The sequence below is a fragment of the Myxococcus llanfairpwllgwyngyllgogerychwyrndrobwllllantysiliogogogochensis genome, assembly GCF_006636215.1.
In the GTDB taxonomy this organism is placed as follows: Bacteria; Myxococcota; Myxococcia; order Myxococcales; family Myxococcaceae; genus Myxococcus; species Myxococcus llanfairpwllgwyngyllgogerychwyrndrobwllllantysiliogogogochensis.
This window is the reverse complement of the sequence record NZ_VIFM01000071.1, coordinates 1-44,944: the sequence shown is the minus strand read 5'-3', so window position 1 is coordinate 44,944 and position 44,944 is coordinate 1. Positions and strand designations below refer to the sequence as shown.

Annotated in this window: 35 protein-coding genes and 1 pseudogene; 19 read left to right on the top strand and 17 right to left on the bottom strand. The window is 69.2% G+C overall.

The genetic code is table 11. The features are described from left to right. From FJV41_RS19250 to FJV41_RS19235, 4 genes are all read left to right on the top strand, one after another. The coding region (locus FJV41_RS19250) for a type VI secretion system contractile sheath domain-containing protein (protein ID WP_141643971.1) at nt 1-1,231 on the top strand (1,231 nt) is incomplete at its 5' end. A 94-nt stretch (nt 1,232-1,325) separates the two neighbouring features. Further along, nucleotides 1,326-4,097: a serine/threonine-protein kinase gene (locus FJV41_RS19245; RefSeq protein ID WP_141643970.1), complete on the top strand. Its 2,772-nt coding sequence runs from the start codon at nt 1,326-1,328 to the stop codon at nt 4,095-4,097. A gap of 79 nt (nt 4,098-4,176) precedes the next feature. Next, on the top strand, nt 4,177-5,487 hold the full coding sequence (locus tag FJV41_RS19240; protein WP_141643977.1) for a sigma 54-interacting transcriptional regulator: 1,311 nt from the start codon (nt 4,177-4,179) through the stop codon (nt 5,485-5,487). A 61-nt stretch (nt 5,488-5,548) separates the two neighbouring features. Further along, nucleotides 5,549-6,469: a hypothetical protein gene (locus tag FJV41_RS19235; protein ID WP_141643969.1), complete on the top strand. Its 921-nt coding sequence runs from the start codon at nt 5,549-5,551 to the stop codon at nt 6,467-6,469. A gap of 113 nt (nt 6,470-6,582) precedes the next feature. Here the strand turns inward: FJV41_RS19235 and FJV41_RS19230 are convergent, their stop codons facing one another. From FJV41_RS19230 to FJV41_RS19220, 3 genes are all read right to left on the bottom strand, one after another. Then, a complete protein-coding gene (locus FJV41_RS19230; RefSeq protein ID WP_141643968.1) occupies nt 6,583-7,803 on the bottom strand; it encodes a hypothetical protein in 1,221 nt (406 codons plus the stop codon). Nucleotides 7,804-7,840: 37 nt separating this feature from the next. Next, entirely contained in the window at nt 7,841-9,076 is a 1,236-nt protein-coding gene (locus tag FJV41_RS53750; RefSeq protein WP_246137284.1) for a glycoside hydrolase 64/thaumatin family protein, read from the bottom strand. Between the two features lie 342 nt (nt 9,077-9,418). Next, on the bottom strand, nt 9,419-9,955 hold the full coding sequence (locus FJV41_RS19220) for a GNAT family N-acetyltransferase (RefSeq protein WP_141643967.1): 537 nt from the start codon (nt 9,953-9,955) through the stop codon (nt 9,419-9,421). A 285-nt stretch (nt 9,956-10,240) separates the two neighbouring features. On the opposite strand from FJV41_RS19220, the gene FJV41_RS19215 reads away from it, so the two are divergent. The 3 genes from FJV41_RS19215 (at nt 10,241) to FJV41_RS19205 (ending at nt 12,684) form a co-directional block, all read left to right on the top strand. After that, entirely contained in the window at nt 10,241-10,870 is a 630-nt protein-coding gene (locus FJV41_RS19215) for a DUF3575 domain-containing protein (RefSeq protein ID WP_181790763.1), read from the top strand. Between the two features lie 102 nt (nt 10,871-10,972). Further along, complete coding sequence (gene sitA5, locus FJV41_RS19210; protein WP_246137283.1) at nt 10,973-12,325, top strand: SitA5 family polymorphic toxin; 1,353 nt, start codon at nt 10,973-10,975, stop codon at nt 12,323-12,325. Then, nucleotides 12,325-12,684 (top strand): DUF2019 domain-containing protein, encoded by a 360-nt coding sequence (locus FJV41_RS19205; RefSeq protein WP_141643975.1) that lies wholly within the window; start codon nt 12,325-12,327, stop codon nt 12,682-12,684. Before sitA5 ends, FJV41_RS19205 begins: the two co-directional genes overlap by 1 nt. A 25-nt stretch (nt 12,685-12,709) precedes the next feature. Here FJV41_RS19205 and FJV41_RS19200 read toward each other — a convergent pair whose 3' ends face one another. Beyond that, the gene (locus FJV41_RS19200) at nt 12,710-13,957 is read right to left on the bottom strand and encodes a phospholipase D-like domain-containing protein (protein ID WP_141643965.1); all 1,248 of its coding nucleotides are present in this window, start codon (nt 13,955-13,957) and stop codon (nt 12,710-12,712) included. Between the two features lie 425 nt (nt 13,958-14,382). Between FJV41_RS19200 and FJV41_RS19195 the strand changes: the two genes are divergently transcribed. Further along, entirely contained in the window at nt 14,383-14,940 is a 558-nt protein-coding gene (locus FJV41_RS19195; protein ID WP_246137282.1) for a hypothetical protein, read from the top strand. A gap of 176 nt (nt 14,941-15,116) precedes the next feature. Beyond that, nucleotides 15,117-15,284 carry a hypothetical protein gene (locus tag FJV41_RS52360; RefSeq protein WP_174456011.1) on the top strand — a complete coding sequence of 56 codons (168 nt, stop codon included), beginning with the start codon at nt 15,117-15,119 and terminating at the stop codon, nt 15,282-15,284. Nucleotides 15,285-15,375: 91 nt separating this feature from the next. On the opposite strand, the gene FJV41_RS19190 is transcribed toward FJV41_RS52360, so the two are convergent. The 4 genes from FJV41_RS19190 to FJV41_RS19175 form a co-directional block, all read right to left on the bottom strand. Then, nucleotides 15,376-16,599, bottom strand: a complete 1,224-nt coding sequence (locus tag FJV41_RS19190) for an ABC transporter permease (protein ID WP_141643964.1) — start codon at nt 16,597-16,599, stop codon at nt 15,376-15,378. Between the two features lie 12 nt (nt 16,600-16,611). Continuing rightward, nucleotides 16,612-17,838 carry an ABC transporter permease gene (locus FJV41_RS19185; protein WP_141643963.1) on the bottom strand — a complete coding sequence of 409 codons (1,227 nt, stop codon included), beginning with the start codon at nt 17,836-17,838 and terminating at the stop codon, nt 16,612-16,614. A 97-nt stretch (nt 17,839-17,935) separates the two neighbouring features. After that, complete coding sequence (locus tag FJV41_RS19180) at nt 17,936-19,087, bottom strand: cysteine desulfurase family protein (protein ID WP_141643962.1); 1,152 nt, start codon at nt 19,085-19,087, stop codon at nt 17,936-17,938. 12 nt (nt 19,088-19,099) lie between these two features. Next, nucleotides 19,100-21,055, bottom strand: a complete 1,956-nt coding sequence (locus FJV41_RS19175) for a lysyl oxidase family protein (protein ID WP_141643961.1) — start codon at nt 21,053-21,055, stop codon at nt 19,100-19,102. A 260-nt stretch (nt 21,056-21,315) separates the two neighbouring features. On the opposite strand from FJV41_RS19175, the gene FJV41_RS19170 reads away from it, so the two are divergent. Continuing rightward, entirely contained in the window at nt 21,316-23,061 is a 1,746-nt protein-coding gene (locus FJV41_RS19170; protein WP_141643960.1) for a DHA2 family efflux MFS transporter permease subunit, read from the top strand. A 7-nt stretch (nt 23,062-23,068) separates the two neighbouring features. Here FJV41_RS19170 and FJV41_RS19165 read toward each other — a convergent pair whose 3' ends face one another. The 3 genes from FJV41_RS19165 to FJV41_RS19155 form a co-directional block, all read right to left on the bottom strand. Then, nucleotides 23,069-24,238, bottom strand: coding sequence for an adenylate/guanylate cyclase domain-containing protein (locus tag FJV41_RS19165; protein WP_141643959.1), 1,170 nt, complete (start codon nt 24,236-24,238; stop codon nt 23,069-23,071). A 185-nt stretch (nt 24,239-24,423) separates the two neighbouring features. Next, a complete protein-coding gene (locus FJV41_RS19160; RefSeq protein ID WP_141643958.1) occupies nt 24,424-24,990 on the bottom strand; it encodes a hypothetical protein in 567 nt (188 codons plus the stop codon). A gap of 107 nt (nt 24,991-25,097) precedes the next feature. Continuing rightward, on the bottom strand, nt 25,098-26,585 hold the full coding sequence (locus FJV41_RS19155; RefSeq protein ID WP_141643957.1) for a M20/M25/M40 family metallo-hydrolase: 1,488 nt from the start codon (nt 26,583-26,585) through the stop codon (nt 25,098-25,100). Between the two features lie 815 nt (nt 26,586-27,400). Here FJV41_RS19155 and FJV41_RS19150 point away from each other — a divergent pair. From FJV41_RS19150 to FJV41_RS19140, 3 genes are read left to right on the top strand one after another with little or no spacing between them, the layout of a single operon-like run. Then, the gene (locus FJV41_RS19150) at nt 27,401-29,722 is read left to right on the top strand and encodes a PAS domain S-box protein (protein WP_246137281.1); all 2,322 of its coding nucleotides are present in this window, start codon (nt 27,401-27,403) and stop codon (nt 29,720-29,722) included. 52 nt (nt 29,723-29,774) lie between these two features. Continuing rightward, on the top strand, nt 29,775-30,875 hold the full coding sequence (locus tag FJV41_RS19145; protein WP_246137280.1) for an amidohydrolase family protein: 1,101 nt from the start codon (nt 29,775-29,777) through the stop codon (nt 30,873-30,875). Nucleotides 30,876-30,877: 2 nt separating this feature from the next. Further along, nucleotides 30,878-31,249: a metal-sulfur cluster assembly factor gene (locus FJV41_RS19140; protein ID WP_141643972.1), complete on the top strand. Its 372-nt coding sequence runs from the start codon at nt 30,878-30,880 to the stop codon at nt 31,247-31,249. A 93-nt stretch (nt 31,250-31,342) separates the two neighbouring features. On the opposite strand, the gene FJV41_RS19135 is transcribed toward FJV41_RS19140, so the two are convergent. Then, entirely contained in the window at nt 31,343-32,365 is a 1,023-nt protein-coding gene (locus FJV41_RS19135) for an isopenicillin N synthase family dioxygenase (protein WP_141643955.1), read from the bottom strand. A 393-nt stretch (nt 32,366-32,758) separates the two neighbouring features. Between FJV41_RS19135 and FJV41_RS19130 the strand changes: the two genes are divergently transcribed. Further along, nucleotides 32,759-33,919 carry an MFS transporter gene (locus FJV41_RS19130; RefSeq protein WP_438616745.1) on the top strand — a complete coding sequence of 387 codons (1,161 nt, stop codon included), beginning with the start codon at nt 32,759-32,761 and terminating at the stop codon, nt 33,917-33,919. Here FJV41_RS19130 and FJV41_RS19125 read toward each other — a convergent pair. The 4 genes from FJV41_RS19125 to FJV41_RS19110 all read right to left on the bottom strand — a co-directional run bounded on the left by FJV41_RS19125 (nt 33,883) and on the right by FJV41_RS19110 (nt 40,530). Beyond that, nucleotides 33,883-34,959 (bottom strand): terpene synthase family protein, encoded by a 1,077-nt coding sequence (locus FJV41_RS19125; protein ID WP_141643953.1) that lies wholly within the window; start codon nt 34,957-34,959, stop codon nt 33,883-33,885. The genes FJV41_RS19130 and FJV41_RS19125 overlap by 37 nt on opposite strands. A 215-nt stretch (nt 34,960-35,174) precedes the next feature. Further along, nucleotides 35,175-37,184 carry an acetyl-CoA carboxylase biotin carboxylase subunit gene (locus tag FJV41_RS19120; RefSeq protein WP_141643952.1) on the bottom strand — a complete coding sequence of 670 codons (2,010 nt, stop codon included), beginning with the start codon at nt 37,182-37,184 and terminating at the stop codon, nt 35,175-35,177. Between the two features lie 14 nt (nt 37,185-37,198). Next, complete coding sequence (locus FJV41_RS19115; protein ID WP_141643951.1) at nt 37,199-38,815, bottom strand: acyl-CoA carboxylase subunit beta; 1,617 nt, start codon at nt 38,813-38,815, stop codon at nt 37,199-37,201. 5 nt (nt 38,816-38,820) lie between these two features. After that, entirely contained in the window at nt 38,821-40,530 is a 1,710-nt protein-coding gene (locus FJV41_RS19110; RefSeq protein WP_141643950.1) for an acyclic terpene utilization AtuA family protein, read from the bottom strand. A 166-nt stretch (nt 40,531-40,696) separates the two neighbouring features. On the opposite strand from FJV41_RS19110, the gene FJV41_RS19105 reads away from it, so the two are divergent. From FJV41_RS19105 to FJV41_RS19085, 5 genes are all read left to right on the top strand, one after another. Next, nucleotides 40,697-41,263: a TetR family transcriptional regulator gene (locus FJV41_RS19105; protein WP_217439456.1), complete on the top strand. Its 567-nt coding sequence runs from the start codon at nt 40,697-40,699 to the stop codon at nt 41,261-41,263. Nucleotides 41,264-41,329: 66 nt separating this feature from the next. Beyond that, nucleotides 41,330-42,208, top strand: coding sequence for an SDR family oxidoreductase (locus tag FJV41_RS19100; RefSeq protein WP_141643948.1), 879 nt, complete (start codon nt 41,330-41,332; stop codon nt 42,206-42,208). A 115-nt stretch (nt 42,209-42,323) separates the two neighbouring features. Continuing rightward, entirely contained in the window at nt 42,324-43,808 is a 1,485-nt protein-coding gene (locus FJV41_RS19095) for a DUF1570 domain-containing protein (protein WP_141643947.1), read from the top strand. Nucleotides 43,809-44,002: 194 nt separating this feature from the next. After that, complete coding sequence (locus FJV41_RS19090) at nt 44,003-44,209, top strand: hypothetical protein (protein WP_141643946.1); 207 nt, start codon at nt 44,003-44,005, stop codon at nt 44,207-44,209. Further along, on the top strand, nt 44,193-44,681 hold the full coding sequence (locus FJV41_RS19085; RefSeq protein WP_141643945.1) for a hypothetical protein: 489 nt from the start codon (nt 44,193-44,195) through the stop codon (nt 44,679-44,681). Before FJV41_RS19090 ends, FJV41_RS19085 begins: the two co-directional genes overlap by 17 nt. Nucleotides 44,682-44,691: 10 nt before the next feature. Here FJV41_RS19085 and FJV41_RS52355 read toward each other — a convergent pair. Beyond that, a pseudogene (locus FJV41_RS52355) lies at nt 44,692-44,944 on the bottom strand (hypothetical protein); the annotation flags it as partial.

Here is a 44,944-nt window from a genome sequence, read left to right as displayed (position 1 = left end):
GCCCACGCCCACGCCCGATGACGTGGCCCTGATGGAGACGCTGCTCACCGCGTCCGAGCCTGGTTCGCCGGCCACCGCGTCCCGCGCCGTCGATGCGTTCTTGAAGGCCCTCAACCCGCGCGCGCCGGCTTCCGCGTCGTCGACGTCCGCCCCCGCCACCGCCGCGCGCAAGTCCGTGAGGGATTTGCTGGACGAGACGGTGCTGCGCTGCGCGACGGACGTGCTCATCGCGGAGCCCGTGGCCCGGCTGGAGTCCGCGTGGCGCGGCCTCAAGTGGCTGGTGGACCAGTGCCCCACGGCCGCGGGCATGGCGGTGGAGGTGCTGGACGTGAGCCGCGGCGACCTGCTCGGCACGCTCGAAGACGCGCTCTCCAGCGAGCCCTTCGACCGGCCCGACGCCGTCTTCGTGGTGGACACGAACGATGACGTGGCGGTGCTGGCCCGGCTGGCCGCGATGGGCGAGCGCGCGCAGTTGCCCATCGTCGTCGCCGTGGCGCCGTCGCTGTTGGGTCTGTCCCCGGACGAGCTGTCCCTGGGCCTGGAGGAGGGCCGGGAGCAGGTCTCCGAGTCGTGGACGGAGCTGCGTCAGGACGAGTCCTCGCGGTGGCTGTGCGCCGTCGTCAACCGCGTCGTCGTGGCCAGCGAGGCCCGGGCGAAGCGCGCGGCCTTCACCAGTCCCGCGCTCGCGGTGGCGGCGATGCTCGCGTCCAGCTTCCGCGACACCAGCGCCTTCGCGCGCATCTTCGGCCAGGCCGGAGGCGTGCGCGCCCCGACGACGTGGGAGATTCCCTCCGGTCGCGAGAAGGGCCTGTCCATCCCCACCGAGGTCTTCCTGCCCATCCGCGCGCAGGCGAAGCTGGAGGAGCACGGCGTGCTCGGCCTGGGCAGCGGGCGCAACGCGGACGCGGTGCTGCTGGCCGCGGCCCCCACGGTGTTCGGCGGCGGCTACGCGGTGCCCCTGCCCGCGCAGGTGCTCACCGGCCGAATCGTCCGCTTCGCGACATGGGTGAGGGACCAGCTCCCGCCCGGCTCGGGCAGCGCGGAGGTCTCCTCCATCTTCTCGCAGGCCGCGGAGGTGTTCCTCTTCCGGGGCGCCACCGAGGACGGCCAGCTCAAGGGCGAGGTCGTCTCCACCGGCAACGGCCACGGCGTCCACGTCACCGCCACCGTCCGGCCCGAGCACGCCGGCACCCGCTTCCAGCTCGCCTTCACCCTGCCGCTGCGCGCCTGAGCGTTCAGGCAGTCAGGCGGCGCTGACGCACGGCGGCGGAGAACTCGGGTTGTAGCGAGAGCTTCGCTACACTCCGCCCCGAGGTGCGCCAGACATGACGAGGAAAGACACAGGCGGGCGGGACGCGGGCACCGGGCCGGGGGAGGACCTCTCCGGGACGGGGCCCGACGAGGCACGTCGCGCCGCGCCGCCCTTCTCCCAGATTGGGCGGTATCTGCTGCTGCGGCGGCTGGGCCAGGGCGGCATGGGCGTGGTGTACGCCGCCTATGACCCGGACCTGGACCGCAAGGTGGCGCTCAAGCTGCTGCATCCGGACGGTCGCCATGACCACTCGGAGGAGGCGCGCTCCCGGCTCCTGCGCGAGGCGCAGGCCATGGCGCGCGTCTCCCACCCCAACGTCATCCCCGTCTTCGACGTGGGCATGTGGGGCGACCAGGTCTTCGTGGCCATGGAGCTGGTGGATGGCGGCACGCTGGCCTCGTGGCTGAAGGCGTCGCCGCGTTCCTGGCGCGAAATCGTGACGCGTTATGTGGAGGCGGGCCGGGGCCTGGAGGCCGCGCACGCCGCGGGGCTGGTGCACCGCGACTTCAAGCCGGCCAACGTGCTGGTGAGCCGCGCGGGCCGCGTCTACGTGACGGACTTCGGCCTCGCGCGGACGATGGGAGACCTCCCCCAGGACGAGGAGCCCCTGACCGAGGAGACGCGGGAGGCGCTGGCGTCCTCGGCCGGTCGTCGCATGTTGGAGACGACGCTCACCGAGGACGGCCTGCTGGTGGGCACGCCCAACTACATGTCCCCGGAGCAGTTCCGGGGAACGACGCTGGACGGGCGCACGGACCAGTTCAGCTTCTGCGCCGCGCTCTATGGCGCCCTCTTCGGCGCGCGCCCCTTCGAGCCCGGCAGCCTGCGGGCGTATGCCTTCTCCAGCACCAGCGTCAGCGCCGAGTCGGAGCGCACGGAGTCGCTGGGCGCGCAGCGGCCCTCGGTGGCGCCCTCCTCGCCCGCGACGATTCCGGTCCCCGCCGTGCGCGAGCCACCGCGCGACTCCAAGGTGCCCGGCTGGGTGCGCGACGCCGTGCTGCGCGGACTGTCGCTGGAGCCGGACGCGCGCTTCGCCTCCATGGCCGTGTTGCTGGAGGCGCTGTCGCAGGAGCATCGCCGGACGCTGCGGCGTCGGTGGGTAACGGCCGCCAGCGCGCTGGGCGCGACGCTCGCGCTGACGGGCGGCGCGGCGTGGCAGCAGTCGCGCGTGTGCGTGGATGCCGGGGCGCGGATGGACGACGTGTGGTCGCCCACGACACAAGCGAAGCTCTCCACCGCGTTCCAGGCCACGGGCAGGCCCTTCGCGGAAGGCATGGCCCAGAGCGTGTCACGGGCGCTCGGCGACTACGCGGACATGTGGAAGCGCCAGCGCGTGCAGGCTTGCGAGGCCACGCGCGTGCAGGGCGTCAAACCCGAGGAGCAGTTGGACCGGCAGCTCGTGTGTCTGGAGCGCCGCCGCAAGGACTTCAGCGCCACGGTGGAGCTGCTGTCGAGCGCGGACGCGGCCCTGGTGGAGAAGTCCCTGGACGCCGCGCTCGCCCTGCCCTCGTTGTGGGAATGCGAGGACACGGAGGCCCTGGCCGAGCGGCAGCGCATGCCCACGGACCCGCTGCGCCGCGCGGATATCGAACTGCTGGAGGAGAAGCTCTCCCACGTCCGCGCGCGGATGGATGCCGGCAAGCACCCGCAGGCGCTGGAGGCGGTGAAGGCGCTCGTCGCGCCGGTGGAGGCCACGGGCTATCTGCCGCTGCGCGCGGAGACGCGCTTCTTGAATGGCTGGCTGCTGGAGCAGGTGGGCGAATCACCCGAGGCCGCCAAGCTCCTGTCGAGCGCCGTGTTCGACGCGGAGGCAGGGCATGCGGACCGGCTGAAAGTCACCGCCCTCAACAAGCTGCTCTTCGTGGAGGACGGGCTGAAGCACTACGAGCCCGCGGCCCGCTGGGGCTCCCTGGCGGAGGCCACGCTGGAGCGGATGGGCGGAGACCCGGTGCTGCTGGGCGACGTGCGCGTCAACCAGGCCAACCTCGCCATCTCCCAGGACTTGTACGAGGAGGCGAAGACCCGCGTGGAGGAGGCCCGGGCCCTCTATGAGAAGTCCCTGCCCGCCGAGCACCCCAAGCGCGCGAGGACGACGTTCCTCCTCGCGCACGTGGTGCACTCGCTCGGAGACTCCGCGCGCGCGCTGGCGCTGATGGAGGACGCGCTCCAGAAGACCACGGCCGCCATGGGCCCCCAGCACCCGGACGTGGCCCGGCGCCATGGCCTCTTGTCCATGACGCTGCGCGAACTGAAGCAGGACGCCCAGGCGCTGCCACATGCCCAGGCCGTGGCGGACATCTTCCAGGCCATCTACGGCGCGGACAGCCCGAAGTTCGCGGAGGCGCTCGACGAGGTGGGCATGTGCCAGCTCGGCATGGGCCGCTTCGAGGACGCGCTGAAGACGTATGAGCGTTCGCTCGCGCTCAAGCGCAAGACACTGCCCGCGGACGACGAGAAGCTCCAGCCGTCCTACGACGGCGTGGGGCAGGCCCTGCTGGGCCTGGGCCGCGTGGGTGAGTCGGTGGAGCCCCTGCGTCTGGCGGTGACGTTCGCCTCCGCGCCGCCGGATGCGCTGGCGGAGTCCGGCTTCGCGCTGGCGAAGGCCCTGGTCCAGTCGGGCCAGTCCCCGGAGGCACGGGGCGAGGCCGCGCGCGCCCGGGGCTGGTTCACGGAAGCGGGCCTGGACGCGCGCGTGGGGGACGTGGACACCTTCCTCGCGGCCCTACCCGCGCCCGCACCCGTGAAGCCCGCCCGTGTGAAGCCTGCTCGCCCTCGCGGGAAATGAGGCACGCGACTGACGGGTGGCGGCCTTTCCGGGCCGTGCTACCGTCCATGGGGTGTCAGTGCCGCCGGATGACGACGAGATGAACCTGGATGCCACGGCCACGTTGACGCGGGGCCGGGCCGGCCAGGTGAAGATGGTGCTCAAGGTCCTCTCGGGCCCTGACTCCGGCAAGGTGCATCCGCTCAAGCAGGGCGTGTACACCGTGGGCAAGGCCCCCACGTGCGACATCGTCCTGGATGACAAGGCCGTGTCGCGCCAGCACCTCCGCCTGGAGGTGCATGACGAGCACGTGGTGGCCACGGACCTGGACTCGCACAACGGCTCCTTCTGCGAGCGGCTGCGCTTCACGTCCCTGGAGCTGCGCCCCGGCATCGTCATCACCCTGGGCACCACCGAGCTGAAGCTGATTCCGGAGGACACCCGCGAGCGCTCGGTGCTGCTGTCCTCGAAGGACCGCTTCGGCGCGCTGGTGGGCAACAGCCGGAAGATGCGCGAGGCCTTCACCCTGCTGGAGCGGCTCGCCCCCGGCGGCGCGGACGTGCTCATCCAGGGCGAGACGGGCACGGGCAAGGACTTGTGCGCGGAGGCCATCCACCAGCAGAGCCCGCGCAAGAAGGGCCCCTTCGTCATCGTGGACCTGGCGGGCGTGCCGCCCACGCTCATCGAGAGCGAGCTGTTCGGCCACGTGAAGGGCGCCTTCACCAGCGCGCAGGGAGACCGCGCGGGCGCCTTCGAGCGCGCGCAGAATGGCACCGTCTTCCTGGACGAAGTGGGCGAGCTGCCGCTGGAGCTTCAGCCTCGCCTGTTGCGCGTGCTGGAGCGCCGGCAGGTCAAGCGCGTGGGCGCCAACGACTACCAGACGGTGAACATGCGCGTGGTGGCCGCCACGCACGTGAATCTGGAGCAGGCGGTGACGCAGGGGAAGTTCCGCCGGGACTTGTTCCACCGGCTCGCCGTGCTGCGCGTGAGCCTGCCGCCCCTGCGCGAGCGCCCGGAGGACATCCCGGTGCTCATCGACCACATGCTCCAGACGACGGGCCGTCCGCCCAGCGCGCTGTCGGACCAGACGCGCGCGCTGCTCGCCCAGTACCCCTGGCCCGGCAACGTGCGCGAGCTGCGCAACGTGGTGGAGCAGGTGATGAACCTGGGCGAGGAGGCCCTGCCGGATTTGGAGTCCTCCAGCGAGGGGAGCACCAAGGTCGAGCTGGACCTGCCCTTCAAGGAGGCCAAGGAGCGGCTCATCGAGGGGTTCGAGCGCGACTACCTGAAGAACCTCCTGGAGCGCTGCGAGGGCAATATCTCCCGCGCTTCCCGCGAGGCGGACATCGACCGTGTCTACTTGAAGAAACTGCTGCGCAAACACGAGCTGGATGCGGGGCGGGAGACTTAACGCCCGGCCGGTTTCCGGGTAGGTTGGCCTTCCACGCTCTCCCTGTGCCCAGGAGCCCCCCGTGAGTGTCACCCTGCCCCCGAACCTGGCGAGGACCCCCGTCGAGCAGTCGCGCACCGGAGTCGTGCGCGTGCCCGTCGCCGGCCCCTCGGCGGAGACAGAGACGCAGCCCGCCGCCCCCGTCGCGAAGCTGGAAGAGCAGCCCGCTGACGCGTACGGCGCGCAGGAAGCCTCCCGGCAGGCCTGGTCCCAGCGCTTCACCGCTCCCACCGCCGCGGGCGAGGTTTCCCCCGCCACGGCCCGGATTGTCAGCTGCGTGAAGGACATGGCCGAGGCCGCGCCGGCGCTGGGTGGCTGGGATGATGACAAGGACCCGTCGGTCCTGGAGCAGACCAAGGACGTCAACTGCGGCTCCGCGGTGGCGGTGATGCTGGGCAAGGCGAAGGGCACCGGGACGACGGCCGCCGCGTCGGACCAGCAGACCATGGACGCCCTGGAGTCGCGCTTCACCGACGGCAACGGGACGACGGCGCACGAGCTGTCGAACATGATTGCCCACGAGGGCGCGCAGGTGACGCAGAGCGCCTCCACGTTCGACCGGGGGCTGATGGACGAGGCCCTGAAGCGCGACGGCAAGGCCGCCGTGCTGGTGGACTCCAACAAGGTGGACCCGTCGCTGAAGGACGCCGGCAAGGGCCGCGCGCACTGGGTCACCGTGGATGGCAAGGACGACCAGGGCAAGTACAAGGTGAAGGACCCTGGCACCGGCAAGACGGTCTCCCTGGATGCGGGCGAGCTGGAAGACGCGGTGGGCACCAGCTGGCGCGAGCACCAGGGCGGCGGAATGCTCGTCATCGACAAGGCCGAGGGCACCACCGAAGCGCAGCGCGCGGAGCAGGGTGGCCACAAGGTCGCGGCGCTCGGCAACACCGAGGGCGGTGGCTCCCGGTCCAAGTCGAACTTCGCCCGCGAATCCTCCTGACGGAGAGGTCGCGAGCGGAGGCCGAGACGCTGTTCACCTCCGCGCGGTTCGACCCGGTGGCGGACCTGGCGCTGCGTCCCTCGTCGTTCCGCGCCTGAGCGCGAGAGTCGACTTCAGACGTGGAGCATCGCCACGGCCTGGAGGCGCAGGAGCTGTTTCGCCAGCTCCTGCACGCGCTCCACTTCCGCGTCACCCAGCGGCTTGCGCAGCGCGTTCTTGAGGTCCGTGGCGGCGCGCAAGAGGAACTGCCGCACCTGCGCGTTGCCGAGCATCGGGTTGAGGCGGCGCAGGTGGCCCACCAGCGCGCCGAGCTGCGTCAGCGTCAGCCCGGCGACCATGACCTGCGTCGCGGTGCCCTCCTCGGGAGACAGCGCGACGGCGAGCTGCAGCGGCGACAGCAGGAGCGAGCGGGTGAACTCCGGCTCGCAGGGGAGCTGGAGGCGGGCGCACTCGGCCGCGAGCGGTCCGGTGTCGTGGCCGGAGATGACGGGCTGGATTCGCGCGGCCTCGTAGCGGGTCAGCACCTCTTCGTAGCGCGCGCGGGCCTGCTTGCCAGAAGGTGAGCGCTGGAACTCGTCGAAGGCCGCGTGGATTTCCTGGCGGAGCGTCTGGAGCAGCAGCGCGTCGTCGGCGGTGACGGGCAAGCCGAGCGACTGGGCCAGGAAGTTCCGGTCATCGGACTGGACGCTGACGAGCCTCCAGAACTCGTACGTGACGGAGCTCTCGCTGAGGACCACCGGGAGGGTGACGACGCCCTGGCGGCCGGGGTTCTCCAGGAACGTGGCCAGCTTCTGTTCGACCTCGGTGAGTCCTCGGACCAGCCGTTCCAGCACGGCACCGCGGAGCATGGCGCGGCCTTCGAGCGCGCCGCGTGCGTCCTCTCGGGTTCCCTCTTCCGCGACGTCGCGCTCTCGCGGGGACTCGGTGGGGACGGCAGGGGCCTGACGCGCGAGCTTCTCTTCCGGGAGTCGCGGTGCCTGTGAGGGATTCGGAAGGTTGGGCGCGGAGGGGGTGGTGCCTCGGGTGGTGCCGGGTGCCAGCCCTTCCGGAGTCCCTCGAGGAGAACCCCCGGCCAGTCCCTCCGCGGAGCCGCGCTGGGTGCCGGACTCCATCCCGTCACGATGGACGCCACCCTGAGCGCTGTCCTTGTCGCCCTCGGTGGGGCGGGCGCCGGCGCGTCCTCCGGTGGCAGGCTTCCCGGTGGGTCCCTTCGCGGCGGGCTTGTTCGAGGACCTGGCTTCAGCGGGCTTGGACTGCTCGCGAGCGGCCTCTTCCCTGGCCTGCCGGGCGGGGACCCCGGGTCGGGGGACATTCTGGGGCCAGCGGACACTCATGAGGGCGAGGGGGCCGACGCGGGGGCGTCGAGGTGGCTCAGGTCAGGTTCTTCAGGTGGACGACGAGGTTGCTGTCACCACTTCCCAGCGTGCTCGCGTCGTCCTTGGGGATGACGTAGCCCTGGTCCGCGCCGACGTGCTTGCGGAAGAAGTCTACCACCGACGAGTCCTGCACATCCGAGGTGGTGGTCTTCTTGATGCCGTACGCGGAGCCGTCCGGGCCCTTGGCCTTCACGGCGTCGGGGGCGGAGGAGAGCAGGTTGTCGAGGGTTCCCGACTTCCGGCCACCGCTCTCCGGCTGCATCGTCATGGCGGTGTTGTGGCCCTCGATGTAGCTGACGTCGTAGTAGGTCTGACCCATTCCGCCGTTGAACTTCACCTCACCGAGCGTGGCGTTCTTGCCGTCACCGGCGTCGCTGCGGAAGTTGCCGGACCAGCCCTCGGGGAACTTCACGGTGCGGCTCTCGCCGGGCTGGAGGGTGACGGAGTCGACGGCCTTCTCGCCCGCGTTGGGGGTGAAGTTCACTGTCATCGGCTTGTCGCCGTCGTTGTTGAGCGTGAGCGTGTTGCCGTCCTTCTTCACTCCGTTGGGCTGCGCGGCCTTCTGGCTCGCGTCGACCGGCGTGGCGCCCGCGGCGGGCTGCTCTGTGGGCGTGCTGGCGAGGGCCTTCTGCTGGGGGACGGGCGCGCCCGGCATCGGGGGCAGCATGCTGTCCGGAATGCCCGTCTCCGCGCCCAGGCCGGGCACGCCGCCGAACTGCGAGCCCTCACCACCGAGGTCAGGCACACCGCCGAACTGCGAGCCCTCACCACCGAGGTCCGGCACGCCGCCGAACTGCGCGCCCTCACCACCGAGGTCCGGGATGCCGCCGAAGGAATCGAGCCCGGCCGGCTGAGCGCCCGCGACAGCCTGATCCGCCAGCCCGCCCATGCGCGGCGCGCCCTCACCCATCGAGCCAGGGTTGCGCACTCCGCCCACCCGGCCCAGGGGAGCGGAGTCGCCGAGCTTGCCCGGGCCGCCCTTGTCGCCACCGAGCGCCTGCGCCAGCTCGCCCAGGGACTGCACCTGCGCGGCGAGCATCTTCACGAGCTGCTGGAGACCCTCGGCGCTCTTGAGGCCACCCGAAGACTCGAAGCCATCCTTCTGGAAGAGCGACTGGACCGAGGACTCCTTCGTGCGCGGGGGAATCGCCTGCGACGACAGCTCCGTGCGGGCGGGGAGCGAAGGAGCGGAGAGGGAACCAACGGGGCGGGAGATGGGGGAGAGCGCCATGACGATGTTCCTCGGGGGATGGGTGGCGAAGGGACCGGGTGAGGTCAGCCGATGCAGGACCCTTGAGCACATGGTGTGCCAGGGTCTCCACGCAGGGCCTCGTGGGCCAAGCCCCTGGAAACACGGAGGAAGCACAAGACGCCAAGCCCGAAACAGGGGCGGGCCTGATGACAGACGTCGGGGGGCTGATGACCGTGGTCATCAGGGCGGCGACTCAACGGGGCTCGGGGGAATGCGCTCCAGCAGTGAGCGCGGCACGAGACCCGAATCGATACAGCGAGGAGCAGGCTCCCTTGGGCGCGAAGTAGCGAGCGCGCGGCTCCGAGCCCGAAGGTGCGCTCGCTAGTGCGTGGTCTCCTTGAAGCGCATCACATACGCCTCCAGGTACACGCTGGGCAGGTCGAGGTCGCCCGAGGGCTCACGCAGATAACCACGGGCCATGTACATGCGAACAACCCCGGTCGCGCCGCGACGGACATGCAGGCACACGGCGTCGACATCCCAGCGTCGAGCCATCGCCTCGGCGGAGTCGAGCAGGAGCTGAGCCAGCCCGGAGCCATGGAACTTCACGGCGGTGGCCAGTCCTCGCAGGTCCACGGCGCGAGGCAGCCAGGCTTCGGAGCCAGGAGCATCCGGGGGAAAGAGGGCCACGGTGCCCACGATTTCGCCCTCCACTTCGGCCACCAGCAATGTGGCGATCTTCCGACGGGCGGCCACGTCCCGCAGCTCCCGCTTTCGCTCGTCGGTGTAGACGACGTCGGGGAGCTTCTTCGCGTACTGCGAGGTGAAGGCTTCAATCAACAAGTCACCCACCGCCACGTCATCCTCGGGCCGTGCCTCGCGGATGACGGCCCTACCCACCAAGTCCCGGATGCTCATGCGAGCAGCCATTACCACGCGCACGTGTGACGTGCCTCCGCCCCGCGTCCCGCCCCAGGCCGCCCCTTAAGCGGAGGTTGGGGCGCACGTGAGCGAGTCATGCGACACCGACGACGCGGCTTCACGCTGAGCGAAGACTCGGGTGGGGCCGTGCCTGCCACCGGGCCAGCGCGGCAGGGCGAGGAGGCTTTCGCGCTTGTGCAGAGCGCTGCGCAATCCGCGCACCCCCGGTGTTGTCATCTCGCGCGGTTGCATCCGGCACACCGCTTGCCTTGGGGCGGCGCCATGATTTTCCACACCCGTCGACTCGTCATCCTCACGGTGCTCTTCGTCATCCCGGGCCAGGCCTTCGCCCAGGAGAACGACACCTCCGGTCAGTCCCTGCTCATCGAAGACACGAGACAGGACACCGCGTCGTGGGGCACGGCGCTCCACTTCGGTCTTCACGGCCACTCCTTCGAAATGGACGAAGGCCCCACGCGGACGCCCGTGTTCATGGTGAACATGGAGCAGCAGTTGCAGCCGGCCTTGACGGTGTTCGGCGGCACGCACCTGGGGCTGGACATCAACGCCGTGGGCCTTCAGCTCGGCAGCCGCATCTACTTCAGCCAGCAGTCCTTCCTGGGTGTCTTCGTGTCGGCGCAGGCGAGCCACACCCTCTTCGACCTGGACGAAAACACGGAGGGGACCCGCACCTCGCTGAGTGGACTCGTGGGCTACGCCCATCCATTCGGGGACCGGTGGCACTTGTCGGTCAGCGCGGGAGCGCAGACCACGCATACCCGGACGGAGACCACGCGCGAGGTCACCCGCTGCTTCCTGATGATCTGCGAGACCACGGACGTGCTGGAGAAAGTCGAGGAGCAGGAGGCAGTGGAGCCCCTCGTCCAGATGGCGGCCACCTTCCGCTTCTGACCGGGGAGCACTCGCGCGCGCCGCGTCGCGACTTCCATTGACTCCTGAGCACGCAGGCCCCTGTGCTCTCCCTTTTCGAAGTTTGAACCGGGAGGGCACCACGTGACACCCAGGTCCTGGGTTCCCCTGTTGCTGATGTTGTCGGTGGGATGCGGCGGCACCACGCGCTCGGTTCGACTGCAACTCGAGCGGCACGAGTCCGTCGTCCTCATCCCACCCAACAGCCACAGTCAGCCGCTGGAAATCGATGGCGACGACTTCGAGGAAGCCCTCGAAGAACTTGCCAGGGCCGCGCGTCCCTCCGCTCGTCCGCAGGAAGCCGCCCAGCGACTGTTCGACGTCAGTGCGCGCAGTGGCTCATACCTGTTCGAACCACGCGGCCATCGCGTCACTCCCCTCGGGCCGGGCGAACACCTGGATGACGAACCATCAACGGCGGAGCAGGAGCTGACCCGCGCCTACCTTCGCTGGTGCGAGCGCACCCACGGAGCAGGTGACTGCCTGAGGCTTCTCGGAGAGCGCGCGACCCTGACGGGGGACAGCCGCTACGCCCTGTCGATGGCCCTGGCCCAAGGCGTGGTGCTCGACGAGATGATGGATGCGTTCCAGGGAATGGCCGACCCCCAGGCCCTGATGACAGCAGCTCTCTGGACGTGGACGACCTACATGATTCTGCTCGCGGTGCCCGAGCCCCTGTCGAAGGGGCTCGCCGCCGTGATGACCGCCACGCTCATCGCCTATGTGGGCATCGACACCTTCTGGAGTCTCATCGAGGGCTTCAAGGCGATGGTGGAGGCGGCTGACCAGGCCACCACGTTTGATGGACTTCGCGAGGCGGGAGAACGCTATGGCAAGGTCCTGGGCCGAAACGCGGCACGCGCGTTCGCCTTGCTGGCTACGGCCGCCATCGGAAACACCGCGGCGGGACTTGCGACCCGGGTACCGAGACTTCCCGGCGTCATGCAGGCGGCGGTCCGGGCAGAGTCCCAGTTGGGCATCCAGTTGATGGCGGTCGGTGGCGTGGAAGCCGTGGCAGTGAGTGCGCAGACAGTCACCATCGCGCTCGCGCCCGGCGCCGTGGCCATGGCGGCCAGCCACCCGAGCGGTAGCGCCACGGCGAGGGCTCGCCCCAGTGGGTACAAATCCTGGGGGTCGTTCAGTGGCTTCAAGAAGGCGATGGGCCCAGCGGGGAACAACCAGGAGTGGCATCACATCGTCGAGCAGACGCCGGACAACGTGCGGCGGTTTGGACCCCATGCACTTCACAACACCGAGAACGTCGTGCCCTTGGACAAGGGGCTGCATACTCGCGTCAGCGCGTTCTTCTCGTCGATTCGCCGCGACATCACGGGCTCGCCATTGACCGTGCGGCAGTGGTTGAAGACGCGGTCACTCGAGTTCCAGCGAGACTTCGGCTTGACGGCCATCGAGAACATCGGGAAAGGGCGCTGGTGATGAACGTGGAGGAACTCGTCGAGCAGTTCGCCGAAAGCGTGGCCGCGCAGACCGAGGCCATCATGCGCGGCGATGCCAGGACCGGAAACAAGCACGCCAGGAAGTACGGTGCAGCCGTCGACAAGCTCCTGGCTCACGGGAATGCCGGTCGGGATGCCCTCTCGGCCCTGCTCGCGCATGAGCGGATGGATGTGCGAGTCATGGCCGCCGCCCATCTGCTCCGCTATCGAACAGCCGAGGCCAAAGCGGTTCTCGAAGAGGCCGCGCGAGGGGAGGGACTGATTCCCTTCGGTGCGCAGCAGGCGTTGAAACGCTGGGAGGAAGGGACCTGGGCGCTGGACCCGGAGCCCTCCTCATGAGCCCTCCCCGCGTCACAGGGTACGCTCAGAGATAGTCGCCGATGAACCCGGGGAGTTGTTCGCCCAGGCGCTGCAGCAGGCCGCGGCGGCGCCACCCATCCCAGTGAATCTCCCGCGAGTGGCGCAGGTCCTTCTCGAACGCGGCGGCGAGCCGTGCCGCCAGCGCCTCGTCCTCCACCACCAGCGAGCACTCGTCCGACGTACTCAGCGCCAGCGGGTCCAGGTTCGTCGAGCCCACCACGGACAGGTCCTCGTCCACGAGCATCGTCTTCGAGTGCATCATCGACAGCTCGTACTCCCAGATGCGAACGCCGCCCTCCAGGAGCCGCGCATACGTCGCGCGCTGCGCCGCGTGCACGGGCGCGATGTCGTGATGACGCCCGGGCACGACCACGCGCACGTCCACGCCCTGCTTCACCTTCTCCAGCAGCATGTCGCTGATGGCCTCGGACGGAATGAAGTACGAGTTGGCGATCCACAGCCGCCGCCGCGCCGCGGCGATGGTGAGCAACGTCATCCGCCGCGCGTCGGAGAGGAACCGGTTCTGCGTGCTCGCGACGAAGCCCGCGCGAGCCCCACCGCGCACGGCGAGCTCCGGAAACGCCTCCACCGGAAGGAAGTCCCCACCCGCCTCCTGCCAGTTCTGGGCGAAGGCCACCTGCATGTCCCGCACGACAGGCCCTTCGACACGCACGCTCATGTCCCGCCAGAACTCCTCCCCCTCCGCATCACCGAGCCAGCTCTTCCAGATGCCAAAGCCCCCGGTGATACCCACCTCGCCATCACGCACCACCAGCTTGCGGTGCATGCGCGTCTTGATGCGCGCCGCATCGAGTGACGGCAGTGCCCCCTGCATCGGCCGGAAGACGCGCACCTCGCAGCCCGCGTTCGACAGCTCCATCCCCACGGGCTCGAAGTTGACGCTGCCCAGCGGGTCCACCAGCACGCGACACGCCACGCCGGGATGCCGCTCGCGAATCGCGCGCACCAACTGCTCCGACGGCTCTCCCGGGCGCCAGATGTAGCTGGCGATGTGGATGCTGGAGCGCGCGGCGCGAATCTCCGCTTCGAGCACGTCGAACACGTGCCCGTTCTCCACCAACTCCACGCCATGCCCGGGGGCCAGCGGAACACCGAGCGATTGGAAGAACGCGAGCGAGCGCGTCTCTCCCGCTCCAGTGGGCAGAGAGCGCAGCCGGAGGTCATGCCGATGGTTCGGAGCAGGGCACCCGGCGACGAGCAACGCGAAGAGCACGGAGCAGGCCAGCTTCACCGTCCGAAGCTAGTGGCTCCCCGCCCGGTCGGCACCTGCCAACGGACACACCCCGGGCCGTCCAGCCGCCAACACCTCGGGACGAGCACAGTGTGCGACGCAGGGCACTCGGGCCAGGTGCCCGGTGGAGCCAGGTCCCGCGAGTGAGCACCCTCCTCGTCCGCACCCGGCCCGCGAGCCCCATGCCAAGACCGCCTCCGAGAGCACGTTTCCTCCTGAGCACCTGGCTCCTCGCGCTCCTGCTCGGCCCCCCCTCCGCGTCCGCGTCACCAGGCCACTTCGCCGCGGACGCACCGCTGCGGCGAACGGATCCGCGCGATACGAACGCCGAGGGGCCACGCGCGCCGCACGACCCACGAAGCGCCCTCTCCCTCCGCGACGACACCACCTCCGCGGCAAGCCCCGACGGAACGCGCCTGCCCGGGATGAGCGGTGTCCCCGTCCCCTCGGCCCCGGAAGACCTCCCGCTGTCCACGGGCGCATGGGTGGCCCACGGAGGACTGGCCCTGCTGCCACTCGGTGGCGTGTGGGGCGCGACGCGCGTCGGCGGTGACACGCGCCTGGGCGCCACCACGGCGGAGACCGCCGCTGGAATGCTCGCGGGCTACCTGCCCTCACGCCTGCTCTTCCTCCGACCCACCACGCCGGGAGGAGGACGCTGGGCGGACCTGGAAGTCGCCGCATTCGGCGGAGGACTCCTGTTCACCCCGCCCCTCGCCGCGCTCGGAACCTGGGGAATGGGCGAGCTCGCCTTCGGACGCAGCCAGGACCAGACCGACGCCTACCTCGGAGCACTCGGCGGTGCGGCCGCGGGCACCCTGCTCGCCGCCGCTGTCGACGGCCTGCTGTCCAAGCTGGCCGAGCCCAGCACCCGCCTCAAGAGCGCACGCGCCCTCATCGGCCTCGCCCTCATCGGCTCGGGTGCGACCCTCGGCTACCAATGGGCCGGCGGTGGGCCTCGCTCCAACCAACACACTCGATAGTTACAAGCGCGCCACACCAACGCTTTGAGCAGCGATGTCTCACCGGCTCGCTGCGTGCGAGTCTTTCCGGCAAAGCCACACGCCCAGAGCTATTCTTGATTTCTTAGTTGTTATCAATTGCGTTCAATACCATGCTTGCCGGGCCGTACAGACACGCAGTCTGGAGACACACCCCCATGTCGGCTCTCAAGAACCTCCGTGTTGCTGCCGCCCTCACCGCGCTCGTCGCGGTCTTTGGTGTGACCACCGGTTTCACGACCGAGGCCCCCAAGTCCGAGTGCGCTCCGTTCTGTTACAAGCACCCCATCACCGGCCAGCTCATCTGCACCGGCCCCTGCCCGTAATTCCCGGGGTCTAGACGTTCAAAGGGGCCCTGTCCGCTGTACGCGGGCGGGGCCCCTTTTCGTGGGACACGGCGGGATTGCAGGTGGCGCATTACTCCGTGCGCATCGCCTCCACGGGGTCCAGCTTCGCGGCGCGAGCGGCCGGATAGATTCCGAACCCCAGCCCCACACCGCTGCTCATCGCCAGGGCCACGCCCACCGCCCAGCCCGGCACCTCGGTGGGCAGGCCGAGCACCCAGCGCGCCAGGTGCGCCAGCCCCACACCCAGGGCCACCCCCAGCACTCCGCCGGTCAGCGACAGCACCACCGCCTCCGTGGCGAACTGCGCGAGGATGCGCCGCTTCTTCGCGCCCAGCGCCTTGCGGATTCCAATCTCCCGGGTCCGCTCCGTCACCGCCACCAACATGATGTTCAGGATGCCAATGCCGCCCACCAGGAGCGACAGCAGGCACACGCCGAAGCTGGCTACGGAAATCACCTGGGAGATGTTGTTGAACATCTCCGTGGAGCTCTCGTTGGAGAACACGAAGAAGTCGTCCGCCTCCAGCGGCTTCAGCCCGTGACGCCGCCGCATCAGCACCGTCACCTCGTCCTGCGCCCGCTTCAGCACCTCCGCCGAGTGCGCCTGCACACTCACCCGGAAGTTGTTCAGGCCGTACAGCGGACGGAACGCCGTCAGCGGCATCATCACCGTGTTGTCCTGGCCGCCACCGCCCAGGAAGCTGCCCTTGCGCTTCGTCGTCCCCACCACCGTGAAGTTGCGGCCCTGCAGGCGGAACGTCTGCCCCAACGGCTCCATCCCCGGCCACAGCGTGTCCGCCAAATCCGGCCCGATGACCGCGACGCGCCGGCCATCCAGGTACTCGGTGTCCGTGAAGGCGCGGCCCGTGGCCACCACCACGGAGTTCGTCTGGAAGTACTCTGGCGTCCCGGACCACACGCCGATGTTGGCGCGCGTCTCGCGCTGCTGCGTGGACAGCTTCTGTCCCCCCTTGGAGTCCTCCCCCGCCGCCGTCAGCACAGAGGGCAGCTCGCGGATGGCGTCCAGGTCCTCGAAGGTGAAGCGGGGCCGGCGCGACAGCTCCGCCAGGGACAGGTTGCCCGCGCCGAAGGGCAGCCGCTGCACCTGGAAGCAGTTGGCGCCCAGCTCGGACAGGTTCTCGTTCACCTGGTTCCGCAGGCCCTCGATGAGCCCCATCATCGCCACCACCGTGGTGGCGCCGATGACGATGCCCAAGAGCGTCAGGAAGGAGCGCAGCGGGTTGGAGACGAACGTCCCGAACGCCAGCCGCAACGTGTCCAGCAACGCCATCATCGCGGTGTCTCCTCAGTCATGGCGGAGCGCTTCCACGGGGTCCAGGTTCGCCGCGCGCGCCGCGGGCCAGATGCCGAACAGCAGGCCCACCGTGGCGGCGAAGCCCACGCCCGCCACCACCGTCAGCGGCTCCACCGCCGCCGCCAGCGGCGTGATGAACGACACCGTCTTCGCCAGCCCCAGCCCCACCAGCGTCCCCAGGGTGCCGCCCACGGCGGACACGCTGGAGGCCTCCAGCAGGAACTGGATGATGATGGTGCGCTTCTTCGCCCCCAGCGCGCGGCGCACGCCAATCTCCCGCGTCCGCTCGCGCACCGACACCAGCATGATGTTCATGATGCCGATGCCACCCACCAGCAGGGTGATGAGCCCCACGCCCGTCGCCGCGCCATACAGCGCACCGGTGAGCTTGGCGTACATGTTGGCGAGCTGCTCGGGCCGGTTGATGGCGAAGTCGTCCTTCACCCCGGGCGGCGTCCCGCGTGCGCGGCGCAGCGCCGCGGTCATATGGTCCACCACGTCGAGCGTGTTTTCGGGCGAGTCCACCGACACCATGATGTTGGGCGAGTTGCGCTTGCCGAAGTGCTCCTGGAAGGTGCGGTACGGAATCAGCACCGTCATGTCCTGATTCTCACCGAGCACGGTGCCCTTGGGCTCCAGCGTGCCCACCACGCGGTAGGGCCTGCCCGCCAGGAGGATGCGGTGGCCCACGGGGTCCAGCCCGGGGAACAGCGTGCGCGTCAGCTCCGCGCCGATGACGACCACCGGCGAGCGCGTGTTCACATCCGCGTCGGTGAGGAAGCGCCCCTTGTCCACGGTGTAGGAGGAGATGATGGAGTAGTCCGCCGTGGTGCCCGCGGCCAGCACGCCCGTCATGCGCCGGTCCAGGAAGCGCACCTCCGCCCTGTCGTAGAAGATGGGCGCCGCCGCCACCACGTGCTCCGAGGACTGGAGGATGGCGGGTATCATGTCCACGGTCAGGTTCTTCCGGTTGCGGTACTCCCACCAGTCACCGCCCATGGCCCAGGGGAACTTGGACACCTGGATGGTGTTGGCGCCGATTTGCGCGAGCTGGTCCGCGAAGGACTGGTTGATGCCCTGGATGATGCCGACGATGGCCAGCAGCGTGCAGACACCCACGCCAATCCCCACCGTCGTCAGCACCGTTCGCAGGCGGTTGGCTCGCAGCGAAAACAGCGCGATGCGCCCGCCCTCCCACACGTCGACCCTGATGCTCACGTGAAACACCCTCTCGCGTCGGCGGTGGCGCCGCACCGGCGGCACGCTCCGGTACCACGCCCTACGCCGGAAGCGGGGCGATGATTGCACGGAGATTTCAGCCCGCCACCTGTCTCCACCCGCGCGCCAGTACAACCACCGCCCGATCCACTTCTTCCGGGGAAGTGTCGGGCCCCAGGGAAAGGCGCACCGCGCCCAGGGCGTCCGCTTCCGGGATTCCCATCGCCCGCAGGACGGGCGAGGCGGACTCACCCCCATCGTGACACGCCGACCCCGTCGACGCGGCCACCTCCGGCGTCGCCGCCAGCACCGCTCCACCCCGCACCCCTGGGAAGCGCACATGGAGCGTGTTGGGCAGCCGCTCGGCCCCCTGCCCGCTCAAGGTGACGCCCGGCACCGCCTCGCGAAGCCCCGCCCACAACCGCTCCCGCAGGGCCCCGAGCGCCGCGCTCCCACCCCGCGCCAGCCGCCTGCCCGCCAGCTCACATGCGACGCCCAGCCCCACCGCGTACGGCACGTTCTGGGTCCCCGGCCGCAGCCCGCGCTCCTGGCCTCCGCCGAGCGTCACCGCGCGCAGCGGCGTGCCCTCGCGCACGTACAGCGCGCCCACGCCCTTGGGGGCTCGCAGCTTGTGACCCACCAGCGTGAGCAGGTCCACGCCGAGCGCATTCACGTCCACCGGCACCTTCCCCACCGACTGCGCCGCGTCCGTGTGCACGGTGGCGCCGTGACGGTGGGCCCGCGCGGCGACATCCGCCACCGGCTGCAACACGCCCGTTTCGTTATTGGCATGCATCAGTGACACGAGTGCGGTTTCCGCGCCCTCGGCGTCGAGCGCGCGCTCGGCTTCCTCCACGCGCACGCGGCCCTCGGCGTCCACCGGCAGCCACGTCACGCGCCAGCCGCGCCACTCCAGCGCGTCGCAGGGCAGCGTCGTGGCGGGGTGTTCGATGGTGGAGGTGAGCAGGTGGCGCCGCTCCGCGCGAGCCTCGGCGGTGCCCCGGATGGCCAGGTTGTTGGCCTCCGTGCCGCCGGAGGTGAAGAGGATTTCGGAGGGCTTCGCGCCGATGAGCGCGGCCACCTGCGCGCGCGCCATCTCCAGTGCCTCATGGGCGCGGCGTCCGTACGGGTGCGCGCTGGACGGGTTGCCGAAGTGCTCGCGGAGGTACGGCAGCATGGCGTCCACCACCTCCGGGTCCACGGGGGTGGTGGCGTTGTGGTCCAGGTACAACGGGCGCTCGGGGCTCATGGCCCCGCAGGATTACGGCAGCACCGTGACGGTGTCTCCCTCCAACCGCACCGGGAAGGCCACCGTGTTGGGGTGGACCGTTCCCTCCTCGACGATGTCCCGGGTGTCCACGCTGACCTGGAACGAGTACGTGCCGTCCGCCACGTCGGTGATGTCCACCCACTGGCACGGGGTGTCGAGCGTGTAGATGTCCGACCAGCCCGCGGAGATGCCCATGGGCTCGTGGAAGGTCGAGGCCGCCGCGTCCGAGCAGTAGCTCTGGACGTCCACCAGATAGTAACCCTGCTTGCGCCCCGTCATCACCGCGTTGCCCGCCGAGTCGCGCAGCTCGTACGCGGCGAAGTTGGTGAGGTGGTCATGCCCGTGGCACTCGTCGAAGACGTAAAGGTCCGGGTTCTCCTCGATGGGCGGGAGGACCGCGGCCTTGTTGCCCAGGTTCTGGATGGAGGTGCTGAAGCGCAGGAGCTTGCGGCGACCCGGCGCGAGCACGCACTGCTCCTTCACCTCGCAATCCTCCTCCTCGAAGTTCCTCCACACCACATGCACCGTGCGCTCGAGCACGTCCTGGTCCACGGTGAGGTCCGGCTTGCCGTTCACCTCGTCCACCTGGAGTCCACAGGCCTGGGGCGACGGCAGGTGCGGCGGCGTGGCGGGCGTCGCGGGCACCTGCCCTCCGGCATGGATGGACACCTCTCCCATGGGCACGTCGAGGATGTCCCCGAACTCGGTGGTGGCCACCACCAGGTCATCGAAGCCATCGCCGTTCAGGTCCCCGGGCACCGCGATGGAGTAGCGCCGGTAGGTCCCATAGCCGCTGGGGACCGCGTCCGCGCGCGGCCAGGCCCAGACGGGGTGCATCGACTGGGAGATGCCGTCCTTCGGTGAGAAGAGGTACAGCCGTCCCGAGGAGTGCAGCACGAAGTCGTTGCGCACGCCGTCCCCATCCATGTCTCCCACGGAGGCCAGGCCGGCGAAGCTGCTGACGTAGGGGAACGCGGGGTCGCCCTGGGTGGACCAGGCGGGCGTGGGGGAGAAGGTGCCGTCCGGCTGGGAGAAGTGGAACTGGAACGGGCCCGACTCCGAGAACGCGAAGGTCTCCGGATGTCCGTCGCCATTCAGGTCCGGGTGGAGGTTGCCGCGTCCGACCAGGGTCTCGATTCGCCAGGGTTCGGCGGAGATGGGGCCGTCGCACGCGAAGGCGCTCCCGGGCTTGCAGCCCAGGAAGTAGCCCAGGTTGCCACCGCCAAACCCCAGCGACACGTCCTCGGCCCCGTCTTTGTTCAGGTCTCCCACGAACGAGGCCCTCAAGTACCCCGTGCGCGTGCGAGCGAGAGTGAACAGACCGCCCTCTCCTCCCGCCCCTGGCGTGGACAGGTAGAAGCGCTGCGAGGCGCTGTGATTGGCGACGAGGTCGTCGAGCCCGTCGCCATTCAGGTCCACGAACAAGCTGTTCTGGAAGGTGCCATTGCCTGGCACTCGAAAGGACGGCGCGGACAGCATCGCCGCCAGGTCCGCCTGGCCCAGGAAGACGGAGACGCCGTAGCGGCCATACACGAGCAGGTCCGCGTAGGCATCTCCATTCACTTCGCCGGACTCCACGCGGAGCTGTTGTCCGGAGGCGTTCGGGTGCGTGTTCTGCCAGCTCAGCGCGGCGGACACGGCCTGCGTGGAGAAGAACTTCTCCTGCCCCACGAAGATGGACAGGCGTCCCGGGTTGCGTGAGCTGACGAGCAGCTCCTGACAAGCCTGCGAGCTCACCGCCAGATCCTTGCGACCATCTCCATCGAAGTCCGCGAGGGCCACGGAGCTGCCGAAGCACTCGTCGGGGAAGCTTAGGTCCGCCTTCACCTGCCACAGCGGCGTCTCGGAGAGCGTGGGCTTCGGCACAGGAGGCGGCTCCTCGTCCTTGCAACCCACCAGCGACGACAGCAGGCACACGACGACCAGCGACCTCGAGGACACACGCATGAGCGACTCCTCTGTGACCAGGAACAGGATTGAAGGCAGACGCATCGCGGGCGTTCCTCTCGAGCGCCGGGGAGTAGAGGGGCCCAAGGCTATTCCCGCGGCTCCGCGACTGCTGCCAGATGCTTGTCCCATGACCAGCATCTCTCCACGCGCCAGGCGTCTGTCATCTCGCCAACGCGACCTGTGGGAGCGCTGGCACATCACGCGGACAGCGCCCAAGTTCGCGCGAACCCTTCGCACCGAAGGGCCTTCTCGCGAACATGGCTCCGTCCGCCGCGCCCACGTCTCCGGATGCAGCGCCCGCCGCGTTCCCCGCGTTCACCCGCGCACAGAAGGTCTTCACGATGCTGGGCGCGCTGCTCGGGCTGCTGCTCGCGGCGCTGGACCAGACGATTGTCGCCACCGCGGGCCCGGCCATCCAGGCGGACCTGGGGATTTCTCCGGCGCTCTACCCGTGGCTCACCACGTCGTACCTCGTCGCCTCGACGATGATGGTGCCCGTGTGGGGGAAGCTGTCGGACCTGCTCGGCCGCCGCGCGGTGCTGGCCGCGGGCATCGTCGTCTTCCTGCTCGGCAGCTTCCTGTGTGGCGTGTCGCGCTCCACGGTGTCGCTCGTCCTGTTCCGCGCGGTGCAGGGGCTGGGCAGCGCGGCGCTGTTCACCGGCGCACTGTCGGTCGTCGCCGACCTCTTCCCGCCCCGCGAGCGCGGCAAGTACCAGGGCCTGTTCGGCGCGATGTTCGGCCTGTCGAGCGTGGTGGGCCCGCTCGCCGGTGGCTTCATCACGGACCGGCTGGGCTGGCACTGGGTGTTCTTCATCAACCTGCCGGTGGGCACGGTGGCGCTCGCGCTCGTGCTGCTGCGCATGCCGAAGCTGCGGCCGGAGGGCGTGTCCCGGGGGAAGCTCGACGTGACAGGCGCGGTGCTGCTCGCGCTGGCGGTGGTGCCGCTGCTGCTCGCGCTCAGCCTGGGACGGGGCTCGGACCAGGTGGCCCATGGGGGCGGCTGGGCGTGGGGCTCATGGCAGGTGCTGGGGATGTTCGCGCTGGCGGCGGTGGGCACGGCGCTCTTCATCCGCGAGGAGCGACGCGCGCGGGAACCCCTGTTGGACTTGAAGCTGTTCCGGCAGAGGACGTTCGGCCTGGGCAACGCGGCGGTGTTCATCATCGGCGCGGTGTTCCTCTCGGGCGTCGTGTTCCTGCCGCTGTTCATGGTGAACGTGGTGGGGCTGTCGGCGACACACTCGGGGCTGACGCTGACGCCGCTGACGTTGGGCGTGGTGGCGGGCAACGTGCTGAGTGGACAGCTCGTGTCGCGCCTCGGCCGTTACAAGGGACTGATGCTCGGCTCGCTCGTGTTGCTGATGGTGGGCTTCACGGTGATGGGCTTCACGCTGACGCCGGACTCCACGCAGGCGGAAGTCACGGTGAAGATGGTCCTCGTGGGCGTGGGCCTGGGGCCGTCGATTCCGCTCTACACCCTGGCCATCCAGAACTCCGTGTCACCGCAACAGATTGGCGTGGCCACGTCGGCGGCGACGTTCTTCCGGCAGCTCGGGATGACGCTGGGCGTGGCGCTGATGGGCGCGGTGTTCGCGACGACGCTGTCCCATGAACTGGGGACCCGCGTGGCCAGCGCCACCGAGGGACTCCCACCCAAGCTCCGCGCGGAGTTGGTGTCCGAGGTGCCTGGCGCGGGCGGCGAAGGGGGCGCGGCGCGAACGGCCTTCCACGCGGAGGAGGTGAAGCAGCGGGTGCGCGCGGAGCTGGAAGCCGAGCGTCAACGGGTGAAGGCGTCGGACAGCGCCGTGGCGGGTGTGGACGTCCAGGAAAAGCGCGCGCTGGAGGCCGTGGACCGGACGGACCGGGCGCTGAAGGAGTCCTTCACGCGCGCGGTGAAGGCGGTGTACCGCTGCGCCATCCTCGTCGCGTTGCTCGCGTTCCTGGTGACGCTGCGACTGCCGGAGCAGCCGCTGCAACGCGGGAGGGTGCGGACACCGGCGAAGTGAAGCGCGCTCACGCGAAGGTGCGCGCGGAGGACTCCGACTCGAGCGTGTAGATGTGCACGGGGTGGGGCACGCCCTTGACGGGGTGGTGGCCCAGGTCCTTCACGCCGCCGCGGTAGTGGGCGACGAAGGACTCGGAGAGCAGCACGGGCACGTTGTGCCCCGCGCACAGGCCGGCGATGCGGCTGGCCAGGTTCACCGCGGGGCCAATGACGGTGAAGTCGAGCCGGTCCGAGGCGCCAATGTTCCCGTACATCACGTCACCCACGTGGAGCGACGCGCCGAACTCGTAGGGCGTCAGGCCCTCGCGGCGGCGGTTGGCGTTGTCGCGCGCGCAGACGGCCACCGCCTGATGGATGGTGCGCGCGGCGGCCTCGCACCGCTCCTCCACCGGCGATTTCTCGTCGATGCGGTAGATGGCCAGCACCGCATCGCCCATGAACTTGAGCACCTCCGCGCCGTGCGAATGGAAGGCGCTGACCATCGTCTCGAAGTAGGCGTTGAGCAGTTCCAGCAGCGCATCGCGAGGCAGCGCGTCCGACAGCGCGGTGAAGCTGCGCAAGTCACTCAGACAGATGACGGCGGACGTGGTCTCTCCGTCACCGCGTCGAATCTGTCCCTGGAGGATGCGTCGGCCGGTGTCGCGGCCCAGGTACGTGTCGAGCAGCACGCCCGTCATGTCCCTGCGAGCGATGACCTCCAGCACCAGCTCAAGCAGCGGATGCAGCGCCTGGAGCATGACGCGGTGTGCGTCGGTGAAGCCTCCGGGCGCGGACGTGGACCAGGAGACCGCGTGGCGAGAGCCGTCGCTGAAGCAGACGGGCAGCGCGAGGTACTCGGTGAGGCCCTCCGCGCGCAGCTCGGCGAACATGGGGAAGTCGTCCTCGCCCAGAGGCGTCTCCAGCCGACGGTCGATGATGGGCAGACCTTCTTGCAGGGCCTTGAAGGGGCTGCGCGAGAAGGCGGGCAGGTGCTGGAGGCCGTGGGGGTGGACCTCCGTGGTGCCGTGTTGACCGGGGCGCCAGCGGAAGCTCTTCGCGTGGAGGAGGGGGTGCAGCGTGAAGAGGACGATGGACACCCGGGACAGCGGCACGCCGAGCGCGAACAGGCGCTCACACAGACCTTCCAGCAGCGGGGCGGGACTGGCCAGCCGCCTCGCCTCCGAGGTGAGCCAGTCCATCAGTTCCCCGGCAGGGGTATCGCGGCGAGGCCGCGAGTCTCCAGCAGTCACAGTCACGAAGCTCTCACCACTTCCCCGGCGGGGCCGTGCCGGGAGAAGCGTCACGGAACCATGACGTCACCAGGGCGTCAACGACGTGCCAGGGGAGCGGGCAGCCAGGTGCCCGTCCTCGCCCCATCCCGGACTCAGGGAGGAAGGGGCCTCGATTCGAGCCACACGTCGAAGGCGGTCGTCGCGAAGAGATGACCTTCCGCGAGGTGCTCCAGGTACTTCGAGTCCGTCACCTCGACGGCCAGGTCGAAGCGGTGCATGCGCACCCAGGCGGCCTCCAGGAACAGCCACCGCCCCTGGTCCTGGAGGGGGGAGATTTCCTCGAAGGTCTCCCGGAGCTTCTCCTCGCCGACGTCGTTGTACCGCTCCAGGACGGAGGTGCGCTCCACGAAGCGGGGCGTATGCCGGGCATGCCACTTCGCCTCGAAGACGTTGGCGTTGCCCGCGTCCTTGTGGAGCGACGAGGGCGCGTTGGCGGCCTTCTCCGCCAACGCGAGGTGCGCGTCAGCCACGGCGGGCGGCGCGCTCCTCACGAGATAGCGGGTGTCGCCCGCGCGCTCCTTCGCATCGAGGAGCAGCATCAGCGCGAAGGACCGGGTGTTGGCGTAGTCCGTCAGACCTCCCGCGAACCCCGTCAGACACTGGAACGTGACCTTCCGTTCCTCGACCTTCCCCACTCGAACGTAGAACGCCTCGGACATGAGCCCCTTCCGGGATGAGTCAGCAGGGGCGGCATCCTAGGTCATGATTGCCACCTGGATACAAAAGCAAGTGGCACAGCATTCGAGAGAACCCTCGCGAACGAGCCTCAGTGCCCCGCGCTGGCCTTCTGGGGTGCGGCCACGGGCGCAGAGCCGGGCGGCGCGGCGGGCGCCTCCGGGCGGACGAGCGTGGCCGGGGACTCGGCCAGGGCGTACGTCACCCACGCGGTGGCGGCGGTGCTGCGCGCCAGGTCCTGCGGGTCCACCTTGTCCAGCGTGTCCGCATGCGTGTGGTGCACGTCGAAGTAGCGGCTCGAATCCACCTCCACGCCGAAGAACGGCACCCTCGCCGGCAAGAGCGGGCTGATGTCCGCGCCCCCCGCCTCACGCGCGGAGAAGTTGGCCGCGCCCAGCGCCACCAGCGGCGACAACCAGGGCTTGAGCAGCTCCTGCCCACCCGCGCCCGCGCGCAGGCTCACGCCCACCGGACGCCCACCGCCCGCGTCCATCTCCATGGCCGCCACGTGCCGGGACAGCTCCGCCGCGTGCGCCTCCGCGTACGCGCGCCCACCGCGCAGCCCGTTCTCCTCGTTCATGTAGAGCACCACCCGCACCGTGCGCCGAGGCGCCTGCGGCAGCTTCGCGATGAGCCGCGCGGCCTCCATCACCATCACCACCCCCGCGCCATCGTCATGCGCCCCCGTGCCCACGTCCCACGAGTCCAGGTGCGCGCTGATGAGCACGATTTCCTGCGGCTTCTCCCGGCCCCGAATCTCCGCGACGACGTTGTGCGAGTCCGCGTCCGGCAGCTCCGAGCACCCCAGCACCAGCTTCACGCGCACCGCTCCCTTCTCGAGCTGGCGGTGCAGCAGATCCGCGTCCTCCGTCGTGATGGACGCCGCGGGGATGCGCGGGCCCTCGTCCTCGAAGCGCGTGGACCCCGTGTGCGGCGTGCGCAGGGACGCCGTCGCCAGCGAGCGCACCAGCGCGCCGGCCGCGCCCGCCTTCGCCGCCAGCGCGGGGCCTCGGCCACGCAGCCCGGCGAAGCGGCCGTAGTCCGCGGCCACCGACATCGTGTGGTTGAAGAAGACAATCTTCCCCTTCACCCCGTCGCCCAGCGCGGCGAGCGCCTCCAGCGACGTCACCTCCACCACCTCCGCCGTGAGCCCCTCCGGCGCGGTGGGAGGACTGCCACCCAGCGCGAGCAGGAACAGCGGATGGCCACGCGTGCGCTCGGACGCGAGCACCTCGCCGCGCTCCTCGCCGCGCACCCAGCGCGGCACCTTCACGGGCTCCGTCCACGCCTTCACGCCGTCCGCCTTGAAGCTCCGCAGCGCCCACTGCACCGCGGCCGCCGCGCCCTCGGAGCCCGACAGGCGCGGTCCAATCCCATCCGTCAGCTCCGCGAGCCGCGCATAGGAATGGCCTTCCGTCAGCGCGGGCCCCACCAGCTTCTCCGCGACGGCCAGGGGCGGCGTGAAAGCCTTCGCCGTCTGGGCGGGCTTCGTGGGCGCGGACTTCGTGGCAACCGGCGCGGCCCCCGAGACGAGTTGCAGCGCGAGGGATGAAGACAGGATGAACGTGGAGACGGGCAAGAGGACCTCCGAAAGAGGCGCCCACTCTCCGCCCGGCCCTGGGGGCTCGCAAGCGAGATGCGCTCCACGCGGGGTGCGAGCGAGGCGTGCCTGCCTGGTGATTTCGAGGAGCTTGCCGGGAATCCCAGGGGCCACCGCGCGCCGAGAGGGGGAACGCGGCGCGCGGGGCTCAACTGGGACTTCATACGGCGATATCGCTTTTGGGGGAGGCGATTACCGCCGCTGCGTCTCACTCTTTGGGAGGAAACGTGGCGGGCATGTTGAAGATCATTCTCAACGACGTCAAGCCCGGTACCTCACTCAGCGTACAAGCGGACATAATTTCCCGGGTGAAGGTTCACTTTTACAGCACCGCTGACAAAAAGCGGGTGTGGAAGTGTGTTCTGGGCTGGCGGGGGAGATCAAAGCCTGCCATCCGGACGCGCGCCTCCGCCCCACGACGTCTGCCCAAACCTCCACCCTTCCCTGACGTGGTGGATATGGGTTGCCGTCCTGGAAGACAGACGTGGTGCGCACTGAAGCCCTGCGCACCCAGCCTGCGGTGGATTCGCACCCCCCTTGGCAACCTGAACAGCGCTTCGACAATGCGACAGGAATTGGCACGCGCCGTCACCGCTCGGCTCCGTGGTTGCCCTGCACCCGGGCACACGTCCGCGCGCCCGGCCCAACGAATTACGGACATGCATTTTTTCCTGAAATGGTGTCTATGTCCGTGAAGACTCGTTTATCCCCGTCATGCACCAAGCGACGTACGGCCCCCTCCCCCCAGGGCCGTGGCGTCTCGCGCCCCTGGGCGTTGAAGGAACGCAATGTTGATGGAGCAGTGGGCTCACCGCTTCTTCGAGCTCTCCACCGAGTTGTTCGTGGTGCTGGGCGCGCAGGGTCGGATTCTGGAAGCCAATCCGGCCTGGAACGTGACGGTGGGTTGGTCTCCCACGGAGCTGCGACTCGAAGGCTCCCGGGGCTTCATCCACCCGGAAGACCTCTCGGCGGTGGAGGCGCGGCTGGAGTCGCTGGCGCGCACCACGGGCACCATGCGCTTCTCCTGTCGGTGGCGGTGTCGGGACGGCACGTGGGCCTGGCTCGTGTGGAGCGCGGCCTGCTCCGCGGCGGGTGGGCCGCTGTACTGCACGGTGCGAAGGCTGGAGTCACCTCCCGCGCTCGACAAGGACCGCGGCGCCGTCGCGGAGGCGAATGGCCCGGTGCCGCCGTGGGCGATGAGCGACAGCCTGCCGCTGGGTCTGTACGTGGTGGAGGTCCGCTCCGGCACCGTCCTCTACGCCAACCACCGCTTCTGCCAGCTGTGGGGCATCGAGTCGCTGGAAGGCGCGATGCGCAAGGGCCAAGTCTCCCACGAGGACGTGCTGGGCCACTGCCTGCGCGCGGGTGAGGCCGCGGCCTTCCTGCGCCTCAACCCCACCACCGCGGAGTCGGACGCCCCGCCGCCGCTGCACGGGGACGAGGCGGTGCTCGCCAACGGGCGGATGCTGCGTCGGCTCTCCACGCCCATGGGCGCCAGCGGCGACGAGTCGCGCTACCGGCTGTTCGCCTTCGAGGACGTCACCGAGCGCAAGCGCACGGAGGAGGCGTTGCACCGCTCCGAGCAGAGCTTCCGCAAGCTCATCGAGACGGCGCCCGAGGCCATCTTCGTCCACCGGGACCAGCGCTTCATCTACGTCAACCCGACGCTGCTGCGCGCGCTGAGGTACGACCACGCCAGCGAGCTGATGGGCCGGCCCATCTGGACCATCGTCCACCCGGATGACCTGGACGTGGTGCGCCAGCGCGTACACGCCGTGGTGGCCCGGGGCGAGCTGGCCCCGCTGCGCGAGATTCGGTACATGCGCCGCGACGGCACCTGGTTCGACGCGGAGAGCGCGGGCCTGCCCGTCGACTTCGACGGCGTGGGCGCGGTGGTCGTCATGGCGCGCGACATCACCGAGCGCAAGCGCATGCAGGCCCAGCTCCTCCAGTCGGACCGCATGGTGCTCGCCGGCACGCTGGCGGCGGGCGTGGGGCACGAAATCAACAACCCGCTCACCTACGTCATGGCCAATCTGGAGTCGGCCATGGAGTCCATGGTGCGGCTGGGCGGGGAGCTGGGGCGGATGCTGCCGGATGGGGCGCTCGCGCCGGGCTGGTCCGTGTCCCTGAAAGACACCGGGGAGCTGCTCAAGGAGGCGCTCGAGGGCGCCACGCGCGTGCGCAACATCGTCCGGGACTTGAAGTACATCTCCCGCCAGGAGGAGGAGCGGCGGGAGCTGCTGGACGTGAGGGAGTCGCTGGAGTTCTCCCTCAAGCTGGCCTCCAGCGAGCTGAAGCCCCGAGCCCAAATCGTCAAGCGCTACGAGGACGTGCCGCTCGTCCACGCGGATGCATCCCGGCTGGGGCAGGTCTTCCTCAACCTCGTCGTGAACGCGGCGCAGGCCATCCCCGAGGGAGACCCGGCGAACCAGCAGGTGACGCTCTGGGTTCGCCCCGGCGTGAATGGCGGCGTGGCGGTGGACGTGAGCGACACCGGCTCCGGCATGCCGCCCAGCGTGCTCGCGCGCATCTTCGACCCGTTCTTCACGACGAAGGCGGTGGGCTCGGGCACGGGGCTGGGGCTGTCCATCTGCCACGGCATCATCCAGGGGCTGGGCGGTGAAATCACCGTGCGCAGCGAGCCGGGGCGGGGAACCACGTTCACGGTGCAGCTGCCACCCGCGCCCGCGGACGCGGCGCCTCGCGAGGTGCCTTCCGTGGCCGCGCCGTCCTCGGAGCGCAGCGGCCGGCTGCTGGTGATTGACGACGAGCCCGCGGTGGGCCGCTCACTGGCGCGCATCATCGGAAAGCGGCACCAGGTGACGGTGGTGGGCAGTGGCGAGGAGGCGCTGACGAAGCTGACCTCTGGCGGCCCGTTCGACGCCATCTTCTGTGACCTGATGATGCCGGGCATCACCGGCATGGATGTCTACGAGCGCGTGCGGGAGCGGGAGCCCGGGCTGAGCCTGCGCTTCATCTTCATCACCGGTGGCTCGTACACCACCCGGGCGCGCCAGTTCCTGGAGCGCATTCCGAACCCGCGCATCGAGAAGCCCTTCGATGCGCAGATGATTCAACAAATCGTCGGAGAAGTGCTGGCGGTCGACGCCTGACGTCGCCGGGCTTGCCACGAATGAGTGAGACTTCACCGCGCCGGATTTCCCGGTGCGCATCCGAAGGGAGTTCCTGGTGATTGGCGGCGGTTTCGTCATCGATGCGGTTACGCATGCGTACAACCTGCACCCGTCCAACTGGCGCGCGGGGAAGTACGCCGAGTCCCTGGCACAGCTCATCTTCGGACTGCACAGCGGGTTGTCCAACGACTCGCACCGCGTCCCGCAGGCCGACCAGTTCATGAAGGACTGGTCCGTGGACGAGCTGGCGCACATCCTCTTCGTGGAGAGCGACATCGACCTGGCGGTGCACCACGTGCTGCCGCTCCAGACGCTCTACACGGATGGGCTGTGTTCGTACGAGAAGACGGTGGACATCAAGCGGCGCTTCCCGGACCGCTTCCTCGTCTACGCGGGCGTGGACCCGCTGCGGGGCACGGCGGCGCTGGAGGACCTGGAGCGGCAGGCGGAGGAGCTCAAGCCCACGGGCCTGAAGCTCTATCCGGCGGCGTGGCTGGGGGACTCGTTCAAGCACACCGGCTGGCGGATGGATGACCCGAGCATCGCGTTCCCCCTGTTCGAGCGGGCGCGCAAGCTGGGCATCAAGAACATCGCGGTGCACAAGGGCCTGCCGATGGGGGCGGTGCCGCTGGAGCCGTACAAGGTCGACGACATCGGCGGCGCGGCGGATGCGTTCCCGGACCTGAACTTCGAAATCGTCCACGGCGGCATGGCGTTCCTGGACGAGACGGGCATGCAGCTGTCGTTGTTCCCCAACGTGTACGTCAACCTGGAGGTGACGGGCGCGTTGCTGGTGAAGCGGGAGCGCTGGTTCGCGGAGTCGCTGGCCGCGCTGCTCAAGTGGGCGGGCCCGTCGAAAATCATGTGGGGCTCCGGGACGGTGTTCAGCCATCCGCAGCCGGCGCTGCACAAGTTCTGGCACGACTTCCAACTGCCCGAGGAACTGGTGCAGATGGCGGGCATGCAGGTGACGCCGGAGGTGAAGCGGATGATTCTCTGCGACAACTACGCGCGCTACGCCGGGGTGGACATCGAGGCGGTGAAGAAGCGCATCGAGAACGATGAGTTCTCGCGCAAGCGCGCCAGGGGCGACATCAAGCCCTACAGCTACCAGCAGGAGGCGCGGCCGTGACGATGGAAGCGGCGCTGCGCGAGCGCATCCAGTCGATTCCGGACCCGTGCAGTCTGGCGACGGGGGTGCCGCTGGGCATTGGAGAGATGGGGCTCATCCAGAGCGTGGAGCACCGCGACGGCAAGGTGACGGTGCGGCTGCACATCACGTCTCCCATGTGCATGATGGCGGCGTACTTCATGCGGGAAATCGAGCAGCGCCTCACGGGTCAGGAGGGCGTCGAGTCGGTGCACGTGGAGTTCGACCACGACCTGAAGTGGACGCCGCAGGACATCCAGCCCGAGGCGCGTGAGCGACTGGCGGCTCGGCGCATCACCATGCTGGGTGGGCGCCTGTTGCCGCGCACGGAAGCACCGGCGACAAGCGGGAGCTGAGCGACGCGGACGCGCGGCGGGCCCGAGGGTCCGCTCGTCGCGGCGCGCGGTGAGGTCGAGGCGAGGGGCTTTCGCCTCGACGCCACGCGTGAACTACAGCACCCTCCGCACGAGCTGTGGGAACACCTTCGACACCTTCCCCAGCAGATAGTCACCGTAGGTGCCATCGAACGCGTGGACGCTCGCTCCGTCCCAACGCCGAGCCCGGTCCTCGTCCACATCCGCCGAAGCCACATTCGGCAGCGGCTGGACCTCCGCCGCGAAGTCCGGGTCGAAGAAGAGCGGGAACGAGAGCCTGTCTCGCCCACTCACGTTCTTCACCCGATGCGGCGTGGAGCGATACCAACCGCCCGTCAGCCGGTCGAGCATGTCGCCGATGTTGCACACCAGGGTCCCCGGAAGCGGCGGTGCCTCCACCCACCCGCGCCGCGACTTCACCTGCAGCCCACCATTCGAGTCCTGCGCGAGCAACGTCAGCAGCCCGTAGTCCGTGTGCTCCCCCACGCCCCAGCGCTCCTCACCATCGGCGGGCTCGGGCTCCGCGGGGTAGTGGAAGACACGGAACAACACCGTGGGGTCCGCCGTGTACGTCCGGTGGAAGTACTCCCGCTCCAACCCCAGGCTCTCCGCCACGCCCTCCATCAGCGCATGCGCCGCGCGAGTGACACCGGCCATGTAATCGAGCACCACCGCGCGCAGCCCCGGCACCTCCGGCGGCCACAGATTCGCACCGTGCAGCGGCCAGCCCGCCTTCACCCGAGGATGCCCTGGCCCCAGCTCCGTGCCCAGATAGAGCCCTTCCTTGCGGTCCGGCTTCCCCGACGTCAGCTCGCCCCCCAGAGGGAACCAGCCGCGCCACGCAGGCCCGCCGTGCGCCATGGCGATGGCCTCCTTCGCTTCACGCGGCAGCGCGAAGAAACGGTGACTCTCCTCCTCCAGCCGCGCGAGCACCTCGTCCGAGACGCCGTGGCCGGAGACATAAAAGAAGCCGGTGTCACGACACGCCTGCTCGATTTCACGCGCCACCCGCTTCCGTGCCTCGGAAGGGGACGCGTCGAACAGCGGGGACATGTCGATGACGGGCAGACGCTCCGGCGCGGTGGTGACTCCAGCCATACCCGGAAGCCTACACCGACCCGCACTCGTGGAGCCCGACCTCACACCTGTCCTCCACGAGAACCCCTGCGCACTCCCTTGCCCGGCGTTACTTCCCTCACACCCATCGACCTCGCGGCTTCCACGCGCGCGGTGCTCCCACGCGCCCCTCGACCACCAGGACTAACAGGCGCGATGAGAGCCTCACGCGCTGTTGAACCCGGGCGCACACCTCACATCCTCCACACGCGCGGTGCTCCCACGCACTCCGCACCCAGCAAGCAGGCGTGACGCGCCTCACACGCCGCTGGACCTGAGCGCACTCCAGGAAGAGAGTGCGCCGCGCCTCCCATGTCGACACGAGCACCCTCGGAACCGTCTCACACCACCCTCAGCTCCGGGCTGGTGTGGCTCATGGCCGCCGCCTCCGGCGCCACCGCCGCGAACCTCTATTACAACCAGCCCCTGCTCGGAGATATCGGCCGGGAGCTGAACGCCTCCGGCAGCTCGCTCGGCCTCGTGCCCACGCTGACCCAGGTCGGCTATGCGGCGGGCATGCTGCTCATCGTCCCGCTCGGCGACAGCCTGGAGCGACGGCGCGTCATCGTCACCATGTCCGCGCTGGTGAGCCTGGCCCTCGTCGGCGTCGCGCTCGCGCCCACCCTTCCGTGGCTCGTGCTCGCCAGCTTCATCGTGGGCGCCACCACCATCGTCCCGCAGCTCCTCGTGCCCTTCGCCGCGCACCTAGCCCCCGCCGCACAGCGCGGCCGTGTCGTCGGAACCGTCATGAGTGGCCTGCTCATCGGCATCCTCCTGTCGCGCACCGCCGCCGGCTTCGTGGGCACCCACCTGGGCTGGCGCGCCATGTTCTGGATCGCCGCCGGAATGATGCTCCTGCTCGCGCTGCTGCTGCGCTTCACGCTGCCCTCGCAGCCGGCCGTCGCCGCCATGCCCTACCCGGACCTGATGCGCTCGCTGGTCCATCTGGCTCGCACCGAGCCCGTGCTGCGCATCCACTCCGTCCTCGGCGCACTCACCTTCGGCGCCTTCAGCGTCTTCTGGTCCACGCTCGCCCTGTACCTCCAGAGTCTCCCCCAGCACTACGGCCCCCAGGTCGCCGGCCTCTTCGGAGTCGTCGGCGTCGTCGGCGCGTTGATCGCCCCCCTCGTGGGCCGCTACGCGGACTCGCACGGGGGACGGCGCATCAACATGCTGGCCATCGCCGTGTTGCTCCTGTCCTTCGTGCTGATGTGGCCGCTGGGCCAATGGCTGTGGGGCATCGCGCTGGGTGTCGTGCTGCTCGACCTGGGCGCCCAGGGCAACCACATCTCCAACCAGACGCGCGTCTACGCCCTGCGCCCGGAGGCTCGCAGCCGCCTCAACACCCTCTACATGGTGACGTACTTCGCGGGCGGCGCGGGCGGCTCCTGGCTGGGCACCACCGCGTGGACCCACTGGGGCTGGGTGGGCGTATGTGCGTCGGGCGCGGCCCTGTGCCTCGTGGGACTCGCCGTGCTCGGACTGAGCCGAAACAGCGCTCAGCCCTCCGACGACACACAGCCCCACCACCACTGAATCGAGCGAACGGGCAGCGGCTCCAGCGTCGTGACGTCCACGAGAGGCATCTCGAGCGCCACGACGCCTTCCGCGGAGGAGCGCACCTCTCGCTCGAAGTAGCGACCGGACCGGTTGCTCCAGTCGATGTTCGCGCGCACGAAGTTCCCCAGCCCCTTCAGGTACAGCGACAGTTCCAGACTCGCACTGGACTGTCCCTGCGCCAGCAATCGCAGGAACAGCGCCATCACCGCGTCCCGCATCCTCACCGCCTCGCGAGTGGCCTCCTCCATCGAGCAGCCGCGCTCGTGCATCAACACCGAGAGGAGGTTGTGCTGGTCCTCGCCGCGGCGCGATTCCTTTTCGTGGGAGATGAGGTCGTTGTCCCAGACGACAATCGTCCCCGCCATCTCGCCCGCCGCGCGCACCAGGGGACGCGCCAGCTCCTCGGTGGACACCTCGTGCTGGTTGACGATGTCGATGAGCGTGGGACACACCATCGCCGCGCCGCTGTAGAGCCTGAGCACCGTGTAGCTGTCGACGTCGCAGACGCGCTGGTCGTCTCGGTTGGCCGCCTCCCAGACCTGCGAGTACAGATAGGAGCGGACCGCGTCGGACCAGCGACGCAGTTGCACCGGGCTCGCATGGACCTCCATCCGCAGCCGCAAGTCCCGCAGGCTCTGGGCATACGGGTCCTCGGGAAGCACCTCCGCGTGGGGCGAGTCCAGCAGATGCCCCAACCAACCGGCATAAACGGCCATCCCGTGAGGCCGCTGTCCGAAGCGGCCCTCGTCGCAGAAGGCGTCATCGAACGCGAAGAGCCACATGACGAAGTCGGCGGCGGCCTGGAGCGATGCCTCCGTGCCCGTAGGCATGATGCGCGCGACGAACTCCCCCACACGAATCCGGGAGAGCCGCAGCCACTCCTGCTCATCGGGGTAGATGCGGTGACGCGTCATCCACTCCACGCTCCGCGCCTCCACCTCCTCCGCGCGAGGATGCAGCTCCGGGGAGATGGGGCAGTACAGCGACAGTTTCTCACGCGCTTCCGAGGGGTCCACGTCACGACTCCGGGTCCACCGTCTCCTGACGACGATGGCTCCAAGAGAAAGCACCTCGTTCCGAAACCGGAAGGTCGCACCGTCCCGCGGGGCGCCCGCACCTGCTCATCAGTCCACGAACGTCATGGACCCCAGAACAGGTGGGAGTCCCGTCACGGACATTCCCCTCGCACTCCGGGACAAGGGACATGCGGGGCGCGATGTTGCCCGCAACTTCAGGCCGGCGGCTCCTTCGGCTTCGCCTCCGGCGTGAGCACCACGAGCAACTGCTTCGCGGACACCTGTCCACCCGCCGAGGCATTCACCGCCTCGACGACACCGGGAATGTCCGCCGCGAGCTGGAACTCCATCTTCATCGCCTCCAGCACGAGGAGGACGTCACCCGGCTTCACCACGTCGCCCGGCTTCGCATCCACGCGCAGGATGCGTCCGTCCATCGGCGCGAGCAGTCGGCCCGTGCCCGCCCCCTCCGACGATTTCGCCGGACGAAACGTCACGTCCGTGAGGCGGCGTGCCCCGGCGCCCAAATCCAACCAGAGCGAGTCCCCGCTCCGGAGATAGCGCGCACGGCCACGCGCCCCGGCAACGGAGTAGTGGAACACGCTGTCCGCCAACCCCAACACGCCGACTTCGAACGACTCGCCACCCGCGCTCACCTCGTACCGCGACGGAGACACCGGCCGCACGGAGACCTTCGACTCACCGCTCCGGTCCTCCAGCGTCATCGCCACCGGATGCGTGTACGCCGTGTTCCAGTTCACCAGCGAGCCGTCCAGCCCGCTCCTCTTCGCGAGGACCTGCGCCTCATCGTGGAAGAGGGCCGTCGCCGCCAGCGCCCGCTCACGGGGAGTCGTCTCGTACAGCCGCGCCAGCGTCGCGCCGTCCGCGTGCTTGCCGATGAAGCCCGTGTCGTAGACGCCGGAGCGGAATGTCCCGTCCTGCAGCACGTGGAGCAGCAGGGCCTTGTTCGTGGTGACACCGAATACGGTGAGCTCGTGCAGCGCCTCCACCAGTCGCCGCCGCGCCTGCTCCCGGTCCGAGCCGTACGCAATCACCTTCGCCTGCATGGAGTCGTAGAAGGGCGGAATGTCCTGCCCCTCGCGCACGCCATGGTCGATTCGCACGCCCTCGCGCGAGGGCAGCCGCCACGTCAACAGCCTCCCCGCCTGCGGTGCGTATTGTTTCGCCGGGTCCTCGGCGCACAGGCGCACCTCGATGGCGTGCCCCTTCCACGTGATGTCCTTCTGCTCGCGCGGCAGCACCTCGCCCGAGGCCACGCGGAGCTGCCACTCCACCAGGTCCAGGCCGGTAATCTCCTCGGTGACGGGGTGCTCCACCTGGAGACGGGTGTTCATCTCCATGAAGTAGAACTCGCCGCTCGGCGCGAGGAGGAACTCGATGGTGCCCGCGCCCTTGTAGGCAATCGTCTGGGCCGCGGTGACGGCCACCTGTCCCATCCGCTCTCGCAGCTCCGCGCTGACGGCGGGGGACGGGCTCTCCTCGACAATCTTCTGGTGACGGCGCTGCACCGAGCAGTCGCGCTCACCCAGGTGCACCACGTTGCCGTGCTCATCCGCGAAGACCTGAATCTCCACGTGCCGCGCGTTGATGACGGCCCGCTCCAGGATGAGCTCACCGCTGCCGAAGGCGTTGGTGGACTCCGAGCGTGCCCCGCGCAGCGCGGCGCGGAGCTGCGACGCCTCGTGCACCAGTCGCATGCCGCGCCCACCACCACCGGCCGCCGCCTTCACCATTAGCGGGAAGCCGATGCGCTCGCCCTCCACCGCCAGCGCCTCGTCGTCCGCGTCCGATGCCTCGTAGCCGGGAATGCACGGCACGCCGGCGGCAATCATCCGCAGCTTCGCCTGACGCTTGTTGCCCATCAGGGTGATGGCCTCGGCGTCCGGGCCGATGAAGACGAGCCCCGCCTCCTTGCACGCGCGAGAGAAGGCCGCGTTTTCGGAGAGGAAGCCGTAGCCCGGATGAATCGCCTGTGCCCCCGACGCCTTCGCCGCGCCGATGAGCTTGTCGATGACGAGGTAGGACTCCTTCGCGGGCGACGCTCCAATCGGCACCGCCTCGTCCGCCGCGAGCACGTGCGGCGCGCCCTGGTCCGCCTCGGAGAACACCGCCACCGTCCGATAGCCCAGCCGCTTGCACGTGCGAATCACCCGCACGGCGATTTCGCCCCGGTTCGCGACGAGGACCTTGCTGAAACGCTCCATCCCGTTCGCTCCTCTCACAGGCGTGCGACTCCGAAGCTGTTGGGATTGACCTCGCGTCGCCCCGCCTCGCGGCAGATGGACAGGACGAACCCGAGCACCCGTCGCGTATCGCGCGGGTCGATGATGCCGTCGTCGAACAGCCGCGCCGAGGCGTTGAAGGGGTGCGACTCCTTGTCGAACTGGTCGACGATGGGCTGGGTGAAGGCGCGGATGGCCTCCTCGTCCACCACCTCACCGCCACGCGCGAGCTTCTCGCCGAAGACAATCGACATCACCTTCGCCGCCTGCTCGCCGCCCATGACGGCCGTGCGCGCGTTGGGCCACGCGAAGATGAAGCGCGGATGGAACGGACGGCCGCACATTCCATAGTTGCCCGCGCCGAACGAGCCACCCACCAGCAACGTCACCTGCGGCACCGTGGCGTTCGCCACCGCCTGAATCATCTTCGAGCCGTGCTTGACGATGCCGCCCTGCTCCGGCTGCGTCCCCACCAGATACCCCGTGGTGTTCTGGAGGTAGACGATGGGCGTGCCCGACTGGCAGCAGAGCTGGATGAACTGCGCCGCCTTCGTCGCGCCCTTCGGGCTGATGGGGCCGTTGTTGCCGATGATGCCAATGGGCGCGCCGAAGAGGTTCGCCCACCCGCAGACGGTGTGCGCGTCATAGGCGTCCTTGAAGCCCGTGAAGTCGGAGCCGTCCACGAAGCGCGCGATGATTTCGCGGCAGTCGTAGGGCTTGCGGTAGTCCGCCGGGATGGCGCCACACAGCTCGTCCGGCGAGTAGCGCGGCTCCTCGTAGAGCGTGGGCGCGGCCGCCGCCAGTCGCTCGTTCCAGCCGAGCTTGGACACGATTTCCCGCGCCATGCGAATGGCGTCGGCGTCGTCCTCGGCCAGATAGTCCGCGGTGCCCGCGACGGTGGCGTGCATCTCCGCGCCACCCAGGTCCTCGTCGGTGGCGACCTCGCCCGTCGCCGCCTTGAGCAGCGGCGGGCCCGCGAGGAACACCTTCGCCTTCTTCTTCACCATCACCACGTAATCGGACAGGCCCGGCAGGTATGCACCGCCCGCCGTGCTGGAGCCGTGGACCACGGTGATTTGCGGGATGCCCGCCGCCGACATCCGCGCCTGGTTGTAGAAGGTCTCCCCGCCCGGGATGAAGATCTCCTGCTGGTACATGAGATTCGCGCCGCCGCTCTCCACCAGCGACACCATGGGCAGCTTGTTCTGCAGCGCGATGGCCTGTCCGCGCAGCGCCTTCTGCACACCCCAGGGAGACGCGGTGCCACCCTTGATGGCGGAGTTGTTGACGAAGACAAAGCACCGCACGCCGGACACGTAGCCGATGCCCGCGATGCTGTTGCCGCCCGCCAGCGAGCCGTCACTGTCGTCGTGGTAGCCGTACCCGCACAGCGTGGACAGCTCCAGGAACGGCGAGCCCCTGTCCAGCAGCATCATCAGCCGCTCGCGAGGCAGCAGTTGGCCGCGCTTGTGGAACTTCTCGGTCGCCTTGTTCTCGGTGGCGCGGACCTTCGCCTCCACGCCCCGCAGCTCCGCGAGGCGCCCGAGCATGTCCGCGCGCTGTGCCTGGAACGACTCCGAGCCTGTGTTCACCCGCGATGTGATTCTTGGCATCGGCCTCAACCCTCTCCTTCACGAAGCAGCGACTCGGGGATGTCCACGTGACGCGAGCGGAGCCACTCCCCCAGAGCCTTGCCCTGCGGGTCGAAGCGCGTCGACGACGACACGCCCTCGCCCAGAATCCCGTCGACCACGAAGTTCACCCCTCGGAGCTGGGGGAAGTCGTGCCGCTCAATCGCGAAGGCCGCTGTCTCCGGTAGCAGCTCGCGCAGCTTCTCCGCCGTGAGGAAGTGCGCAAGCCACCGCCAGGCCGCGTCCGTCCGCGCCCACACGCCGATGTTCGCCGTGCCGCCCTTGTCCCCACTGCGCGCCGCGACGATGCGCCCCAGCGGGGCCCTCCGCGCGGGGCCCGACGGCAGCGCCTCCGGCAACGCGGGCTTCTCGACAGGAGCCAGCTTCAGCGACTGCTCCGTGGGCGCGATGACCGTGCGCGCGCCATCCGGCAGGACGGCGACGTGCTCCACGCGCGTCGCATCGACATAGGCCGGCGTGTAGACACCGTAAGGCGCGCCATCCGACGGCGGCGCCGTCATGGTGAAGCCAGGATACGTGCCCAGCGCCAGCTCCACGGCGGCGCCACTGAAGGAGCGACCCACCAGCTTCTGGTCCGCGTCCTTCACCACGACGCGCAGGAAGGCCGCGGCCTGCTCCTCCGTGGCGGCGTCCTCGCGGTCCGTGCGCACCAACGTCCAGTGCGTCTCCTTCGGCTTGCGCGTGAGCGCCGCTTCCATCTGTCCTCGGATGAGCGCCGCCTTCTCCTCGATGTCGAGCCCCACCAGGATGAACGTCGCCTCGTTCTTGTAGCCACCCAGGTGGTTGAGACAGACCTTCACGGTGGGCGGAGGCGGCTCACCCTTCACGCCCGAGATGCGCACGCGGTCCTTCCCCTCCGCCGCCAGGGTGATGGAGTCGAACCGCGCCGTCGCGTCGGGCCCCGCGTACCGGGCCCCGGTGATTTCATAGAGGAGCTGCGCGAGCACCGTGTCCACCGTCACCGCGCCGCCCGTGCCCGCGTGCTTGGAGATGACGGACGAGCCATCCGCGAACAGCTCCGCCAGGGGGAAGCCGGGCCGGCGGACATCCAGCTCCTTGAAGAAGGAGTAGTTGCCGCCCGTCGCCTGCGTGCCGCACTCCAGGACGTGGCCGGCCACCATGGCCCCGGCGAGCTTGTCCCAGTCGTCCCGCTTCCAGCCGAAGTGCGCGGCGGCCGGGCCCACCACCAGCGAGGCATCCGTCACGCGACCGGTGACGACGACGTCCGCGCCCGCGCGCAGGCTCTCGGCGATGCCCCAGCCGCCCAGGTACGCGTTCGCGGTGATGGGAGAGCCGAGGCCCAGCTCGTCCGCGCTGCCGGAGAGGTCATCCCCCTCCACGTGCGCGATGCGCGCCTTGAGGCCCAGCTTGTCGTTCAGCTCGCGCAGCGCCGTCGCGAGGCCCGACGGGTTCAACCCGCCCGCGTTCACGACGACCTTCACCTTCTTGTCCAGCGCGAGCCCCAGGCACTGCTCCATCTGCCGGAGGAACGTCTTGGCGTAGCCGGTGGACGGGTCCTTCATCCGGTCCCGGCCAAGAATCAACATCGTCAGCTCCGCCAGGTAGTCGCCCGTGAGGACGTCCAACTGGCCGCCTTCGAGCATCTCCCGGACGGCCGAGAACCGGTCTCCATAGAAGCCCGAGGCATTGCCGATACGGAGGGGGGACTCGCTCATGCGCTCTCCACGTCCAGCCTGAATGCGGGCAGTCTGGGAGCCCATGCCTAAAAAAGCAAGCGCGCTTGCTTTTTTCGAGGGTGCCTTTCAAGCTGACTTCGTGAGCGACGCACCGCCGCCGGGCAGACAGGAACAGGAGCGCAGCCGCGTGACACGGCAGCGCTTGATGGAGGCCGCCATTGGCGCCCTGTCGGAGCTGGGGTGGGCGGGCTCCACGATGACGGTCATCGCCGAGCGAGCAGGCGTGTCTCGCGGCGCGTGCCAGCACCACTTCCCCACGCGAGGCGACCTGGTCGCGGCGGCGGTGGAGTACGTCGGGCACCAGCAGGTGGAGGAGCTCAGCCGGAGAGCGGCCCGCCTGCCAGCGGACGTGCGGCGGACCGAGAGCATCCTGCACATGCTGGCGGGCTTCTACACGCAGCCGCTCTTCGCCGCGGCGGCACAGCTCTGGGTGGCGGCGAGCGCGGACGCGGAGCTGCGCGCGCAGTTGTTGCCGGTGGAGGCGAAGGTGGGGCGGGAGGTACACCGGCTCACGGTGGCGCTGCTCGGCGTGGATGACCGCGAGCCGGAGACGCGCGAGCTGGTGCAGGCGACGCTGGACCTCATCCGGGGCCTGGGGCTCGCCAACCTGCTGCGGGACGACAGCGCGCGCAGGAAGAAGATTCTCCACCGCTGGGCGCTCACGCTGGAGGACGCGCTGCGTTCCCGGCGCGGGCGGAAAGCGGGAGACTGACGCCGCGAGGCGACCACGGACACCACGGGCCCTCTCGCCACGCACGGGGCCACTTCGGGAGACGACATGGGTTACCGCTCTGTATTCGCACCGGGTTGTTTCAAGGGACAGAACATCGTCGTGACGGGAGGCGGCAGCGGAATCGGTCGCTGCACCGCGCACGAGTTGGCGGCGCTCGGCGCGCACGTCGTCCTGGTGGGCCGCAAGCTGGACAAGCTGGAGAAGGTCGCCGCGGAGCTGCGCGAGGACGGCGGCGAGTGCTCGCTGGAGACGGTGGACATCCGTGACGAGGAGGGCGTGAAGGCCACGGTGGCGCGCATCGTCGCGGCGCGCGGGCGCATCCACGGCCTGGTGAACAACGCGGGCGGGCAGTTCCCGTCACCGCTCGCGGCCATCTCCAAGAAGGGCTTCGAGGCGGTGGTCGCCACCAACCTCACGGGCGGCTTCCTGATGGCGCGCGAGGTGTATCTCCAGTCGATGAGCAACCACGGCGGGTCCATCGTCAACATGCTCGCGGACGCGTGGGGCGGGATGCCGGGGATGGGGCACTCGGGCGCGGCGCGCATGGGCATGCTCAACCTGACGCAGACGGCGGCGGTGGAGTGGGCGGCGACAGGCGTGCGCGTCAACGCGGTGGCGCCGGGCTGGGTGGCGTCCAGTGGCATGGACAGCTACCAGGACGAGGGCGTCAAGGCGCTCATCCCTCTCTTGAAGAAGGAAGTGCCGTTGCAGCGGCTGGCCACGGAGGCGGAGGTGAGCGGCGCCATCGTGTTCCTGCTCACGGACGTGGCGGCGTTCATCACCGGCGAGGTCATCAAGATTGACGGTGGCGCGTCGTGCAACACCAAGATTTTCCCGCTGGAGGAGACCTCCGCGTCCAAGCCGTACGAGGGCTTCCACCGCGCGGCGGCACCTCGCATCCTGGCGGGTGACGAGAAGAAGTAGCGGCGGAGACCTCGGGACTTCCCGCGGGGATGCCGAACTTCACGGGGAGGACTCACGCGTCCCCTCTCGGCGCGTCTCTTCTCCTTCTCTTGGCGTTCATGCCAGAACCCCGCGCATGAAATTCCACGTTGTCTTGATGAGTCTGGTCCTGGCGCTCTCCACCGGCTGCGCGGGCTCCCGCGCGCTGTGTCCTCGTGAAGGCGGGCGGACCTGGTCCGAAGTCCAGAGCGAGCACTTCCGCATCCAGACGAACCTGACGCCCCAGTCGGCCACCACGACGGCGCTCGAGCTGGAGAAGCTCCGCCGCGCCCTGCTGCTGGCGTGGGGAACGGACTTCAATCCCCCCGGCTCCGTGGACGTCATCCTCCTGCGCAACACCAACGAGCTGAAGGAGTTCATCCAGGGCGACTACGTGGGCTTCGTGGCGCCGACGCAGCAGGGCACGCTGCTCGTCATGTCGGGCGAGGGCTACGTGCTGGACGACGGGCCCGAGCAGGAGCTGCAGACACACGAGCTGGCGCATGAGCTGAGCCGGCACGTGCTGCTGCGCCAGTCCCGGTGGCTGGCGGAGGGGCTCGCCCAGTACCTGCAGACCACCCACGTCAAGGTCAGCACCCAGGAGGCCGTGCTCGGCCGCGCGAACAAGAACAGCCTCGCCTATGTGCGGCAGCACGGCTGGCTCGACGTCGACGACCTCTGGGCCTGGGACCAGAAGGAGTCGATGAGCGCGGCGGAGACGCAGCAGCACTACGCCTCCGCCTGGGTCTGGGTGCACTACCTCATCAACATGCACACCGAGCGCTTCGACGAGCTGCAGACCCGGCTGGCCCGCGCCGAGGACCCGCGCAGCGCCTGGGACATCGCCTTCAAGGACGCGGGGGACCTGCGCGGGGACCTGCGCACGTTTGTCTGGAGCGGGCGCTCCGCCATCCTCACCCTGCCCCTGCCCCCCGTGCCCCGAGACGTCACCGTGCGCGAGCTGGACTCCGCGGACGTCCACGCCCTGCGCGGGCGCATGCACCTGCATGGCATTGGCGCGCGGCCCCAGGAAGAGCGAATCCAGAGGGCACGCGCCGAGGTGGAGCAGGGCCTGAAGGAGGACCCTGTCAGCGTGAGCGTCGCCGTGCTCGCCGCGCAGCTCCAGCAGAACCCCCAGGAGCACCTGGCTCGCGCCCGCACCCTGGTGCAGGCACACCCCGACGATGGTCGCGCCTGGGATTTGCTGGCGGAGCACCTGGACATGAACAGCGAACGCCAGGCGATGGAGCAGGCCCGACAGCGCGCCGCCGAGCTGCTGCCCAACGACTCACGCATCCTCGCCAGCCTCGCGGCGCACTACCAGCAGACCCAGCAGCCGGAGAAGGGCCTCCCCGTGGCCCGTCGCGCGGTGGAGCTCGCACCGGGAGACCCCTACGCGCTGACGCTCCAGGCGGCGATGTCCTTCCAACTGGACCGCTGCAAGGAGGCGCTCGGACTCCAGCGTCGCGCGCTGGACATGCTGCACGAGTCCACCCCGGACTCCTACCGCAAGCAACTGCGCGACAGGCTCCAGCTCTTCGAAGCGAAGTGCGGGACCAACACCCGCGGCGCTGTGCCCTGAGCACGACAAGCGCGGCCGTCCTTCGTATTTCACTTCCACCGCGCGGCGGCGCCTCGCATCCAAGAAGTAGCGTCTCGGACAGCGAGGAGAGAAGCGGGCCCTCTGATCAATGGCCCGCCAGGTCCTCCTGTGAGGTGGCCAGCAGAGAGTCGAGGAGTGCTGCAGACAAAACGCTCCCGACCTAGAGTAGGGCCATGGATATGCGGGACCTGCTCCGGCAGTCTTTTCCCAGCTATGGCCCTCACTGGGACGCCGCCATCGATGCGGGCGTGGACGTGTCCCTTCTGCTACAGAACCTCGAGCTCACTCCGACGGAGCGCATCGAGCAGTTACAGCGCATGACGGAGCTGTACGAAGCACTCCGCCCCAAGGATGCGAGCAGCGATGCAGCGGACTCCTGAGATTCTGACGCTGTTGCTCGATGCACAGGTTCAGTTCGTCATCATCGGAGGCGTCGCGGCGGTTGCCCACGGGTCGGCCACCTTTACCCTGGACCTCGACATCGTCGCGCCATTCACCGAGCACAACTTCACGAAGCTGTTCGATGCGTTGGCTCCGTACCATCCTCGCTATGCCCTGGCCGTTCCCAAGCGCCCTGTGACGGAGCCACCCACGGAGCTTGCGACCTACCAGAACCTCTACCTGCTGACGGACCTGGGGAGGCTCGACATCCTCTCCACGGCGCAGCCTGTTGGCACGTATGACGACGTGGCATCCAAAGCCGTGTCCATGGAGCTGTACGGGCATCCGTGCCGAATCATCGGTCTGGATGATCTCATCGCCATCAAGCAGCACGTGGGTCGCGACAAGGACCGCATGGTTGCACGTGAGTTACTAGCGCTCCGTGACCGTCAGGCAACGAAGCCGCGCTGACTCCACCACTTCACGAGAGCGTCCTGGCATTCCTCGCGATGGTGAGCGTGATGGAGAGCCACGCACTCGCACGGATTGGCTCGGTCTCGATGCCGTGGCGCTCCCCTTCCAACACCATGAAGTAGAGCACGTCCTCCGACAACTCACGTCCATGGACACCGCTGTACAGGACCGTCGTGCTCCTGGATGACCCTGGCGGATAGCGCGGGTCATCCAGCCTCCACGGCAGCAGGCAGCTCGTGCCGTGCCCCTCCGGGCCCACC

Excerpts from the sequence above, each read along its gene's own strand:
- FJV41_RS19245 (WP_141643970.1), top strand. The coding sequence starts at position 1,326 with ATGACGAGGAAAGACACAGGCGGGCGGGACGCGGGCACCGGGCCGGGG.
- FJV41_RS19240 (WP_141643977.1), top strand. The coding sequence starts at position 4,177 with ATGAACCTGGATGCCACGGCCACGTTGACGCGGGGCCGGGCCGGCCAG.
- FJV41_RS19230 (WP_141643968.1), bottom strand. The coding sequence starts at position 7,803 with ATGAGTGTCCGCTGGCCCCAGAATGTCCCCCGACCCGGGGTCCCCGCC.
- FJV41_RS53750 (WP_246137284.1), bottom strand. The coding sequence starts at position 9,076 with ATGGCGCTCTCCCCCATCTCCCGCCCCGTTGGTTCCCTCTCCGCTCCT.
- FJV41_RS19220 (WP_141643967.1), bottom strand. The coding sequence starts at position 9,955 with ATGAGCATCCGGGACTTGGTGGGTAGGGCCGTCATCCGCGAGGCACGG.
- FJV41_RS19215 (WP_181790763.1), top strand. The coding sequence starts at position 10,241 with ATGATTTTCCACACCCGTCGACTCGTCATCCTCACGGTGCTCTTCGTC.
- FJV41_RS19205 (WP_141643975.1), top strand. The coding sequence starts at position 12,325 with ATGAACGTGGAGGAACTCGTCGAGCAGTTCGCCGAAAGCGTGGCCGCG.
- FJV41_RS19195 (WP_246137282.1), top strand. The coding sequence starts at position 14,383 with ATGAGCGGTGTCCCCGTCCCCTCGGCCCCGGAAGACCTCCCGCTGTCC.
- FJV41_RS52360 (WP_174456011.1), top strand. The coding sequence starts at position 15,117 with ATGTCGGCTCTCAAGAACCTCCGTGTTGCTGCCGCCCTCACCGCGCTC.
- FJV41_RS19190 (WP_141643964.1), bottom strand. The coding sequence starts at position 16,599 with ATGATGGCGTTGCTGGACACGTTGCGGCTGGCGTTCGGGACGTTCGTC.
- FJV41_RS19180 (WP_141643962.1), bottom strand. The coding sequence starts at position 19,087 with ATGAGCCCCGAGCGCCCGTTGTACCTGGACCACAACGCCACCACCCCC.
- FJV41_RS19175 (WP_141643961.1), bottom strand. The coding sequence starts at position 21,055 with ATGCGTGTGTCCTCGAGGTCGCTGGTCGTCGTGTGCCTGCTGTCGTCG.
- FJV41_RS19170 (WP_141643960.1), top strand. The coding sequence starts at position 21,316 with ATGGCTCCGTCCGCCGCGCCCACGTCTCCGGATGCAGCGCCCGCCGCG.
- FJV41_RS19165 (WP_141643959.1), bottom strand. The coding sequence starts at position 24,238 with ATGGACTGGCTCACCTCGGAGGCGAGGCGGCTGGCCAGTCCCGCCCCG.
- FJV41_RS19160 (WP_141643958.1), bottom strand. The coding sequence starts at position 24,990 with ATGTCCGAGGCGTTCTACGTTCGAGTGGGGAAGGTCGAGGAACGGAAG.
- FJV41_RS19150 (WP_246137281.1), top strand. The coding sequence starts at position 27,401 with ATGGAGCAGTGGGCTCACCGCTTCTTCGAGCTCTCCACCGAGTTGTTC.
- FJV41_RS19140 (WP_141643972.1), top strand. The coding sequence starts at position 30,878 with ATGGAAGCGGCGCTGCGCGAGCGCATCCAGTCGATTCCGGACCCGTGC.
- FJV41_RS19135 (WP_141643955.1), bottom strand. The coding sequence starts at position 32,365 with ATGGCTGGAGTCACCACCGCGCCGGAGCGTCTGCCCGTCATCGACATG.
- FJV41_RS19130 (WP_438616745.1), top strand. The coding sequence starts at position 32,759 with ATGGCCGCCGCCTCCGGCGCCACCGCCGCGAACCTCTATTACAACCAG.
- FJV41_RS19120 (WP_141643952.1), bottom strand. The coding sequence starts at position 37,184 with ATGGAGCGTTTCAGCAAGGTCCTCGTCGCGAACCGGGGCGAAATCGCC.
- FJV41_RS19115 (WP_141643951.1), bottom strand. The coding sequence starts at position 38,815 with ATGCCAAGAATCACATCGCGGGTGAACACAGGCTCGGAGTCGTTCCAG.
- FJV41_RS19110 (WP_141643950.1), bottom strand. The coding sequence starts at position 40,530 with ATGAGCGAGTCCCCCCTCCGTATCGGCAATGCCTCGGGCTTCTATGGA.
- FJV41_RS19105 (WP_217439456.1), top strand. The coding sequence starts at position 40,697 with ATGGAGGCCGCCATTGGCGCCCTGTCGGAGCTGGGGTGGGCGGGCTCC.
- FJV41_RS19100 (WP_141643948.1), top strand. The coding sequence starts at position 41,330 with ATGGGTTACCGCTCTGTATTCGCACCGGGTTGTTTCAAGGGACAGAAC.
- FJV41_RS19095 (WP_141643947.1), top strand. The coding sequence starts at position 42,324 with ATGAAATTCCACGTTGTCTTGATGAGTCTGGTCCTGGCGCTCTCCACC.
- FJV41_RS19090 (WP_141643946.1), top strand. The coding sequence starts at position 44,003 with ATGGATATGCGGGACCTGCTCCGGCAGTCTTTTCCCAGCTATGGCCCT.
- FJV41_RS19085 (WP_141643945.1), top strand. The coding sequence starts at position 44,193 with ATGCAGCGGACTCCTGAGATTCTGACGCTGTTGCTCGATGCACAGGTT.